This window comes from Gemmiger sp. An120 (assembly GCF_002160955.1).
GTDB classification, from domain to species: domain Bacteria; phylum Bacillota; class Clostridia; order Oscillospirales; family Ruminococcaceae; genus Gemmiger_A; species Gemmiger_A avium.
Genome location: NZ_NFLN01000007.1, coordinates 55,292 through 112,254, shown reverse-complemented (window position 1 = coordinate 112,254; position 56,963 = coordinate 55,292). Strand labels below are relative to the sequence as shown.

The following is a 56,963-nucleotide window of genomic DNA, read 5'->3' as shown; positions in this document are numbered from 1 at the left end:
TGGTCTCGTTTGTGTTTCCCAGCCGCAATGCCTGCAGCTCGGCCAGGGTACGGCTGTCCACCCGGCCCTCCGCGCCGGTCATCCGGGGCAGGTCGTCGTCGTGGAACACCACCACCTGACCGTCCCGGCTCAGCTGCACGTCCAGCTCACTGCCGTAGCCCGCGTCGGTGGCCGCCGCAAAGGCGGGCAGGCTGTTCTCCGGCACCGTGCCGTCCTGGGAATGCAGGCCCCGATGGGCAAAATTGCGGCCGGTCACCATCCGGCGCCTCTCGGCCGCGCCCCGGCCCGGCAGAATAAAAAACACCCAGCACACCGCCAGTGCCGCCAAAACGATCCAAAACCACATTGCCTTTTGCCTCCCTTGCATGCCGGGAAAATACCGGCCCCGGCTTTCCTGTTCATTGTACCGCGGCGATGGGGCAAAGTAAACAATTCTTCAAAAAAGCTTTCACACATTTAACATACCGGCCGTTTATTATGGTATTATACAGATAACGGGAAAGCAGAGGCGGCCGATGGGGCCACCTGGAAAAGGAGGACGCTTCTATGGCAAAGATCCTGATCGTTGACGACGAGGCCCGCATCCGCGAACTGATCCGGGAGCATTTACAGTATGCCGGGTTCCAGTGCGAGGAAGCCACCGACGGCAGCGCGGCCCTGGCCCAGCTGGGCGGGGGCGGCATTGACCTGGTGATCCTGGATGTGATGATGCCCTTCGTGGACGGGATGACCTGCCTGCGGGAGATGCGTGCGCGCCATATCGACACGCCGGTGATCATGCTGACCGCCCGGGGCGAGGAATACGATAAACTGGCCGGGCTGGAAAACGGCGCGGACGACTATGTGGTCAAGCCCTTCAGTCCCCGGGAACTGGTGGCCCGGGTCAAGGCGGTGCTGGGCCGCACCATGCCCCGCGCCGCCGAGGACACCGGCCATTACACCTTTGGCCAGCTGGAGATCGACACCGCCAGCCACAGCGTCAAGGTGGGCGGGCAGGAGGTCTCCCTGACCCCCAAGGAATTTGACCTGCTGGTGTTCCTGGCCGAGAACAAGGGCCTGGCGCTGAGCCGGGAAAAGATCCTGCAGAAGGTGTGGAACTACGACTATTTCGGCGAGGACCGCACCGTGGACACCCACATCAAGATGCTGCGCAGCCATCTGGGCGCCTGCCGGGACTACATCGTGACCGTGTGGGGCGTGGGCTACAAGTTTGACCCGGGTGCCGCCAAATGAGTTTTCCCGTGACCGCCAAAAAAGAACGCCGGCCGCTGCGCATGCGCACCAAGCTGATGTTCTTCCTCTGCGCCATGACCGCCCTGACCCTGCTGCTGGTCTGGCTGCTGGTGACCCGCTTTCTGGAACCGCTGTACCAGAACCACATCTACCGGGATCTGGTGGCCCGCATGGAATCCCTGGCCACCCGCATCGACGCCGCCGAATCCCCCATCAGTGACCGCAGCCTCTGGGGCCTGAAAGTAGACGACGAGTTCTGGGACAAGATCAACGAGGAGATCGTCAACGGCACGCTGGACTTCCAGGGCTGCTGCGTGGATGTGGCCGACAATACCCTGCGCAGCGTGGCCCATATCGAGCATCTGTACCCTTGCTTGCTGCACGCCACCGCCAGCACCTTCGGGGTGACCGGCGAGACCGACTGGAACACCACCCAGATGATCTATCTGCGCAGCCAGGTGTTTGAAAAGGGCCAGATCTACGAGATCGTGGAGAGCAAAAACGGCGACCGCCGCCAGATGGTGGTGGGGCGGCTGGCGGGCAACGGCCAGTATACCGTGATCCTGTCCACCAGCATGGCCCAGGTCACCGAGGCCGCCGTGGTGCTGGACGAGCTGCTGCCCGCCGTGGGCCTGGGGCTGCTGGTGCTGTCGGTGGTGGCGGCCTGGCTGTTCAGCCGGTGGTTTACCCGGCCGCTGACCCAGCTGAGCCGCGCCGCCCGGGAGATGGCCGGCGGCAACTACGATGTGCGGGTGGAGCCAACCCGCAGTTCGGACGAACTGAACCAGCTGGCGGAGGACTTCAACCATATGGCCAGCGAGGTCAAGAAAGCGGCGCAGCTGCAGCGGGATCTGCTGGCCAACGTGAGCCATGACCTGCGCACCCCTCTGACCCTGATCAAGGGCTACGCCGAGACGGTGCGGGACATCACCGGCGACAACCCCGACCGCCGCACCGAACAGCTGAACATCATCGTGGACGAGACCGACCGTCTGTCCGGTCTGGTGAACAGCGTGATGGAGCTGAGCAAGGTCAGCAGCGGGGTGGAGAAGCCCCAGATGGTGCTGTTCGATATGGCCCAGCTGTGTGAAGAGGTGGCCGAACGGTACGAGGCGGTCTGCGCCCAGAACGGCTATACCCTCAAACTGGAGGCGGATACCCCCTGCCTGGTGGGGGCGGACCCGGCCATGATGGAGCGGGTGCTGCACAACCTGCTGGGCAACGCCATGCACCACATCGGCGAGGACGGGGTGTTTGTGCTGCGGTGCATCCCCCGACAAGAGGGCGGCGCCCGCATCGAGGTGGAGGACCACGGCGAAGGCATCGCCGCCGCCGACCTGCCCTACATCTTTGACCGGTACTACCGCAGCCGCTCCGACGCGGGCAAGGTGGGCACCGGCCTCGGCCTGAGCATCACCAAAGCCATCTTCCAGAGCCACGGCTGCCGGTTTGGCGTCAACAGCACCCCCGGCGAGGGCACCACCTTCTGGTTCACCCTGGACGCGCGGCTGTAAATACGATACAAAAAATTCCGGGCCCCGGCGCAAGGTTTCTGCCTTGCGCCGGGGCCCGTTTTGTGCTGTATGCGCCTTTTTCTATCCTTTCCAGACCATGAAGGAGAAGAACACATCGGGGAAGTTCACGCCCCCGGTATAAACCAGCTGGCCGTCGCGCAGCGTATAGCCGTCAGCGTTGACGCTGGCCCCCAGCCGCAGCGATCCCCAATCGGTCTCGAACTCGGCAAAGGGCGGTTGCTGTGCCAGGGCCGCGTCCAGTTCCGGCAGCCGCCACAGCGCGGTCCAGCCGCCCTCCCCGGCAGCCATGGCCCGGGCGATCCGCTGCATCTCCCGCAGCGGCCAGGACACCTGGAATTCATCCCCCTCCCAGACCCAGAGCAGATACACATTATCTACTACCGGGTCACCGGAAAGAGCTATCGTGGCGTACTCTCCCACCGCGCCGCGCCGGTTGCCCAGCGACAGAAGATGCCGGCCCGTGGGTTCGTCCAGGTCGTCCCAGGGGACCAGCTGATCTTCCGGGAAGCCCTCGAACCGGGCGTAGAAGTTGTAGTTCTCCATGAACTCCCGGGCGGTCAGCAGCCCGGTGTGGGGCGGGAAGCCCGCCATTATTCCCAGCGCGCCGGTGGCGGCCAGCCACACCGCCAGCGCCAGGGCGGCGGCCCCGCACCGCCAGGCTTTCGCCGGGCGGGCGGTGAGCAGCAGGCTGCCCGCCTCGTCCCAGGGGCAAAGGCCGGCTTTCCGGTACTGCCGCAGCGCCCGGGGCCAGCGCCAGAACCGCAGCAGCTGCCCGGTGCGGCCCGCAGCCTGGGCCCCGGTCAGCGTGCCGCCGCCCGCGTCCTCCACCCGCAGCCCCAGCAGCGCCTTGCCGGGGGTGGCGCCGAACCGGCCCAGCAGCCAGGGTTCCAGCAGCCGGGTGAGCAGCAGCACCCCCGCCAGTTCCGCCGCCAGAAACAGCGGCCATTCCCGCAGCGGGTTGCGGTGCAGCGCCAGGGTGAGCAGGGCGGTCACCGGCAGGGTGCACAGCGCCGCGTCCAGTGCCCGGGCCAGCGCCCGCCGCGCCCCGCACCGGGCCGGGCGGGGTACATCCCGCACCGCCGGGCCCGCCGCCAGGTCAAAGGCGTCCGGGTCCAGCTGATCAAAGGCCACTCCGGTTTCCCGGATGGCCCGGCACACCGCCAGCGCCCGGGCGTTGTCCGTCTGCTGGCGCTCCAGTTCGGCCAGCCGGCCGGCCAGAATGTCGGGCAGAGCCTCGGCCCCGGCCTGCACCGCCCGCAGCTGCTCCAGGCTGAGCCCCAGCTGCCGCAGCAGCCGGATGCGCCGCAGCGCGGTCAGGTCAGCGTCGGAATAGTCCCGGTAGCCATTGGCCTGCCGGGCAGGGGAGATAAGGCCCTCCCGCTCGTAGTAGTAAACAGTGGCCCGGTCCAGCCCGGTGCGCGCCTGAATTTCCCGGATGGTCATGGCCTGCGCCCCCTTTCTCTGTCTTCAGCATACACTATGAAGCCGGTTCACAGTCAAGAGAAATTGGAAAAAAAGAGGCGGCAGCCCCAGCCGTCGGCTCAAAGAGGCTGGATCTTTCTGGCGTTCAATTGCGTCCGGTGGTGCGGACGATCCCGCAGGCAAGAAGAGCGGCAAAACAACCCCCCAGAAGTTTTCCGCACAGGACGGTAAGGGTTGCCTGGGGATTGACGGAATACACAAAAGCCAGATGGGCACCTAAGGCAGAAGCCCCGCTTACCAGAAAGGCGGCGTTGATCACCTTGGCGGTTTCGTTCATGCGGCTCATCATAGAGAGGGTGGGAAGAGGGGACACCGCACCGATGAGCAGGCCCATGTTGCCGTCCTCGCCGATCTGCAGCCGATTTCCCAGTGCCGTCAGCGGACGGTTCAGCAGCCGCTGCAAAAGCAGCACAAGCGGCAGGCTTCCCAGAAGAAAAATGGCGATTCCGGACACGGTGTTCATAGCGTCCAGCACAGGCACAATATTCAGCGGCAGGCGGCACAGGTAAGCAACGGCACCCAGCATCAGACCAACCGTTAAAATCAGCTGCAGAAGCCTGACGTATTTTTGAAAAAGCCACAGGGCTTTGTCCGTAAACTTCCAAAGGCCAATCCCACCGGCGGCGGCAATCAGCAGCGGTATGGCGTTCTGCTGCAAAAAAAGCCGGACCGATACATCGCACAGCAGTACCCACTCCGTAAACAGGGAAACCGGCAGCCCCAGCAGGCCGATCACAACGCCCTTGGCGAAGGCTTCCTGGTCGGTCTGCGGCAGCAGGCTTGCCCCCACCGGAATGGTAAAGGCCAGCGTACAGCCCAGCGTAGAACTGACACCAAGGCCGGCATACTGCCCCAGAACCTGGTTGTCGGCCAGTTCGCCGGCCAGTTGATAGCCGCCCATATCAATGGGCAGAAGCCCTGCCAGCATGCCGGGATCGATCCCCGCCAAACGGCACAGCGGCGATAAAAGTGTCCGCACAGCCAGGGCAATATACGGGGACAGGCAGAGAATCCCCACCATGGAAAATGCCGTGGGGGCAAGCAACGAAAACGCCTCGTCAAACTTTTTTCCGTACAACCACTGGTGGATGGCCCTGGCGGTACTGCTGACCGGTGCGGCTCTCCTGGTCTGGGCCATAGCCCAGGATCTTACCGGCCGGTATGAATGGGCCGGGCAGAGGATGGATAAATAAGACAAACACCCCCGCGCATTCTGCCATTGCCGGCAGGATGCGCGGGGGTGTGTTCGGGTCAGGAAGAATATCAAGGGCTATCTCTTGCCTGCAATACAACGGCTATCCGGTCAGGGGCACAGGGGGCAATGCTTTGCAGAACGCATCCGGCCCGGCGGCAAGCAACCTACAGGATATGTTCCAGCGTAGTCTCAAAGAAGTCCGGATCCTGCGAGGAGGTTTCCAGATGACAGGTCACACCGTTATGGGTGAAGAGCGCCCAGGCATGGTATTCGGAATCGACGGAAAGACTTGATCCGAATGACTCCGCATCCTCTTTTGACCATTCGATGAAGGTGACGGTATGTTCGCCGGTCTCCATGGTTTCGGTTGGATACTGTTCCATAAATTCTTCAAACGAGGGGTTCCGCTTGTCCGGATCAAAATACAGGTAGCAGGATATCTGGCTGGCTTTGGTGTCAAACCGGCTTTCGCCGTAATTTACTGACACATACAGGCTCTCCCAGCAATCGGGGTTTTCAAACGCGTTCTTCTGGCTGATTGAGAGCTGGTAATAGGTGTGATCCGCCTGCAGGGAGGCAAACCTGTCCAACAACCAATCCGTTCCGCAAAAGGCCTCGATTTCGGTAAGCGACTGGGTTTCAAAATTATAAAATTGCCAGTTGGGATCGCCCTTGGCGTTGTGGGCAACACCATAGAGGACTACAAAGCAAAAGCCGGCTGCCAGCAAGACGGGAGTTGCAAAAATCAGAACAGCGGCAAACAACGTTCGGATCTGTGAGTTTTCCCAATCGATTTTTTTCATAGTTCCCTCCATATTTCTCAAAGAAGAGGCGATTTGCGTATCCTTTTGGCAGAATCGGATGGCAGAGACTATATATCTGTATACGTTTTGTCCGGGCAAAAAAATTGCAAAAAAGCGGCCGGCCTGGATTCAGCGGCCATATACTGCCGGAAAGCGGGAACTTCTGCAATAAAAAATCGCCGCAAGCGATACGGCTTGCGGCGAGGTGGTGGGCCATCCAGGACTTGAACCCGGGACCAAGCGGTTATGAGCCGCCGGCTCTGACCAGCTGAGCTAATGGCCCACATGGTAACGTGCAAATTATAACAAAACGCCGCCCCAAAATCAAGGGGCGGCGGCGTGGCATAAAAGGGAAAACGGCGGCGGCGTGGCATAAAAGGGAAAACCAGCCCGGCAACGGTCAGGCCTCGGGCGGCAGCAGGCGGGCGCGGCGGCGGATGAAGTAGACCAGGCCCACCGTGTCGGCCAGAAACCAGCCGATGGGCACCGCCCACCAGATGCCGGGCAGGCCGATGGCCGGGATGGGGGCCAGCAGATAGGCCAGCGCTACCCGGGTGCCCAGGGATACCACCGACAGCAGAATCGACATCTGGGCCTGCTCCAGGCCCCGGTACAGGCCGTACAGCAGGGTCAGCACGCCGATGCCCACGTAGCAGGCGCCCTCGATCCGCAGGTACTGCACCCCCACGGCGATGATCTCGGTTTCGGCGGGATCAATAAAGATCTGCATGAGCAGCGGGGCAAAGGCCACCACCCCCACCGAGATGGCGGCGCAGAAGCAGGCGGTGATCCGGATGCCCTCCTTGATGCCGCTGCGGATGCGGCCGGCCTTGCCCGCGCCGGCGTTCTGGGCAATAAAGGTACCGAACCCGTTGCCAAAATCGGTGGCGGGCATCATGGCAAAGCTGTCGATCTTGCCGGCGGCGGCAAAGGCGGCCATGACCGTGACGCCGAAGCTGTTCACCAGCCCCTGCACCAGCAGGATGCCGAAGTTCATCACCGACTGCTGCAGGCTGGTGAGCACACTGCTGCGGCCCAGCCGGCGCAGCAGCGCGCCGTCGGGGCGCCAGTCCTCCCGGGTGGGGCGCAGGCCGGGCACGGTGATGAGCAGAATGCCCAGGGCCAGCACCGCCGACCCGTACTGGCAGAGCACTGTGGCCTCGGCGGCCCCGGCGGTGCCCCGGCGCAGGCCCACCACAAACAAAAGGTCCAGCCCCACGTTGCCCAGCGCGGCGGCCACTGTGATGAGCAGCGGCGCCATCGAGTTGCCCACCGCCCGCAGCACCGCCGCGCCGAAGTTAAAGGCAAAGGCCGCGGGCATGCCCAGCAGGATCACCCGCATATAGGCCAGCGCGTCGGGCAGGGCTTCGGCGGGGGTGTTGAGCCAGAGCAGAATGGGCCGCAGAAACAGCGAGGCCAGCACCGTCAGGGCCAGGCTCAGCGCGGCGATCAGCCCGAAAGCGTTGCAGGCGGCCCGGCGCAGGTCGTCGGCGTTGCCCGCGCCGTACAGCTGGCTGAACACCACCCCGCTGCCCATGCACAGCCCCAGCAGCACGCTGGTGAGCAGTACCATCAGGCTGCCGGAAGAGCCCACCGCCGCCAGGGCGGTAGGGCCCAGCCAGCGGCTGACGATCAGGGTATCGGCCACGTTGTAGAACTGCTGTAGCAGGTTGCCCGCCATAATGGGCAGGCTGAACAGAATCAGGGCGCGCCGCACGCTGCCCTGGGTCAGGTCTCGGGTCATGGTTCCTCCTTGGAAAATGCCGTGATTGGGCCAAAAAAACAGCCGCCCCGCCAATGTGGAACGGCAGCAGGGGAGAGGGCCGTCCGGACCCTCTCCCCGATAGTATAGCATATTTTTCGGATCCGGTCAGTGGCTGCACAGAAAATCCAGCACTTCCTCCCGCTGGGGAATGCTGGGGGCGGCCCCCGGCCGGGACACCGCCAGCGCCGCCGCCGCCGAGGCAGCCCGCAGCGCCTGGGCCACCGGCTCGCCCTGGGCCAGCCAGGCCAGGAAATACCCGCAGAAGGTATCCCCGGCGGCGGTGGTGTCCACCGCGGTGACCGGGAAGATGCCCTGCCGCACCGTCTGGGTGTCGTCCTCGTAGACGCAGCCGTCCCCGCCCAGGGTCAGCATCACACGGGCACGGGGATACCGGGCCCGCAGCGCCGCCGGGATCCGGGCCGGGTCGTTCTCGCCGGAGAGGGCGGCGCCCTCGATCTCGTTCAGGATCAGGATGTCCACGCAGTCCAGCGGGTAGTCCAGCAGTTCCGGGGTGATGGGGGAGGGGTTGAACGCCACCGTCAGCCCCCGGCGGCGGCCCTCCTGCAGCAGCCAGGGCAGCTCGTTGGTCTCGTTCTGAAGCAGCAGAATGTCCCCGGCCTCGCAGCCGTCCAGCATGGCGGACAGGTAGTCCCGCTCCAGCGCGCCGTTGGCCCCGGCGGTGACAATGATGCTGTTCTGCCCCTTGGGGTCCACCTGGATGATCGCGTGGCCGGTGGGCAGGGAACTCTCGGCCAGCAGGCTGTCGTCCACCCCCGCCTGGCGCAGGGTCTGGCGCAGCAGGCCGCCGTCCGCGCCCACCGCCCCGGCGTGGCGCACCCCGGCCCCGGCCCGGGCCAGGGCCACCGTCTGGTTCAGGCCCTTGCCTCCTGCCGCCTGGGCAAACCCGGCGGCGGCCAGGGTCTCCCCGGCCTGTACAAAATGGGGCACCTGATACACCTTGTCGATGTTCAGCGAGCCCGCGCAGAGAATCTTCATGGCAAATACGCCCTCCTTTTTGATTACAGTCCCTGGCAGTAGGCCGCCAGCAGATCGGCCTGCTCCCGGGTGATGGTGATGTGCCCGTGCACCACCGAGCACAGCCCGTCCATCTTCAGATCGTCCAGATACCGGTACAGGCTGCGCAGGTGGATGTGCAGCTGCTCCGCCATTTCCCGGCGGGTGATCCGGATGGTGTGGGGGAACTCCCGGGCGTCCCGGCAGTTGTGGTGCAGAAAGATGGCCAGGTTGTCCCGCGGATGGTGCAGCGCCTGGTATTCGGTGCGGTTCATGGCCCGCTCGGCCAGGATGCACAGATCCTGCAAAGCCAGCCGCAGCAGCGGCACGCTGACCTCCAGCGCGTCCATCATCAGCGGCGCCGGAATGCTGAACATCAGGCTGGGACGGCTGCTCACCACGGTGGCGGTGTAGCTGTCGTAACCGCTGAGCTGCTCCATCAGGCCGAACATCTGGGTCTTTTCCGGGGCGTCCTGTACGCTACAGCTGCCCTTGCGGTTGTAGCAGATCACCTGCGCGGCCCCCCGCACCAGCACCCAGACCGTGCGGGCCGGAAACCCGCCCTGGATGAACGGCTGCCCGGCTTCCAGCTCATGCAGGGCGCAGCCGTGGGCACACAAAGCGGCCAGTTCCGGGGCGGCATGATTCCGCCAGCCGGCGGGAGAGAAGGCTTCCGTCAGCACTTTGTCCAAGCAATCCAGTAAATATTTGTCCATAATATCCACACGCTTTTCGCAAAATAGGTGACAATTGGCATTTTTTGCAGGCCTCGGCACATGATACAATCAAGTCAAACAATCCAACAAGATATTGTACATCTTGCTTAATCTGCCGGCAAAAGACCCATGCATTTCTCCGGTTCCGGAGCAAACAGCGAGCGCACGATCACCCGGTCCTGCCAGCCGCGCTCGGCCAGCATTTCGGTCAGCACCCGCATGAACACGCCGGGGCGGCGCACCAGCTGGCAGGAGGCCAGGGTATCGTCAAGGCCCTGGCGGCCGTCAAAGGAGCCGTACCAATCGGCGGTACAGGTATAGTCTACCCCACAACTGGGGCTTCCGTCCACCCCTACAACGCCCAGAACCTCAAACCGTTCGCCGCAGGCCAGATATTCTTCCATCTGCTGCAGCACCGGTTCCAGGATGCGGCGGCAGTGGTCGCGGAAAAACGGGTTGTCAAACTGGTCGCTCACATGGCCCCAGCGGTGCGCGCCATAGAGGGTGAACTCCGGGCAGGGCAGCTGGATCAGCTGCACGCCGGTTTCCAGGGCGCGGCCCACAAAGCGGCGGCGCAGCTGCTCTTCCGCGTCGATCTCGGCCTGGTTGTAGAGCACCACCTTGGCGGCGGTGTTCAGGATGCAGTGGGACACGAACAGGATGGATTGCATGGTCAGAACTCCTTTCTGTTAAGAAAAAGCCGCGGGACGCGCAGGCATCCCGCGGAGGGAACGCAGGATCAGGCCCCCAGGGTGCGGAACAGGTATTCCTTGAACCGGTCGGCATGCAGCTTGCTGCAGATGGCCGCGTTGGGCTGCTTGCCGCTGAACCGGTAGGTGTCCACCAGCACGCCGCCGTAGCTGGGGCCGTTCGAAGTATCCACCTCACAATAGTATTCGTCACACTCGGCGATGCAGTCCGGCTCCAGCGCCGCGGCCATGGCGGCCGGGTCGGCCATATCCAGGCAGGGGTAGCCAAAACGCTGCTCGTTCATCTCCATGAGCTGGCGGTTGCACTCCACCGCGAACCGGCCCAGCGGACCGCTCTCGGTCAGCCGCTTCAGGTCGTCGGGCCCCAGGATGGCGTCGCCCAGGCAGGCGTCCCAGCCCACATACACCAGCGGCACGCCGAACTCGGTCACGATGCGGGCGGCCTCGGCATCCTGCCAGATATTGAACTCCGCCACCGGGCTTACGTTGCCGGTGCCCAGGCCCGCGGTGCCCATGCTCACGATCCGGCGCACCCGGCGCATGGTGTCCGGCGCCAGGCGCATGGCCACGGCGATGTTGGTCAGGGTGCCCAGGGTGATGATGTCGATGGTGTTCGGCTCATGGGCTTCCAGCGCTTCCAGAATTTTCAGCACGCCGTTGCCGGGGGCTACCTTCAGCCGGGTGGGCACCAGACCGATATCGCCCATGCCGTCCTGGCCGTGGGTCTCGTAGGCAAACTCCAGCTTCTTGAGCAGCATCTCGGTGCAGCCGATGTACACCGGCGGCTCGTAGCTGCCGGCCCGCTCGATGGTGGTCAGGGTGTTGGTGGCCGCCTGGTGGGCGTGGACGTTGCCGGATACGGTGGTGAAGAACAGGATCTCGTACCGTTCGTCGTTGAGGGCCATGGCGATGGCCATGGCGTCGTCCGAGCCGCAGTCGGTGTCGATGATGATCTTGCGTTTGTCCATTGGGGGATGCCTCCTTATAAGTTTTTAATCTTTTATTATAGTGTAAATTAAAACTTGCGTCAATGGAATCCCCTTTTTGAATTCTGTCTGTTTTGCACAAACAATTCCCATCAAACTTTTACAAAAACCCCTCATTTTTTGTGAGATGCGCCTATAAAATGTCCGATATACATGAACATATCGACAAAAATCATGGGTAATTATACATAAATCTTGTCAACAAAGTAGAATCGTAGTATACTGTACGTAGTTGGTATAACGCGTGTCGACCCCCGGGGCGGCCCGGGCGGCGGACGATGGGCCGCCGCGCACGCTTTTTGTCCGCATACACACCCGTCAAAATTAGGAGGTACATCATGAAAGAGAAAAAACATTCCATCAAAAGCGATTTTTCCATGCTTGCGATCCTGATCATCCCCATTGCGGTGGCGGTCAACTTCGTGGGCGGCCAGCTGGCCAGCCTGCTGAAGCTGCCCATGTATCTGGATACCATCGGCACCATCTTCGCGGGCATGCTGTGCGGGCCCTGGGTGGGCGCTGTGGCCGGCGGCCTGACCAACGTGGTCACCGGTATCGCCAACCCGGTCAACTTTGCGTTTATCCCCGTTAACGTGCTGGCCGGCCTGGTCACCGGTTTCCTGGCCCGCGGCAAGATGTTCGGCACCTGGTGGAAGTGGCTGATCTCCATGGTCATCATGGCCTTCGTGTCCATCGCCAGCGCGGCCCCCATCGTGGTTCTGGTCTACGGCGGCGTGACCGGTTCCGGCACCTCCCTGATCACCGCGGCGGCCATGGCGGCGGGCGCCAACATCTGGGCGGCGGTTATCGGCACCGAGGGCATCTGGACCGTGATGGACCGCATCATCTCCTTCCTGATCGGCTACCTGGTCATCCGTGTTATCCCGGCCCGCACCCTGGTTAAGTTCGGCTGCGGCGAGAACTACATCAAAAAGACCACCGCCGGCAAGTAACCCTTTGCGTATGCTTTGCCGCCTCCCTGCGGAGGCGGCACTTTATATCCATCCATCAGAAGAGGTGACGTACATATGTGGAGAGAAAAGCTGCAGCTTCACAAGAGCAATCCCATCGCGGCGCTGTATCCCTCCTGCAAATTCCTGATCCTGTGCCTGTATGCCATTTGTTCCTTTGTGCTGGGCACCATCGGGGTGGGCGAGGGCAACTACCCGCTGTTTTTGATCCCCTGGTTCTTTATCGTTCCCATCCTCAGCGCGGCCAGCGGCGTGTGGAAACGCTTTCTGCACGCCTTCCGGGCGGTGCTGTTCATCGCCGGGCTGATCCTGGTGGTGCAGTCGCTGCTGATCCCCAGCGAAGTGGTGGTCTGGCAGCTGGGCTTTCTGCATATCTACCAGGCCGGCCTGAAGAGCGGCCTGGGCCTGAGCTTCTCCATCCTGAACATCGCGGGCATGTTCGTGTGGATGTTCCAGACCACCGAGAACAAGGAGTTCACCCGGGCGCTGGAAGATTCCGGCATGAACTACAAGGCGGCGTACGTGTTCATCAGCAGCCTGCAGATGATCGACGTGCTGGGCAAGAACAGCCGCACCATCATGAACGCCCAGCGGGCCCGCGGCGTGGAGACCGAGGGCAACATGATCGTGCGCGCCAAGGCGTTCTTCCCCTCGCTGGTGCCGCTGATCGTGGGCGCCATCACCAGTTCCGAGGAACGTGTGCTCACGCTGGAATCCAAGGGTTTTGACGTGAACGGACCCAAGACCCATCTGTTCGAACTGAAAAAATCCGGCAAGGAGCCGCTGGCTGCCGGTATTGCCATCGTGGTGGCGGTAGCCGTGATCGCAGGGAGGATCGTACTATGGGTGTTGTGATCGAATTTAAAAATGTGACCTATTCCTACCCGCTGACCGACGAGCCGGTCATCCGGGATATGAGCTTTTCCCTGGAGGCCGGCAAGTTCTACGGCGTCATCGGCGAGAACGGTTCCGGCAAGACCACCCTGTGCTCCCTGATCCGCGGCTTTGCCCCCAGCTTCTACAAGGGCGAGCTGGAGGGCGAGGTGCTGGTGCACGGCAAGCCCACCGTGGATCACGGCCCCGGCGAGCTGTCGCTGAAGATCGGCTATGTGTTCCAGAATCCCTTCAACCAGATCAGCGGCGTCAAGGACACCCTGTTTGAAGAGGTGGCCTTCGGCCTGGAAAACTTCGGCGTGCCGGTGGACGAGATCGAGGACCGGGTGCTGGAGGTCATGAAGCTGACCAACATCCTGCACCTGGCGGAAAAGAACCCCTTTGAACTGAGCGGCGGCCAGATGCAGCGGGTGGCGCTGGCATCGGTTATCGTGCTCAAGCCGGACATCCTGGTCATTGACGAGCCCACCAGCCAGCTGGACCCGGAGGGCACCGAGAGCGTGTTCAAGATCATCGAGGAGATGAAGAAGGAAAAGAAGACGGTTATCCTGGTGGAGCACAAGATCGACCTGGTGGCGGAGTACGCCGACGAGGTGCTGGTGCTCAAGGACGGCCGCCTGATCCGCAAGGACGCCACCGCCAAGGTGCTGACCGATATGTCCCTGGCCGAACAGGGCGTGCAGCTGCCCCAGATGGCCATTCTGGGCAACCGCCTGGTGGAGAGCGGTGTGCCGCTGCGGTACATCCCGGTCACCGAGGCGCAGGCCTGCGAAGTCATCGGGGAAGCAATGCGAAAGGGGGGCAAGTAAGCCATGGCATACATCGAGATGCGGGATGTCAGCTTTGAATATCCCGGCGGCTTTCTGGCCGTGGACAATATCAACATCCGGGTGGAAAAGGGCGAAAACCTGGCCATTGTGGGCCAGAACGGCGCCGGCAAGACCACCACGGTCAAGATGCTCAACGGCCTGCACCGCCCCAGCAAGGGCGATGTGATCATCGGCGACATGAACACCAAGGATCACACCACCGCCCAGGTTTCCCGGGTGGTCGGGTACGTGTTCCAGAACCCGGACGACCAGATTTTCCACTCCACCGTGCTGGGCGAGGTGGAATTCGGCCCCAAGATGATGGGCCTGGACGAGGATACCCTGAAAAAACAGGTGGACTACGCGCTGGAGATCACCGGCATGGAGAAGTTCCGGGAGGAAAACCCCTACAACCTGCCCCTGTCCACCCGCAAGTTCGTGACCATCGCCGCGATCATCGCCATGAACACCGAGGTGATGATCTTTGACGAACCCACCGCCGGCCAGGACCTGGAGGGCAACATCCGCCTGGGCAACATCCTGAAGGAACTGCACCGCCAGGGCAAGACGGTGATCACCATCTCCCACGATATGGAGTTCGTGGTGGCCAACTTCGAGCGGGTCATCGTAATGGCCAACAAGAAGGTGGTTACCAGCGGCACCCCCCGGGAGGTATTCTGGAACTTCCCCGCGCTGGAGCAGGCCATGCTCAAACAGCCCTACGTGAGCCGCGTGTGCCATGCCCTGGGCGTGGGCGAGGACGTGATCACCCTGGAGGAAGCGGTGGCCGCGATCCGGTCCCGCTGCGTCTGATCTATGGCGCGGCCCCGTTATCGGGCGGCGGCCTTTGAGGCCCTTGCCCTGTATCTGCTGACCGGCGCCGCCTGCATCCTGGTGGGCAGCAGCATGACCCACCTGATGGATCATTTCGGCGTCAGCCTGGCCCAGGTGGCCGCCATCCAGTCCGCCTACGCGCTGGGCCGGATGAGCACCGTGTTCCTGACCGGCTGGATCACCGAGCGCTTCGGCGTGCGCACCAGCCTGCTGCTGGGCACCGCGCTGCTGCTGGCTTTCCTGGGCGGTATCCCGCTGACCCACAACTATTTTGTGGGCCTGGCGCTGGCCTTTCTGGGCGGCGCGGGCATGGGCAGCCAGGACGCGGCCTGCCCCGTGATCCTGAGCGCCGTGTATCCCAACAGTTACGCCAGCATGCTCAGTGCCGGGCAGGCGCTGTTCGGGGCCGGGTGTTTCCTGCCGCCGCTCATCATGAGCGTGGCCCTGGCCGCGGATCTGCCGTTCTATGTAAGCTACTATGCTTTTGCCGTACTGGCGCTGGTGATGCTGCTGGTTCTGCCGTTCATGAAGCTGCCCGAGATGAGCCATCTGGCCACCGAGGGCGGCCACACCGCCCACGCCATCCGCCTGCGGGTGCGCTGGCTGGGATTTGCGCTGTTCGCGGTGATCTGCTTCGCCTACAGCGCCGTGGTCAACACCATCAACCTGTACACCGCCACCTTTGCCGAGGGCCTGGATCTGCCGGCAGCCCTTGCCGCCAACCTGCTGACGGTGTATAATCTGGCCAGCATGATCGGTTCGCTCTGCTTTACGGCCATTCTGCGCCGCACCCCGCCCATCAAGGTGCTGATCGGCAACTGCGTGATCGCCCTGATCGCCCTGGGCGTGGCCGTCTGGCTGCAGCATCCGGCCGGGTTCTTTGTGGGGCTCGCGGTGGCGGGCTTCTTCCTGGGCGTGCTGTTCAGCGTGATCGTTACCCTGGCCACCGGGCTCAAGCCCAGCCATGCCAGCCTGGCCGCCGCCGCCGTGGCGGTGGTGAGCGGCGCGTCCGACACCGCCAATCCGCTGATCACCGGCCCGCTGCTGACCACCCTGGGCATGGGGATGGCCTATCCCTACACCATGCTGGTGCTGGCGATCACCCTGGCCGCGTCGCTGGGGTTTGCCGCGCTGGCCCGGCCCCGTTCTTCCGAAACCGTATAACCGTTTTCTTATTCAGTCTGAAAAGGAGTGATCTCGTATGTACATTCAGAGCAAGGAAGTGCTGGACAGCGAAGGCCGTCAGTATCACATCAAGTGCAAAAAGGGCGACGTGGGCCGCTACGTGCTGCTGCCCGGCGACCCCTTCCGCACCGATATCATCGCCCGCCATCTGGACACCCCCCAGCTGGTGGCCCACAACCGGGAACACAAGGTCTGGACCGGCACCCTGCTGGGTGAAAAGGTCACCGTGGCCAGCACCGGCATGGGCTGCCCCTCCACCGCCATCGCCGTGGAAGAGCTGATCCACTGCGGCGCGGAGTGCATCATCCGGGTGGGCACCTGCGGCAAGGTGTGCGACGCCAGCTTTGACGAGAGCCTGTCCGGCGTGGTGATCACCGGCGCCGTGCGGGACGAGGGCACCACCATCCATTACGTGCCCATCGAGTACCCGGCCATTGCCAACCGCCATGTGGTGGACGCGCTGAGCCGCGCCGCCAAGGCCCGGGGCTTCAACTTTGCCGAGGGCATTGCCCAGTGCAAGGATTCCTTCTACGGCCAGCACGATCCCGACAGCATGCCCAACAGCGCCCGCCTGCACGAGCGGTGGGAAGCCTGGCGCAAGGCCGGCGTGATGGCCAGCGAGATGGAGACCGCCGCCCTGTTTGTCATCGCCTCCATCCGGGGCGTGCGGGCCGGCGCGGTGATGGCCTACTTTGCCATGAACGACGAGACCATTGAGATGGCCTGCGACGCGGTGCGCATCCTGATCGAACAGGACCGGGCCGCGCAGTAATCTACCTCCCAAAGAAGAAAGGAGCGAGCGAATTATGTCCATGACACCCCGCGAGCGCGTACTCGCCGCCCTGGACCACAAAGTTCCCGACCGCATCCCCCTGGATTTCTGGGCGGTGCCGGAGGTATGGGAAAAACTGTACGATCATCTGGGCACCCGGGACCCGGAAGCGGTCCAGCAGGCGCTGCACAGCGATATCCGCGCCTTTGAGCCGGATTACATCGGCCCGCCGCTGCGCAAGATGCCGGACGGCACCTTTTACGACCGGCTGGGTACCCATCGCCGCCTGGTGAACAACGGGTTCTGCACCTACGACGAGTATGCTTCCTTCCCGCTGGCGGACATCGAGGATGTCAGCGAACTGGACGACTACGAGTGGTGGCCCAATCCGGATCACTACGACTACGAGGGGCTTTCCAAGAAGATCGGCAACGCCCATGATACCTACTACATCAAGCTGGAGACCGGCGGCATCTATGAGTTTGCCTGGGCGCTGCGGGGCATGGAGCAGTTCATGATCGACATGCTCACCGAGCCGGAGATCGCCGCGGGCATCATGAACCGCCTGACCGATTTCTTCTGCGAGTACATCCGCCGCTGCATGGAGGCCGCGGGCGACAAGTTTGATATGGTTTATACCTACGACGACATCGCCTCCCAGAACGGCCTGCTCTTCTCCAAGGAACTCTGGCGCGAGCTGGTGCGTCCCTGCCACGAGCGGCTGAACAAGGTTATCCACAGCTACGGCAAAAAAGTCATGTACCACAGCTGCGGCGCGGTGTATCCCCTGATCGGCGAACTGGCCGACAACGGCATGGACGTGCTGAACCCGCTGCAGCCTCTGGCCGCCGGGATGGACTTTACCAAGATCAAGACCGAGTTCGGCAAGCGGCTGTGTTTCCATGGCGGCATCGACATTCAGCAGATGCTGCCCCACGGCACCCCGGACGAGGTGCGCGCCGCGGTGCGCAGCGCCATCGACCGTCTGGGCCCGGATGGCTACATCCTCACCAGTGCCCACCATATCCAGGCGGACACCCCGGTGGAGAACATCCTGGCCATGTACGACGAGGCCGTCAAATATCCTCTGGGCTGACCGGAATATCGTTCGGGCCGCCGGCGCAAAATCTGCGCCGGCGGCCCGTTTTTTCTGCAAAAAGCTTGACCTTATACCCGGTCTATAGTGTATGCTGAAAGCAGAAAAGGAGGGGGGGATCGGTATGACCATCCGGGAACTGTTGGATGCAGCCGGCATGGACCGGACCACCGTGTATTATTATGAAAAGGAAGGGCTGGTCCATCCGGCCCGGCAGACCAACGGCTACCGGGATTACTCCCAGACGGATCTGACCGAACTGCAGCGGATCAAGCTGCTGCGCCGCCTGGGGGTGCCGCTGGAGGAGATCCGCGCCCTGCAGGCCGGCGAGCGCCAACTGTCCGATACCCTGACCCGCCGTCTGGCTGAACTGGAATGCCAGCAGGCCCGGACCGCCCGGGACCAGGACACCTGCCGGGCCATCCGGGACGCGGGGGTGGGCTACCGGGAACTGGACCCGAACCGGTTTGCTGCGCCCCAGCCCGCGCCGCAGCCGCTTTCCCCGCGGGAACCGGAACCTTTCCGGGACGCGCCCCTGCCCCTCTGGTGCCCCTGGCGGCGGTACTTTGCCCGGGCGCTGGACATGGCGATCTGGTCGCTGCCCTTTCTGGCGTTTGTCACCCTGATCTGCCACACCAACATAACCCGGCACGGCACGCTGGTCTCCTGGATGGACCTGGCGGCAAGCGTCCTGCTGACCCTGGCGCTGGAACCGGTCTGCCTGCATCTGTGGGGGGCCACGCCGGGCAAGATGGTGTTCGGGCTGCGGGTGGAAAACGCCGACGGTACCCGCCTGACCTGGAGCCAGGCAATGGCCCGCACCCGGCGGGTACTCTGGGAGGGCACAGCGCTGTATCTGCCCCTTGTCTCCCTCTGGCGGATGTACAAAAGCTATCAGGAGTACACCGACTACCGGGCAAACGGCTGGGACCGGGAAGAGGAATACCATTATATAGTAAAGCCCGGCCATTGGCGGCAGAACACGGGTTTTGTGCTGGGCATGATAGGTTGCTATGGCCTGAGCGTGGTGCTGGTGCTGATGGCGGGCTTTGTGCCGCACACCGGCCCGCTCACGGCGCAGCAGTTTGCCGACAATTACAACTTTCTGGCCCGGTACAACGGCGACCCCGCCTACCTGCTGCAGCCGGACGGCAGCTGGGCGGAGTCCGATCCCTACAGTTATGTTGTTGATTTTTCCGGCGGCCCGCTGCCGATGACCATTGAGACCGGCGCGGACGGATTTGTGGAATCGGTGACCCTGCGGGAGGAATGGGACAGAGAGACTTTTCTGGCTTTCTGGCCCGAATACGATATGCAGCTGGTTTCCATCGCCTTTGGGGCGGGGGAGGGCGGCTGGTGGAACAACTGGGGCCTGCTCTACAGCCTGCCCGGCCGTCTGGAAAAGCAGACCGCCTTTGAGCCTTTTACCCTGGCCTGGGGGAAGGTGCGGATGGAATGCCAGGTGGAGATGGAGGGCTTTCTGTCGGGGGACCCCTATCTGATGGTGGATGAGACGGCCCCCCGCAGCGAGGGGTGGTTTACCTTTACCATACGAGGCGCGGAGTAAGCGGATCCGGGGGAATCAACGATCCCCCCGGGCCCCCCGAAGTCGCGGGCCGGAATCCTCCGGCCCGCCGGATTTTGCAAGGATGTACGGGCGGGTGGACGGAATTTGTTTGTCTGTGTATACGGAAAGAAAAAGGAGAGGGATTTTCATGCAGCCCATTCTTTCGGTGGAGACCATGCGGGCCAGCGACGCCTGGACCATCGCCAACCGGGTGCCCGGTCTGACCCTGATGGCCCGGGCGGCCCGGGGGATTTTCCGGGCGGCGGACTGGCCCGCCGGCACCGCTATTGTGATCGGCCCCGGCAACAACGGCGGGGACGGCGCGGCTCTGGCCTGCCTGCTGGCCCGGGCGGGCATACCCTGCACAATCTACCGCCTGTCCGACAAGGCCAGCCCGGACAACGCCCATTACCTGGCCCGGGCCGAAACGCTGGGTGTGCCCATCCTGCCCTTTGCCGGGCGGGAAGCGGAACTGGCCGCCGCCCCGGCGGTGGCGGACTGCGTGCTGGGCACCGGGTTTTCCGGCCCGCTGCGGGGCGCGGCCCGGCAGGCGGTGGAATGGATCAACCGGGCCGGCGAAAACGGCGCCTTTGTGGTCAGCGCCGACATCAACAGCGGCCTGAACGGGGATACCGGCGCCGCCGATCTGGCGGTGGTCTCCGACCTGACCGTCTCCATTGGCTTTTACAAGACCGGGCTGTTCCGGGGCGATGCGTCCCGGTATATCCGCCGCCTGGTCAATGTGGATATCGGGATCACGCAGCAGGGTCCTGCCGCTGCGTTTCTTGCCCCGCCGGGTGCACAGCCCGGCCCGGGGCAGATCGCCTGTCCGTCCGGCTGCCGGTGGGACAGCCTGCCCGCCGCCGACGATCCGGACGATATTTGAACAAAAACCAAACGCCGCCCGCGGACACCTGTCCGCGGGCGGCGTTGTTTGCCGGTATGTACCGTTATTCTTCAATGGGGTGCCAGATGCGGCTGTCGTCCAGATCCAGCTCGGCGGTGCCCACCGCATGCAGCGTGTGCCGGAAGCTCACGCCCCAGGCCGCGTCCTCCTTGTACTTGCGCACGATACGCCGGTCCACCAGGTCGCAGTTTTCCCGGTTGGTGCCCATCAGGATCACCAGGAACCGGTCCCGCCCGTACTGGGTGAACACGTCGCCCCGGCGCAGGCTGCAACTGATCGCCGTTTTCAGCTTCGGGGCTGCCTGGGCCGCTTTCTGCGCGTCCTCCAGCACCTGCCCGTGAGAGTCGGTCAGCCAGTACAGCAGCAGATAGGCGCTCTGGCCGGTGCGCTCCAGCATCCGGCTGCAGGTGCGGTACACATCAATGAAACTAGGGTAACTGCAGTAGTACGCGCCCCGGGCGGGTTCATCCTCCTGCAGCTGGTCGGTCAGCTCATGCACCGTCTCGTAGCTTACCAGCCCGGCCCGGCTCAGCTGATGGAACCGCTGTACCAGCGCGTCGCTGGGTTTGGCCACAAATTCCTCTTCCAGCTCCCGCACCGCCTGGTCGTATACCGCCTTGGCCTCCTGGTACTGCTCCATCTTCATCAGGCAGTCGATCCGCAGGCATTGCCACTCTTCCAGGTGATGCAGCGCCGCCGCCCGGGTAGCCACCGTGAGCAGCTCTTCCCACTGGCCGCGCTCTTTCATGATCTCGGCCAGCTGCTGCACACAGTCAAAATACCGCTGCCGGTAATGGGCCGCCGCCACGGTGGCCCAGTCGCTGCCCGCCAGATGGGGCAGAAAATCCCCGGTGTACAGGCTTTCCGCCTCCAGCAGGCAGGCCAGCTTTTCATCCTGAGTGCCGGCGGTGCTGGCTTTGTCCAGCCATTCGTCAAAAACGGTCACATCCAGCCATACCGGCTTGGGGGCCGCAAAATAATAGCGCTTGCTCTTGGCACGCACTGTGAATTCCGGCGGCAGACCCGCTTTAACCAGGATCCGCCGCAGATTGGATACGGTCACTTTTAAGTTATTCAAAGGGTCGGCGCTGGTATCGTCGCAGAACAGCGAATCCACAAGTGCTTCCCGGGCCATGCCACGCTCGCCCCGGTACAACAAAAGCTGCAGAACCCGCATGGCCTTGGTGGACAGGCTGTTTTTCAGCGGCAGTACCTGCCCCTGGTAGGTCATGGTGAAATCCCCCAGCATGCGAACCTGTAATGCCGGAACAGCTTCGCTCATCAGAATCCTCCTCCTTTTCCGCACGACCGCGTTGTGCGATGACCGGCGGATCAGGGGCCTTCCGCTCTGCAGGCCCCACTGGCGATAAGATTTACTATATATAACTATACCCGCATCTTTTCCGTTTGACAAGTGCGGAAAATGCGGACAATTGTCACTTTTGTGGCTTTTTTGCAGCCTTCTTCCAAAATCGCGGCAAATAAAAGTGTCGATTTTGAGGTTAAGTGTAAGAATCTATAAGAATATTAATCTTTTTGAAAAAATTAACCTCCCGCTTAACCCTCGTATGGCATACTAAGGGCGTCCTTCCGGAGAATATGTCCGAGATAAAAAATCGGGCTTGCGTTTTTAACCGAATTGTTAACCGGTATGTGGCATACTTTTATCATGTAAAGGGAGGGGGCGAGGTGTCAGTGCAGATACACGGGATCCATGCCGCGGCGCCAAACCTGTGCAGCGTGTGTGTGGACAGCGTCCTGAACGGCGAATGCATCGGGCGGCTGTTCCACTATTACACAGACCAGGCAATCCCGTTTCGCAGCCGGTTTCAGCTGCTGGCCTGCATCGACGATCTGTGCGACAGGATCGGGTATCCGCAAGCCGCACAGCGGCCCCGCAGTTTCAGACGCGGTCAACCTGCTGCCCCAACAGAGAAAGAGGTGGAACGTCGGATGAGCAAAGAGGAGCTTTCCGGTCAGAAAGGCCGCATGGCCACCTTTGTAGTTCATGTAATGCACCGACAGAACGCCACCTGGCAGGGCACGGTGGTCTGGGCGGAAAAAAACCAGAAAGCAAGTTTCCGCAGCGCGCTGGAACTTATAAAATTGATGGACAGCGCTGTGGAAGAATCGCTGCCCGATCCTGATACCCCGCAAGAACTATCCGAAGAAAACCACGACTCGTTCGTCCAAGAATAACCAAATCCGTGTAGGGAGGCAAAGACCATGAAACACAACCTGTTCAGCCGATTCACCAGTGTTCTGCTGGCCGTCGTTCTGCTGGCCGGTGTGATGAGCACGCCGATCCTGGCCACCGACAGTGGTGTGCCTGTATCGACCCCTGCCGTCACCGAGACGACCCCGACCGACAGCACCACGCCGGAAAATACCCCGGCCGTGATTGCCGAGCCGACCGCGGAACCCACCGCCGAGCCCACTGCAGAGCCGACGGCGGAACCCACTGCGGAACCCTCTGCGGAACCGACCGCGGAGCCTTCTGCTGAGCCCAGCGCGGAACCTTCTGCCGAACCCAGCGCTGAGCCTTCTGCTGAGCCCAGTGCGGAGCCCAGTGCGGAACCTTCTGCCGAGCCCAGCGCTGAGCCTTCTGCTGAGCCCAGTGCGGAACCCTCCACCGAGCCCACCGCCACCCCGGAAGAGGGAGCGGAGGCCGTGGACGGCCGGACCCTTCTGGATGACCTGATGGCGATCGAGAGCGATGAAGAATTCCTGGCTGCGGTGCAGGCTCTGACCGAAGAGCAGACCGCCGCCCTGGCCGCCTTGGGCGAGGAGGCCCTGGCGGACTACAACGCCCGTCTGGCCGCCCTGAAAGGCGAGGAGATCGAGGACGAGATCACCCCCGAGGCCCCCCTGGGCAGCAACCGTACCGCGGAGGTCAAGGATGCCACCGGCAATACGGTCGCTACCGTGACGGTGGAGTATGACGCAGGCGTGCTTCCCGAGGATGCTGTCCTGGTGGCCGAACTGCTCACCGGCGAGGCCGAAGCCGCCGCCCAGGCGGAACTGGACGCCGCCGGTGTGGAATACGACGGTTACCTGGCCCTGGACATTCACTTTGTGAACGCCGAGGGCAACGAAGTCGAGCCCCAGGGCGAAGTGCGCGTGGTCATGGTGGCCCCCGCCATCCTGCCCGAGAACGCCGACCCCACCACCCTGGCCGTACAGCACCATGCCGAGGATGCCAACGGCAATGTGACCGTGGAGCAGGTGGCCGCCGCCACCACCCTGACCCAGCCCGTAAACGAGCTGCCCGCCGCCGACGTCACCGGCGTGGCCGCCACCGCCAGCGACGTGACCGCCGCCTTTGATGTGGATAGCTTCTCCAAGTTTACAATTACTTGGGAAGGCAAGACGTATTCTTCTTGGAAAAATTTTAAGATAGAGTTTGAGATTGTTGACACAGAAGGAAATCATCTGGAAGTTCCTGCTGGCGAGACCTTGTCAATTTCTTATGGAAGGGAAACAACCAGCAAAATCCGTTTTGTTGATAAACTTACGGAGATCGGTTTGGATGCATTCACTGTAGGGGAAGATGAGTATTTATTCCAAAGTGCTGTCTATGTTGATAAGAATGGAGATGCTCATCCGGTTAGTCATTTTGCTATTATTAAAGACGGCGGTGGGTTTGTAGGCAGCCCTAGCCACAAACTTCGCCTGTATGATAGTGTGTATAATCATGATACTACAGGGTACTACACTTTGGATGGCGATGCGGCCAATGTCCAACTCATTTATCGGAACGCAGATGATGGCGATGTTGGACATGTGAATACTGAAGCTGAACTTGAGAGATCAAAGCGCTTGGATAAAAACTCGGATGGGACTTATAATTTGGAGCTTGCGCTTTCGGGCGAGGTGGGGAGTATCACCGACCCGGCAAAAGCTGATGTCATCTTTGTGGTCGACGTATCAGGAAGCATGAGCGATCCAATGGGTAATGTTTCCCGTATCACTGCTGTTGGCAATGCGGTCAGTAAGCTTGTAACGAGCATGGAGTCAAACTCCAAAATGGATGTTCGCTACGCTTTGGTTCATTTTAGTGATACGCTTACTACGGCTACAAATTATTATCGTGACGCGGTACAGACTTGTTACTGGACTAAAAACGGGCAGGAAATCATTGATAACACTGTGCAGAGAGTAACAGGGGGAACCAACTATCAGGCTGGTATCCTGCAAGCACGTGCCTTGTTACTGAATGCACGCCCTGATGCGCAAAAATATGTTATTTTCCTTTCGGATGGTGCGCCTACGTTCTACTACAATAGCAATGGCGAGCAAAAGGGACCGGGAGGGAGTACCAACGACGATTGTATCAACGGAGCGACCAGCGAAGCTGGGAAACTTACAAATTTGAATGGTTTCTTTAGTATTCGTGTCGGCAATGAAACAGATGCGGACCGCATTCTTCAAAGTGTTTGCGATGCAGCTTATTCTGCTTCTGTTGGTGCTTCCCGAGAAAACTTCAAGAACTTTACTGCTACAGATACCACAGAGTTGGAAAGTGTTTTTGAGAAAATTCAGGGCAATGTTACCCATTTGTTGTGCAACAATGTGGCTGTAACAGATACTTTGAGTGATTATGTCCAGCCTGTCGTGGATGCATCGCCGTCGCTTGTTGTTACGAACAAAAACGGTGAAGTAGTGTCTGTTGATCAAAGCAAGGCTTGGGTCAGCTATGAGGAAACTACCAAAACGCTCAAGATCAATTTCGCCCCCGAATATGAGCTGGAAGCCGGTTACACCTATAAGGCAACTCTTAAGGTAGAACCTACTGCAAAAGCGTATGAGGAGTATGCCGACAGCGGCTATCCGAATGTTAGCGACGCCAATACTGGTACGCATCAAAGCAGCGAAGGCTTCTATTCCAATGGTGAGGCCAAAATCACATACGCCTATAATGGTGTGAATCAGACCAATTATTTCCCGAAACCGGTCGTACAGGTAGACCCCCAAACCCTGACCATTGAAAAAACGGTGATTGGTTTGGAGGGTGATGCTCTCAATACACTCAAAAACCAGCTTGTTTTTGCAGTAACGGTAAACGGAAGCACCACCAATTATACCTTGTCTGAATTTACCGTCACTCAGAACACAACGAACAAGGAAACCAAGTATAAGTTGGAGATTCCTGGGTTGATGCCTGGAGCAACTTACAGCATCACAGAGACTGGTTACGATATGCCCCTTTACGATGAAAGTATTGCCCCTGCTAACACTTGCGCGGGAACCATCGCTAAGGGAGAGAATACGGCTTCTTTTATCAACACCTATACACCGTCGGTTGGCAGTCTGACCATCACCAAGAAGTTGCAGGATAGCAACGGCAATAATGCTCCTGCGGCAAGCAATGTCACCTTCCTGTTCCAGATCAGCGGCGGCGGCAAGACCTACAACGTCGGCGTGACGGTGAACGAGAATGCAAGCACCGGCACCGCCACCATCAACAATCTGCCGGCGGGTAATTACACCGTTACGGAGATTTTGGTTCCCACCGGGTATACCAAGGACAGCAGCAATCCCGCGGATGGCGAGGTTACAGTTTCCGGCGATACCGGTAAGATTACGTTCACCAACACTGTTACCGGCGGTGACGACTTCACCAAGGATGATGGCATGGTGATCAACCAGTTTACTTGTGACAGTGAGGGTAACTGGACCTGGAACAAGAAGACTTCCTGACAAAATCAGTAGAAAGGAGAGAGAAACATGAAACGTAAATCGATTATTACCTTGTTGCTTTCCGTTCTGCTGATAGCGGTGGTGCTGGTTGGCGGCACGCTGGCCTATCTGGTGGCAGAAGGCGATCTGGTCATCAACAGCTTCGCCCTGGCCGATGTCAACACAGAGATCGAGGAGCCGGTGGATAACAAAGACGCCAGCGCTAAGACCCCCTATGTGGTCAACTATGGCGCCTCCGAGGTCTATGTGCGGGCCCGCGCCGTGGTGGTCACCCGGGATGGTTCTCCCGTTCCGGTCACCGAGGGCGACATGACCATTCGCTATAACACTACGGCGACCTTTGCAACCGGCGAGTTCGGGCCGCAGCAAAACGTTTGGTGGACGGATACCGGTGCCTATTGGCAGCCGAATGACGACGGCTGGTACTATTACACCGTTTCCCTGACGCAAAACCAGCAGACCGAGCCCCTGTTCGACGGCGTTGAGAACATCTCGGCGGACGAAAGCGCGCTGTTCGACATCTATGTCTACCACGAGAGCGTGTTGGCAAGCGCCGAAGCGAACGGTCCGGAAGCGTTCAACTGATCCCAGGCAACCAGGAGCAAAACTGAATGATCGTTAAAAAAATCTGCAATTTTCTATCCACGGTGGTGCTGCTGTTGCTGGCGGCGGTGGCGGCCATCATCCTGGTGCCCATGCTGTTGGGCTACAAGGAGATGGCCGTGCTCACCGGCAGTATGGAGCCCAACATCCCGGTAGGCAGCCTGATCTATGTGAAGCCGCTGGATGATCCTGCGGTGCTGCAGCCCGGCGATGTGTGCACCTACCTGCTTAAAGACGGTGAAACGATGGTCACCCACCGGGTGGTCAGCGTTGACCCGGAGACGAGTACTCTGATCACCAAGGGTGACGCCAACGAGGTGGAGGATGGTCCAGTGGCGTTCAGCCAGGTCTTTGGCGAAACCAAGTTCCATCTGCCGTATCTCGGCTATATCGCCATGAACATCAAAACACCCACCGGTATCATGGTGGTGTGCGGTGTGCTCGTGGTGGTGATTCTGCTCAACTTCATCCCGGCCATTATCGACGCGGGTGAGGAAGACAAGAAGAAAGCCCTGCAGGCCGCCGAATCTTCCGAAAAGGAAGAATAATCGCAAAAGAGCGGAGAAAATATCAAATTCATACGATGCTTTAACCGCTTTTTTATCCTCCTTCCGGTAAACTGAATTACAGGAGACCGGAAGGAATTCCCCCGGCGGCGCGGCCGCCAACCCGAATGTATCCTAAGGCGCAAGGTGCGTCTAAAAAACAAGAAGAGGAGATTTCATCATGAAAAAGAAAAACGTACTTATGATGGCCCTGTCCCTGTGCCTGGTCGCCGTGATCGCCGTTGGCGGCACCCTGGCTTACCTGTCCGACACGGATGGCGCTGTCACCAACACCTTCCAGTTTGCTGCGGGGATTGATGTTACCCTGTCTGAGGATCAGCCGGTACCTGTCAAGAATGAAACGATCACCCCGAATAGTGACAAGGGCTATGATTACACCAATGTCGTACCTGGACAGGACCTGAACAAGGCTCCCAAGCTGACCGTCACCACCGCTGTGGACGCCTATGTCTTTGCCCGCGTGACTGTTGGCGCGAACATGACTCTGGGTGCTATTACTGAGGGTTGGCTCCCGGTGGAAGACCAGACCAATGTTTGGTACAAAGCTGTGACTGGCCAGGAAAGTGTGCGGGATCTGGGCACTCTGTTCACCAAAGTCACTGTTGCGGATATGGACCTGAGCGAAGTTACTGGTGAAGAGCTGGGTGATATCAAGATCGAGGTTGCCGCTGTACAGCAGTCCGGTTTCGCGGATGCTGAGGCTGCTTACGCTGCGGCTGTCGAGGATAACGTGTTCCAGGCTGCCTGATTCTGACGCAAAATTGTTCAATTTGAATCCTTGCATTTTCCCCGGCCCACAATGGCCGGGCCGGGGAACCTTTATTAAGGAACGCGCCTGCGGGTATGCAGGCATTTAGCAAATAAAAACGAGGTACTTAATCATGAAGAAGCGTAATCTCCTGGTAGCAGCTCTGAGCCTGTGCCTGGTCGCGGTCATCGCTGTGGGTGGCACTCTGGCCTACTTCACCGATCAGACCCAGACCATGACCAACACCTTCACCAGCGGTGAGGTGGACATCGTTCTGTGGGAATCCGGCGATCCTGATGGCGACGGCAATCCCGAAATCCTGGACAACACCACCATCGGCGGCCATGGCGACCGCACCTACACCGGCATCAAGTTCGACGATATCGTCCCCGGTGATGTTCTGGACAAGAACATGAACATCAGCGTTTCTGACAACTCTGTTTTCAGCTATGTGGCTGTTCATCTGTGGGTCGAGGGCGAGGGCCTGACCGACGAGCAGAATGCTCTGGCCTATGAGCTGATCGAGAACGCTGTGACCCGTCGCCCTGTGAAATGCGCGGGCATCCCTGCCACCCCGGAAGAAAATGTCTTCACCGAGCCCACCACCACCACCCCGTCCTGGACCGCTTTCCGTCTGGAGGACGGCTCCTTCCTGCTGGTTGCCAGCGGCAAGAAGCAGGGCCTGGCTGATACCGATGGCGACGGCAAAAACGAGTCCATCACCGCTCCGCTGAACCAGGTCCCCGCCGGCATCACCCTGAATGTCTTCGACCGCGTCTTCATTGGCGAGCCCAACCGCATGGGCAACGGCGCTGAGCCCGATACTTACGGCAACGAGCTGGCCGGCCTGAACTTCCAGCTGAAGACCCAGGCGTTTGCTATCCAGGCTGAGCATCTGCCTGAGATGGACGGTTCTTCCTGGACCTATTTTGCCGATATGGTCGTTGATGCTTGCAACAACGGCACTGAGGACAAGGTCTTCGAGAGCTACAAGGATGACGCTCCCTTCAACAACAAGTAAGATCTCCCTTTGAGGACCTGCTGGTCCTTTAGACGGTAGAAAGCAACAGGAGGCGCGCAGGTCGGATGAAAAGCAGAATCTGCAGTGTGCTTGCCACGCTGCTTATGCTGGCCTTGCTGGCCTGCGCCCTCCTTCATACCGTTCCAAAATTATTCGGATATCAAATTTACAGCGTACTTACCCCCAGCATGACCCCCGCCCTGCCTGTGGGCTGTGCGGTCTATGTAAAGGCCTGCGATCCCGCCGCGCTGCAAGCCGGTGATATCGTGACCTACTCCAAGGGAACAGGCAGTGATCTTTCTGAAACCCACCGTGTGGTTTCCAACGATGTGGACAGTGGAAAGCTGACCACCAAAGGCGACGCCAACGCCGGGGAGGATATATACCCCGTGCTATACAGCCAGGTTTTGGGCGTCGTTACATTCTCCGTTCCATGCCTGGGCGCCGCCGCCATGGCTTTACAATCGCCCGGCGGCATCGCTGTTTGCATAGTGATCTTCGCCCTGGCATTCCTTTTGTGGGCACTTGCAGACAAGTTCAAGAAAAGGGAGAGTTTCAAGTGAAGAAAAGATACATTTTAATGGCTGTCACTGCCGCTCTCGTGTTTGCAGTGGCCGCGGGCGGCACATTGGCCGCACAGCAGGCGCAGGGAACCACCGCTGTGGGTGCATCCCTTGAAGCGCCGAGGCTTTCCATCCTCTGGAACAGTTTCCGTCCTATGAGCGATGGGGCTGTGGATCTGAGCGACGTTTCTCCGGGCGGCTATCGATCGCTGGATGAAACGTATAGTGTGTATAACCAGGGCAACGTGCCTGCCTATGTGCGCGTTACCGTTACAAAATATTGGGGTGAGCCGACGGGCGAGGTTGACGAGTACGGTTTCCCGCTTTATGAAAAGCGGACCGACCTGGATTCTTCGCTGGTGACCCTGAATCCCGCTGAAAATGACGGTTGGATGAGTGCCCGGAAGGTTGATGACGCCTTTGGCGGCTTCTTCTCTGGCCGCACCAAGAGCGAGACCCAGGTGTTCTATTTCAGCGCTCCGCTGCAGCCGGGTGAACAGACTGGCCATCTGCTGGAATCCCTGGAATTGGCCACTAACGCAAATAACGATTATGCCAACAAGGGTATCATCCTGGAGGCCGAGGCCGAAGGCGTACAGTTTGTAAAAGGTGACAACGAGCTGAACAAAGCGGGTATCCTGTCCGCTTGGGGCGTTAACGTGGAACTGGATGAAAACGGCAACATTGTGAGCATTTCGGACTGAGCACAGCGGAAAGACAGGTGAAATACGATGACAAAACGTTTGTTTGCCCTTGTGCTGGTGCTGAGCCTGGCTCTGGTGGCAGCCCTTGGCTGCTACGCGGACAGCAGCGTTTCCGTTACCTATGACGGCAGCACTGAACTCAAGGTTTCCTCTTCGGACCTGACGGGTTTCGAGTACATGATGCCCGGCGTAGAGAGCTCCGGCAGCTTTGACCTTGTGAATAACAGCAATGCATCGGTGAACTTTTATATGTCCACCAAGGTGTTGCAGACCCTTCTGAATGAAGAAAGTGGTTCGCAGGACACCGGTTACCGGGTGACCATGCTGGTGAATGACCAGGTAATCTTCGGTAACACGGCTGATCAGACAACCCGTGCCGATGAAGAGACGGGTACTCTGGTAGGCGGTCAGGGCACTGCTGAGTTGGCTGTGCTGAACGAGGCGGATGTACTGGGCACCGACTATGTGCTGGTAGCTACACTGGATCCCCATAGTTCTGCGGTGTTGGAGCTGCGCATCAAGCCGGACGCCACCGGTACAGATTTTACCTACATGGAGGCCATGGGCGGAATCAGCTTTGAGTTCCGTGCCGAGGAAGTCACTCCCATCAATCGTACTGAGACAGTGTATGAGAAAGGGAAGGACATTGTCGTTACTCAGACCCGGTATTGGCTGAATGGTGTGCGGACGGGTGATCCCATGGCTTTTGCCCCGCTGGTAGGTGTGCTGGCTCTGGCTGTTCTGGTGTTTATCCTGGCGGCTAAAAAGAAGAAAAAGAAGGAGGAGTGAGCAGCCATGCGGAAAGCTTTTATGAAACGCTTTGCGGCGGTGCTGATGGCTCTGTGCATGCTGGCCGCCCTCCCTGTTGCCACTGCATTTGCAGCAGATGATACCGGTTATGTGGTAACCTTCCGGGCTGGTGAGCACGGTTCCTTTACCGATGAGTACATTACCTATCTTCAGGAAAACTATGATACAGATGAAGAAAAGAATGTCTATGTAAATGCTGACAAGACGGTAGTTGCCGTGCTGGTTACAAGTGATAAAACGGCGCCGAATGCCCCCACTCCCAACAGCACGCTGGTTACCGGCACTGACAGCAACTATACTGTGACCACTGCGGTGGGTACCGATACAGGCTATGTAGCGGGGTCTGCTGTGACCGCGGATTACGACTTTGTTGCTGAGTATGCGCTGAAAGGCGACCGTAACGAAGGCAGTTACCTGGTGCAGTATCTGCGGCAGGGGACAGACGAAGAAGTAGCCCCCAGTGTACGCGGTACAGCTACGGTTGGCCTGCCTTTGACCCTGACTGCTATTGCGGTAGATGAGTTTACTGTGGTAGGCAGTGCGGTGCAGACCCAGGAAATTCTGGAAGACGGGCAGACGGTTTTCACTTTCTATTACACCCAGAATGTACACGTAAACACAGTGACCGAATATGTGAACGGTGACGTGGTTGTGAATTACAACGACGTGAACCTGGTGGGCGGCGCTGGTGTTGTTGGCGGCGGTGATGGCGGCGCTGGTGACGGCGGCGCTGGTGACGGCGGCGAGGAGATCCCCGACGAGGAGACCCCGCAGGCCGGCGGTGAGGACATCCCGGACGAGAGCACTCCGCAGGCTGGCGGCGAGGAGATCCCCGACGAGAGCACCCCGGAGGCCGGTGGTGAGACTGCCCAGGCAGGCGTGAGCATGCCGATGGTTATCGGCGGCGTTGTGGGCCTGCTGGCGATCCTGCTGATCGTGCTGGTGGCTCTGCGCAAGCGCAAGGGCGGCCAGGAGGAAGAGTAAACCGCTGCGGTGATCCTTCCCAAAAGGCATAGAGCGATTCACAGATAAAACGGGCCCCGGCGCGGCAACGCCGGGGCCCGTTTTTGGCTGCTGCCGGGAAAACAGGCTTGCCAGCGGCCGGGCCGCGGGCGTATACTGAAACTATAAACGTGTACGCATTCTGCTGCCGCAGGCGGGCGAGGGCACAGGGCAGCGACGCTGACAAACGCATACAGAGAGGAACGCAAAACCCGATGGAAAAGAACGACAAGAAAAAATCCGGCCGCAGTGACCGATTCTGGCTGTTTGTGCAGATCGCGGCGGGGCTGGTGGCCCTGGGCGCGCTGGGCGTGATGGTATGGACCTGGTGGGGATACCGGCAGAGCGCCCGGACCTTTGATGAGATGCAGCAGCAGTACACCGCCCCGGCCAGCACTTCGGAAGAAGAGGGGCCCGCGCTGTTGGATGTGGACTTTGACGCGCTGCGCCAGGACTGGCCCGATGTGGTGGGCTGGATTCAGTGGCCGCTGATGAATATTGATTTTCCCATTGTACATGGGCGCACCAACACCCAGTATCTGCGCACTTTGCCGGACGGCACCTGGAACAACGGCGGCAGCATCTTTCTGGAGGCAAACAACGAGGGGATCCTGGACTGGCATGCCATCGTGTACGGCCACAATATGAAGGACGGCTCCATGTTCGGACAGCTGAAAAGCTATTTGGAGGAATCCTTTTTCCTGGAAAACGGGGGAGAGGCCTCCTTCATCCTCTACACGCCGGAGGGGATCTGGCAGTATGATGTGTTCTCCATTGAAAAGGTGCTGAGCACCGATCCGGGCGTATACATGGTGGGCTATCTGCCCGGCGAGGATTTTACCGCCTTTGTGCAGGGGATGAAAGACCGCTCCCTCTATGACATGGGGGTTGAGGTGGACGGCACAAAGCCGGTGATGACCCTGTCCACCTGCAATACGGTGGGGGCGGCCCAGGGCAACCGGGTGGTCATGCACGCGGTGCAGGGCGAGCGCCTGGACAGCGAAAAAGGCTGAGACATATATTGTCCCCGGACCGTTCCCGACTGCGGGCGTATAGGGCAAACAACAGGCCCGTTGGCGTTTTTGGCGCCGGCGGGCTTGTTTGGTTTGGCTGCGAAAGGCCCGGGCGGGACGGCGGAGAGAACGGGAAGAACGGCAGCGGGCAGCCTGCTTTCCGTGCGCTGGCATACCGGGAAAAATTTCCGCAGAAAAATCGTACAGAGATGAAGAAAGGCAAACCGCCCGCTCGTAGTATAAGCAGAACGGAACAAACGAGGGGAGGGGCTGGATGACAAACGCAGAATTTTCCAAGCTGGTCGGCCAGTACCAGGCCCTCGTGTATACCGTTTGTTACCAGCTGGTACAGGATCATCAGACGGCGCAGGATCTGGCGCAGGAGACCTTTCTGGCCGCCTACACCCACATGGACGCCTGCCCGCCGGAGCACTACAAGCCCTGGCTGGCCCGCATTGCGGCCAACAAGGCAAAAGACCACCTGAAAAGCGCCTGGTGCCGCAAGGTGGGTCTGCCCGGAGAGGATGCCATGCCGGAAACGCCCCGGCCCGGGGCGCCGCCGGGCCCCCAAAGCCCGGAACAGGCGGCGGTGGACCGGGACGAAGCCGCGGCCATCGCGGACCTGGTGCGGGGGCTGCGTCAGCCCTATGGTCCGGTGGCACGGATGTACTTTTTGGAAGAACGCACCGTGGACGAGATCGCGTCGGCGCTGGGCCGGCCGGTCAAGACCGTACATACCCAGCTTTACCGCGCGCGGCAGATGCTGCAGCGGCAGATCCAGGAAAGGGGGAACAGCTGAGATGTCACAGGAATTGTTTTTGGAAAACGGCCATCTGAGCGATGCCGGGCTCGCCGCGCTGCGGGACGGCCAGCTGGATGAACTGGCCCGTCTGGAAGCTGCCGAACACCTGAGCTTCTGCGACGCATGCCTGGACCGGTACCTGGCCCTGGCGGAGCCGGTGCAGATCCAGCCGCCCGAGGATTTGACCCTGCCGGTCATGCGCCGCATCCGGCAGCGGATTGCCCGGGTGGTGATGAACCGGTACGCGGTGGCCGCGGCGGCGGTGGTACTGGCGTTTGGGCTGTGGGGCGGCGGCGTATTCGGCCGCATCACCCAGAAGCCCGACTGGCGGCAGGATGTGCCGGATGAACGGACCCACTGGGAGATCAGCGATTCGCTGAACCAGATGTTCGGCGCATTCGGCAACGCGGCCGACCATCTGCTGGATGCGCTGCATCCGACCTTCGATCAGCCTTCCGGCGCGGCCGACACGCCCGCCGATTCTGTTAAAGGAGAGTGACCCACACCATGAAAAAGAACGGTTTTCTTGTATTTTGCTTCGCTTTTGTGCCCGGCGCGGGCCAGATGTACCAGGGGTACATGAAACGAGGCCTGTCCATGGCCATGCTGCTGGCGGGCTCGGTGGTGCTGACCTGGCTGTTCAGCCCGCTGGGAATGCTGGTTCCGGTGGTCTGGATGTACAGCTTTTTTGATACCTTCAATATCCACTACAACTGCCTGGAAGGTCATCCGCCTGTGGACGACTACATGATGCACCTGGGCGAGGATCAGAATCTGCTGCAGCTGGTCAAGGGACGCAGCACCCTGGTGGGCTGGATTCTGGTGGCGCTGGGCGTATACATGCTGTACACCAACTTTGTGCGGGAGCCGCTGCTGGATCTGGCCATCCAGCTGGGGCTGGAATGGATGATACGCATCCTGTACAATGTGCCGCAGCTGCTGGCCGCGGTGGCGCTGCTGGCGGTAGGCGTCTGGCTGGTGCGCGGGCCCCGGACGGCCCACAGCGACCGGGAGGAAATTCCCCCGTACCGGGGCGAGGAATAAGGAGGCGGACAGCATGGAAGAGCGTTTGAATGAATCGACCATCTGCCCGGAGGAACCGGCCGCTGCGCCGCAGCCTGCGGCGGAACCCCCTGCTGCCCGGCGCGAGCCGCCGCCCCGCCGGGTGGGCAGCTTTACCATGGGCCTGGCCCTGATCGCTGCCGGCCTGTTTATCCTGTGCGTGTATTTTGTGCCGGGATTTCCGGCTGTTGCCGTGCTCAAACTGGCGCCGCTGGTGCTGATCGCGCTGGGCGCGGAGATGCTCTGGCGGGGCCGCCGGGGCGAACGGGTGCGCTACGATCTGGTGAGCATCTTCATCAGCCTGATTCTGCTGGGCGCGGGCTGCGTGGCCTCGCTGATCCCCATGGTGGCGGAATACTACCGGCCCGGGCAGTACGAAGCCGTGCGCCAGCAGGCCGAACAGGAGATAAACGCCTGCCTGGACGGCAGCGAGGTCTACCGGACGGACGTGTATGTAAGCCTGAACGGGGAACTGGGCCTTACCGATGAGCAGGCCCGGCAGGCAGCCCGGGTGAGCTGCGAGATGGAACTGTATGGCCCCTTTGACAGCACAGAGGCGTTTGCCGAAGCCTGCCGGCAGCAGGCCGAGGCGCTGCAGGGGGCGGATCTGGCCAGCCTGTATTTCACCTGGAGCGACGACAGCCAGACCATGACCCTGTGGCTGGATCCGGTGCTGGCGCCGCAGGCCGGCGCAGAGCAGCTGGCGGCCCAGGTACGGGTGGAATCCAACATGACCGACGATGAAATCGGCGTGGATGGGGAAACCTACGAAAACGCCTGAATACAAAACAGAATGCGCCCCGCGCGGAGTTTTCCACGCGGGGCGCTCAGACTGTCGAAAAAGTCTTTTCGACAGTCTGAGCCGCCGTTTTTCCTGCTCTGCGCGCAGAAAAAACGGGAATATTACAAGTGGGAGAGGGCCCTGATGGTCCTCTCCCACACCCTCTCCCCTTTCGGTAAGAAAAGAGAGCAGCTTTTTCTACAAGCTGTGCGCCCCGCGCGGAGTTTTCCACGCGGGGCGCATTGTTTGTTGAAAACAAAAAGGCCGCGTTCCCGGAGGAGGTGGGAACGCGGCGAAAGCCGGGCTTGCGGCCGGCAAGGAGGAAGAGAAACGCGTAAGGAACTATCAGCCCTCTTCGATGGCGCAGACCTCTTCGGTGAGTTCCTCGGCCGCTTCGGAGGCGGCGTCGCTGCTCCAGGCGGGCATCCAGTGCCCGCGCAGGTAGAAGAAGAGGGACATGGCGGTGGCGATGCACCAGCCCACCGGCCAGGCCATCCAGACGCCTACCGCGGCGTTGAGCATGTTGGAGAAGGCAAAGGCCAGGATCACGCGCAGCGCCAGGTCGGTGAAGGTGGCGGCCATGAACAGCCGCATGCAGCCCGCGCCCCGCAGCACACCGTCGCTGATGAGCTTGAAGCAGACCACAAAGTAGAACGGGGAGACAATCCGCAGAAACTGCATGCCGGTATCCCGGGCCAGCTGGGTAGCCTCGGCGTTCATGAACAGTTCCAGGCAGATGCGGCCGCCGAAGAAGAAGGCCAGGAAGAAGGGAACCGCCACGCAGAGTGCCAGGCGGATGCCCGCGCCCCAGCCCTGCCGGACCCGGTCGTGCTTGCCGGCGCCCACGTTCTGGGCGGTAAAGCCGGACACGCCGTTGGCCAGGGTGGTGAAGCTGGTGATGGTGAAGGTATTCAGCTTGATGGCGGCGGAGTAGCCGGCGATCACGCTGGAGCCGTAGCTGTTGACCCGGCCCTGGATGAACATATCACCGATGGAGATGAAGCTCTGCTGCAGGATGCTGGGCACCGCGATGCGGGCAATGCTGCCCAGGGCGGCCAGGCTGAACAGAGGATGATGCTCCTCGCACTTTACCTGGGCTACCCGGCTGCGCAGCACGATCAGGGACAGCACACAGGCCACGCCCTGTGCCAGGAAGGTGGCCCAGGCCACACCGGCCACGCCCCAGTGGAACAGCGCCACAAACGCCCAGTCCAGCACGATGTTGGACAGGCTGGAGCCGATCAGGAAGTACAGCGGGGTGCGGCTGTCGCCCAGGCTGTTGAAGATGCCGGTGGCCACGTTGTACAGGAACAGGAACACGAAGCCGCCCACGTAGATGCCCAGATACAGCTGGGCGTCGGCAAAGATGTCGGACGGGGTATTGACCAGCCGCATCAGCCAGCCGCTGCCACCTACGCCCGCCACGGCCAGCACCGCGCTGAGCACAAAGCCGCTGATCAGGGTGGTGGAGACAGCGGTCTTCATGCGGCCGTAGTCCTTGGCGCCGAACAGCTGGCTGATCACCACGCTGCAGCCGATCTGGCTGCCCACCGCCACCGCCATGAAGATCATGGTGATGGAGTAGCTGGCGCCCACCGCGGCCAGCGCCGCTTCACCAGCGAACTTGCCGGCGATGACGCTGTCGGCGATGTTGTACATCTGCTGGAAAATCACGCCCACAAACATGGGCACACTGTACCGGCGCAGTACCTGTGCCGGTTGGCCGACCGTAAGGTCCTGTATCATAAACGAACACTCCCTCTATCACTGCAAAAACCCCGCCCGCCCGGACGGCGGACGGCTACGCTGTATAGTATAGCGCAGAAGAAACGATTTGCAAAATGCCGGTTTTGTATTTATACTATAACAAAAGCGTATGGCAGACCGGGCGGTCCCGGAAGCCCTGAAAGCGGGGCGGCGGGCGGATTTTCCGGCGCAGGAGACAGAAAAACGCCGAACGTGGTTCGGACAAAAAACAGGGGGTGCCGTATATGGCGGTGAACTTTGAGTATTACCGGGTGTTCTGCCAGGTGGCGCGCAGCCGCAGTTTTACCGGGGCGGCCCGGGCGCTGATGAGCAGCCAGCCGTCGGTGACCCGGTGCATCCAGAGCCTGGAGCAGCAGCTGGGCTGCACCCTGTTTGTGCGCACCCGCCGCGGGGTGAGCCTGACAGCGGAGGGGGAACTGCTGTATCACACGGTGGGCCCGGCCTGCGAGCGGCTGCAGCAGGGGGAAGCGGAACTGGCGGGGGCGCTGAGCCTGCAGGGCGGCGTGGTGCGGCTGAGTTCCACCGAGACGGCCCTGCATGAATTGCTGCTGGACCGGATGGACAGTTTCCGGGCCCGGTGGCCGGGGGTGCGGCTGCATCTGAACAACGGAACCACGCCCCAGGCGCTAGCCCATCTGCGCAGCGGCCGGGTGGAGATGGCGGTGGTGAGCGGCCCGGTGCAGACAGGCAAGGAGGTCAGGCTGCATCCGCTGGTGCGGGTGGAGGAGATGCTGGTGGCGGGGCCGGGAATGGCGCATCTGGCACGCAAGCCGCTGCATCTGCGGGATCTGGCCGGGCTGCCGATGATCTGCCTGGAACCGGGAACCTGCGCCCGGGATTTTTACGACGAGTTGTTTGCCGCCAAGGGACTGAACCTGAACCCGGAGGTGGAGGTGACCACCGCCGACCTGGTGCTGGCAACGGTGCAGCATGATCTGGGGGTGGGGTTTGTGCCTGCCGGGCTGGCCCGGCCGCTGGTGGAGAGCGGCGCGGTCACCCCGCTGCGGCTGGCGTTCAGCATGCCGCCCCGCTGGATCTACGCCGCCCGCGTCCAGGGCCGCCCCCTGAGCGCCGCCAGCCGGGCGTTCTGGAAACACCTGACCGAGGGGAGCGAGGGATGATAGGGGGGGAATCAACGATTCCCCCCAGCGCTGCGGGCGCAACAACGATGCGCCCGCCCGGCTGCGCCGACCGCGCTGCCGGTCTGGGTCTCCACTGGAGACCCAGCTGCTTCGCAGACCCGGCCCCCCGGAATACATGACCGAATCTTTTCGGCCATAGAAAATTTTATATAAAGTAAGGCCGGTGCGTATGTCAATACGCACCGGCCCGATTTTGTTTTGTTCCAAGGGCCGGAGTATTCCGGCCCTGATTTCCGGGGGTCTGGGGGATATGTTATATCCCCCAGATCAGCTTCGTTCTTACTCCGCCAGCAACTCCCGCAGAGCCGGCACGGCGCGCAGGCCCTGCTCGCGGCCCTGGGAATAGACCAGCTGCAGCTTATCCGGATCCCGTTCCAGGCGATCCACCGCCAGCGGCGCGGCGGGCCGCACCACCAGGATCCGGCCTTCTTCCGCCAGGCGGTCGGTCAGATCCATCAGTTTGTTATACTGCACCGGCATATACAGCAGCGCTTTCATCAGCTCCGGCCAGTGCCGGTACCGGGCATAATACAGATCCTTCATCCGCTTGCTCAGCCGCTCCTTGCGGAATCCCAGCGGACGGGTGGTCACCACCACGATCTTCTCATATCCCTCGTCCAGCGCCCACTGCAGCGGGAAAGAACAGCTGATCCCGCCGTCCAGATAGGGCTCGCCCTCCAGCGTCACAAAGGGGCTGAACAGCGGCATGCTGCTGGACGCCCGCGCTGCCTGATACACATCCACCGGGCCGCCCTTTTCAAAATAGGCCGCCTTGCCGGTGTCGCAGTTGGTGGCCACCGCCATGTACCGGATCGGAGAATGTTCCAATCCCTCAAAATCAAAGGGAATCCGCTCTTTGCAGATATCGTCGAACAAATAATCAAAGTTCACGAAACTGCGGCTGGCCGCGAACGCCCGCAGCCCCACGTAATGGGAATCCCGGGCAAACTCGGTGTTTACCCGGATGGCCGTGTGCGGCTGCCGGGCCGCGTAGTACAGCCCGTTCAGCGCCCCCGCGCTGGTACCGGCCACCGCGTCGGTCCACAGGTCTTCCTCCATCCAGACATCCAGCACGCCGCTGGTGAAATTCCCCCGGAAGGCCCCGCCCTCCAGAATCAATGCGCTTTTGCCCATATAAATCACCCCGTTTTCTGACAATATAACGAATCGAACCGCCGTTTCGCTTCAAAACGGCGGTTCTGTGTGTTGGTTTATACCGATTCGCTGTCCAGCAGGCCTTCCACCGTGATCAGCGTCTGGCCCAGCGTCAGGGTCGCCCCCACCGGCAGCGGCACCGCCTGGCCTGCCGGGTATCGCACCCCGTCCACCGACATCCCGTTCTTGGACCCCAGGTCCCGGGCGCACAGGCGCCCGTCCACCCATTCCAGCACCGCGTGACGGCGGCTCAGCTGCGGATCCTCCAGCACCAGCTGGGCCATCTCCGGGCTGCGGCCGATCACACAGGGCAGCTGGGACACGTTCACATGGCTGGAATCCTGCCCCGCCGTGATGCACAGCCGCACGCCGCCGCCCTCCTGCCGGGCAGCCGCCAGCATCTGCCGCCGCTGCAGCTCATACAGGTTGCCGGTGGCGCTGGTCAGAGTACCCTCCGGCCGGGGCGCGCTCTCGATAAAGGTGGTGAACTCCTCCTGCACGGGATAGAGCGGCACCTCGATCTCGTCGGTGCGGGCCGGCTCAGCGGCCATCATGCTCTCCGCCAGGTGACGCAGCCCCGTGGACGAGAAATCCGGCTGGGACACATAATCCGCCAGCCGCCGGGCGTCCGGCGTGCCGGGCGCGATCCGGGCCAGTTCCAGTGCCGCGTCCCGCAGCCGCTGTTCCGGGTCCTGCTCACAGGGCAGGGGCAGATAGGTCAGGTATACGCCCTTCCGTGCCGCGTCCCAGAAGATGTGGTCGGGGCAGAAGCTCAGCCCTTCGGGGCCAAGGCCCGCCGCCGGCAGCCCCTGCACCGCCAGGCAGAGCGCCCGCAGCGCCGCCGCCGCGGGCCAGATCTCCTGCGGACGCAGCCGCAGCAGCTTGCTGATCCGCAGCCGGCTGCCTACATCGTATACCAGGGCCACCCGGCCATCCTCGTCCAGCAGGCGGCAGGGCAGCAGCGGCTGGCCGCTGCCGGTCATGGCCGAAAGCCGGTCCGGCAGGATGGGCCGCTGGTCCGGGTAAAATACCAGCTCGTCCAGGCCGGCGCGCATACGCAGAACGCCGGTGGGAAGCGGAGCCAGATTCATAGCGAAGTACCTCCTTGGAAGCAGGGCCCATGATACGGCCCGTTACAACTTTGAAACAAGTCAGATACCCTATTATAGCATAAAATGCGCGGTTTGTGTAAAGTGCCGGTAAAAAAACACAGTTTATACCGTCTCAATCTGCTGCCAGCGGCCCCGCCGCCAGCGGAAAATAAAGATCACACCCCGCAGGTTCTCGTCCAGCGCGTAGGCCAGCCAGACCCCCGCCAGGCCCAGCTGCAGCCAGACACCCAGTACCCAGGCCATGCCCACGGCGATGATCCACTGGCTCAGGATCCCCACGCCCACCGGGAACCGCACGTCGCCCACCGCCTGCAGATTGCGCACCAGCACAATATTCAAACAGCGGCCGATCTCCAGCACGACCTCGATCCACATAAGCCGGGCGCCCAGCGCAATGACACAGGGATCGGTGCTCAGCAAACCGTAGAGCGGGCGGGCAAACACCGCCAGCGCCAGGGCAATGCCCACCGTAATGGGCAGGAACAGCTGCAGCACCCGGGCGTTGTCCCGCTTGGCCTGGTCAAAATCCCGCGCACCCACCGAGTACCCCACCAGGATGGCCACCGCCTGGCTGACCGCGCTGATGAGCATGTAGCACACCTGGGCGAACATGGAGGCGTACATCCGGGTGGTGACGGCGTAGGTACCCATGGCGTTGATGAACACCAGGCTGGCGGCCTGGCTCAGGTTGTAGGACAGGCCCTCGCCGCCCGCCGGCAGACCGATACCCAGCAGCCGCCGCAGCAGCGGTTTCGGAAACGGCCGCAGCAGGGCAGGGGAGAGGGTGGCGCCGGGCACGCTGCGCAGAAACGCCGCCGCCAGCACCGCCGTGCCCGCGATCCGGCACAGGGTGGTGGACAGGGCCGCGCCCGCGGCGCCCAGCTGGGGCAGGGGCCCCAGACCGTAGATAAAGGCGGTGTTGCCTGCGATGTTCAGCAGGTTGATCAGGCCGGTGGTCAGCATGATGACGGTCATCCGGGCGTGGGCCCGCAGAAACGCGCTGAAGGTGAGCATCAGCGCCTGGAACGGCAGGCTCAGCGCCGCTACCCGCAGATAGGCTAGGCACTCCGGCGCGGCTTCGGCGGGCACCCCCATCAGCGCTACCAGCGGGCCCGCCGCCGCTAGCAGCCCGACGGTAAGGGTCAGGCTTACCATCAGGTTAACCAGACAGCTGAGCACGTATACCTGCCGCACCGTCTGCTCCTGCCGGGCACCCAGATACTGGCTGACCAGAATCGTGGAGGCCAGGCTGATCACGTTAAAGGTCAGGATCAGGATATTGATCACCGTGTTGGCGTTGCCCACCGCGGCCACCGCCGTATCGTTGTACCGGCTGAGCATGATCTGGTCGATGTTGCCCACCAGCATCTGCAAAAGCAGCTCGATGAACACCGGCCAGGTCATCTTCAGCAGCGAGGGCCGCGCCGGCCCGGCTGTGCGCGTCTGTTCCATGATATGTTCCTCACTTTCCCTCTGTGCGGCCTCTTGCCGCCTTTCCCGCTGCGGCCCTTTTTGGCCGCGTTTCTTCCCGGCCGCGGCGGGCTTTCCCTTCCCGCGCGGCACCGCACCTATTATAGCCGCCCCGCACCCGCTTGAACAGCTTGGAAAATCGACAATCTTTTGCCGCCACGGGGCCGATGGGTTTTGTATTACATGTACAAGAAAAACGGAGAAACTTTGTGTAAAGCGCAAAATACCCCGGAGGCGCGGGCCTCCGGGGTACAGATTCGGTTTATTCCAGGCCGCTCAGCAGGATGCGGTCGTTGTCCATGGCGCGGCCGGTGCTGCGGCCAAACCGCTCCAGCAGGTCGGCCACCGTCATGCCGGCCCGCTCCTCGCCCTGCACGTCCAGCACGATCCGGCCGGAATCCATCATCAGGGTCCGGTTGCCCAGCCGCAGCGCGTCCGGCATGTTGTGGGTGATCATCAGGCAGGTGATGCGATTTTCCGCCACGATCTTTTCGGTCAGGTCCAGCACCACCGCGGCGGTGCCCGGGTCCAGGGCGGCGGTGTGCTCGTCCAGCAGCAGCAGCTTCGGGGTCACCAGGGTGGCCATCAGCAGGGTCAGCGCCTGCCGCTGGCCGCCGCTCAGCAGCCCCACCGGCTGCTTCATCCGGTCCTCCAGGCCCAGGCCCAGCGAGGCCAGACGCTCCCGGAACAGTTCCCGCTGCGCCTTGGTCACCCGGCTCAGGATGCCGCCCTTGGCCCGGCTGGCCCGCAGATAGGCCAGGGACAGGTTTTCCTCAATGGTCATATGGGGGGCGGTGCCCCGCAGCGGGTCCTGGAACAGGCGGCCCAGCTGGCGGCTGCGCTTGTGCTCCGGCAGGAAGGTCACGTCCTGCCCGTCCAGCTCCACGCTGCCCTCGTCCGGGTAAAAGCCGCCGGCGATGGCGGCAAACAGGGTGCTTTTGCCCGCCCCGTTGGAGCCCACGATGGTGGCGAAATCCCCCGGCGCCAGGTGCAGGTTCACCTTTTGCAGGGCCTTTTTCTCGTTTACGGTGCCGGGATTGAAGGTCTTGCTCAGATCGGTCAGGGTCAGCATCCGGCATCGCCTCCTTTCGCGGCGCGGGCGCGGCGGGCGCCGGCGGCCGCCATTTTACGCTTCTGCAGCGCGGCCAGCTGCCGCAGCCGGGGCGCGGCGATGGCTACCGCCACGATGATGGCGCTGACCAGCTTCAGGCATTCGGCGGGCAGGTTCAGCCGCAGCGCGATGGCCATGATGAACCGGTAAACCACGCTGCCCACCACCGGGGCCAGCATCCGCGCCCGGGGCCCGGCCCAGCCCAGCAGGGTCTCGCCGATGATCAGGCTGGCCAGGGCGATGGTCACCATGCCGGTGCCCAGGTTTACATCGCAGGTTTTCTGGTACTGGGCCAGCACCGCGCCGGACAGGGCGGTGAGCGACCCGCTGATGCACAGCCCCACCGTGATGGTAAAAGCCGGGTTGATGGAGGAGGAACGCACCATATCGGCGTTGTCGCCGGTGGCGCGAATGCTCAGACCCAGCCGGGTGCCCAGGAACAGCCGCAGTGCCAGCGTGGCCAGCAGGGTGATGCCCGCCGCCAGGACAAGGCCGCCCCAGCCCTCCAGCGGGGTGCCCCTCAGCAGCGCTGCAAACCGGGTAAACAGGGTATCAACGGTGAACAGGTTCAGGTTGCTGGAAAAGCCCATGGCCGCGATATTCACGGTGTACAGGCCGGTGTTTACAATGATGCCCGCCAGGATGCTCTGCACCCCCAGCCGGGTCTGGAGAAAGGCGGTGACAAAGCCGGACACAACGCCCGCGCCCATGGCGGCAAACAGCGCCAGCACCGGATGGCCGGCCAGGGCCACGGTGGCCCCCACCGCACAGCCCAGCACAAAACATCCGTCGGTGGACAGGTCCGCGATGTTCAGCACGCTGTAGCTCAGATAGAGCGCCAGCGCCACCAGCGCGTAGACAAAGCCCAGTTCCAGGGCGTTCTGCACGATGGCCAGGGTGAGAAAGGATGACATGGGAATTCAGCCTCCTTACAGCTTGGAATACCACAAACGCCGCGCCCCCCGCGCAGGGCCGCACCGGACAGCCTGCCCGGCACGGCCCCGGCCGCGAGGGGTTTGCGGCGGAGAGGATCAGTCTTCGGTGGTGGTGACCTCCACCAGGCTTTCGGCCATATCGGCAAACATGCTGTAGTCTGCGCCCAGGCCGGCGGCGGTTTCGGTGTTCACGGTGATGATGTTGCCGGCTACCTGCTGAACCGCGGGGATGGTGCCGGTCTGCAGGGCCTCAATGGCCATGTCGGCGGTCACCGCGCCCAGCTCGGTGTAGTTGCAGCCGCAGGTGGCAAAGGCGCCGTTGCGCACAAAGGAGTCCGCGCCGGCGTAATGGGGCACGCCCGCCTCGATCATGGTGGGGGCGATGGCCAGTTCCACGGCGGCCACCACGTTGTCGGTGGGGGTGAAGATGGCGTCCACCTGGTCCAGCATGCTGGTCAGGGCGCTGATGACCTCATCGTTGGTGTTGCCGGTGCGCTCCACATAGGCGATGCCCTTGCTGTCCAGGTATTCCTTGGCCTGGGCGATGGGCAGGGCGCTGTTCGGTTCGGACTGGCTGTACAGCAGGCCCACGGTCTTGAGATCCGGGTTCTGGGCCAGCATCATGTCCAGGATCATGGTGGTGTCCAGCGCGTCGCTGGTGCCGGTCACGTTTTCGCCGGTCATGCCCGCGCCCTCCGGGTCGGAGATGGCGGCAAACACCACCGGGATGTCGGTGCCCTCGGTGGCCAGCTGCATCTGCTGGGCCGCCAGGGTGGCGATGGGGATGATGGCGTCAAAGCCGTCGCTGACTACCTGGGTGCCGATCTGGCCCAGCAGGGTGGGGTCGTTCTGGCCGTTGAACTCTTTGTATTCAATGGTGATGCCCAGCTCCTCGGCCTTGGCGTCCAGCTCGGCCTCGATGGCCAGCCGGATCTCGTCCAGGGAGGCGTGGTCCATCTGCTGCACGATGGCGATGCGGTAGCCCTCGCCGGCGGAGGAATTGCCCGCGGTGGAGGAGGTGCCGGCGGCGGAAGAGGAAGAACCCGCGCCGCAGGCGGTCAGGGACAGGGCGAACAGGGCGGATGCGGCGGCGGCAAACAATTTTTTCATGGTCATGACAATACCCTCATTTCTTTTGTTCTGGCGGTGTGGATGGCGGAAAACGGCTCTCAGCCGCGCCATCGGCGCCATCGCCGCGCGGTGGGGGCGTGAGGGTGGGAACGGTTCGTCATAGCGATGCGCCTCCTTTTTGCCGGGGGAGGAAATACAAAACGGCCTGCCCCCGCACAGTGATAGACTGTGCAAGGACAGGCCGGACAGTTCATAAAACGCCGACACCTGCGGTGCCACCTTGCTTGCCGCGAAAACACGGCCACTCAGCGGAGCGCCAACACGCCCCTGCCCCGGTAACGGGAGGCTCCCGGCGCGGGCTACCCAGGCTTTGCGGCCCTTCACCCCGCCCTCGGCGGTCCATTTGTCTGCCCCGCTTTCTGCCCGTTTCCAGCTGACCGGGCTCTCTGGAAGTGCGCTGTGCAGTTTTATCTCCGCCTCATCGGTTTAGGGATACTCTATCACTTTTTTTTACTAAAGTCAAGAGACCGGGCAAAATTTTTTGCGGCAGAGGGCCGGATGTTAAAAAAGCTGCGGCGGGAAATTGTTTGTATTTTGTGAAACCCCTGTTTTTTTGCGGCCTGACGGTGTATAATAGATAAGAATTTCTCTTAGGAGGGTATTAGATTGAAGAAAAGGACTTTCAAGCTGCTGAGCCTGGCGCTGTGCCTGGCAATGCTGTTCACGCTGGCCGGCTGTTCCGGCGACGCATCCGGTTCCGGGGATTCCTCGGCGGCCGAGGGGGATGCGAAATACAACTACACCGGCGGTTTTGACTACAGCCAGAACATCGCGGCCGACGGCCGCTGGGAGGGCGTGACCGCGCTGGACTACGTCACCCTGCCCGAGGGCTACGAGGCCATCACCCTGCCCGAGGATGTGACCACCGTGTCTGACGAAGACGTGCAGGCCCAGGTGGACAGCGTGCTGGCCAGCTACGCCACCACCATCGAGGTGACCGACCGGGCCGTGGAAGACGGCGACACCGTGAACATCGACTACGTGGGCAGCGTGGACGGCGTGGAGTTTGAGGGTGGCAGCACCCAGGGCGCCGGCACCAGCGTGACCATCGGTGTGACCAGCTACATCGACGATTTCCTGGAGCAGCTGATCGGCCATATGCCCGGCGAGACCTTCAATGTGGAGGTTACCTTCCCCGATCCCTACGAGAACAACCCGGATCTGGCCGGCAAGGACGCTGTGTTTGTGACCACCATCAACTATATTGAGGACAGCCAGCTGCCCGAGTACAACGATGCCTTTGTGGCCGAGAAGTTCGCCGACAACGGCGGCTACACCACCACCGCCGAGCTGGAGCAGGCCATCAAGGAAAGCATCGTGCAGTACAACACCCACAACTACGTGATCACCTACATGAACGACAACTCCACCGTGTCCCAGGTGCCGGACACCATGAAGGAGTACCAGGCGTATGTGATGCTGGACTACTACAACACCTACGCGTCCTACTTCGGCATGGAGCTGAACGACTTCATCAGCCAGATGCTCCAGGCGGAGAGCCAGGACGCGCTGGTGGAGGCCCAGGCGGAGAACATTGAGGCCGCCGCCAAGGAGGCCCTGATCCTGCAGGCTGTGGCCGAGGCCCAGGGTATCACCGTGGACACCGCCGCTGCCCAGGAAATGATGGGCGAGAACTACGAGACCGCTGTGAGCCAATACGGCGAGCCCTACGTGCTGATGAACACCATGGCCAACAAGGTCATCGACCAGCTCATGAGCACCGCGCACTGAGCGCTTTTTCCATAGCAGACCAGACCGGGAAGCCCTGTTGGGGCTTCCCGGTTTTTGTCGCTTTGGTAAACAATAAAAATAAAGACAAAAAATTACCAATTTGGGCGATTTTCTACAAGAGAAATCCGGCCGGGAAAGATATAGTTAAAGAAAAGGGCCGGGCACGGCCGCAACACATGGATAAAAAGGAGAGGCACCATGAGCATTTTGACAGATATTTCCGAAAACCTGCAGCGCGGCAAGGCCAAGATCGTCAAAGAGCTGGTTCAGCAGGCGATTGACCAGGGCATTCCTGTCCAGCAGATCCTGGACGAGGGCCTTCTGGATGGCATGAGCGTGATCGGCGAGAAGTTCAAGAACAACGAAGTCTTTGTGCCGGAAGTTCTGGTGGCGGCCCGCGCCATGAACATGGGCGCTGCCCTGCTGAAGCCCCTGATGGCCGACGCGGGTGTGGAAGCGGCCGGCAAGGTGTGCATCGGCACCGTCAAGGGCGACCTGCATGATATCGGCAAGAACCTGGTCAAGATGATGATGGAGGGCAAGGGCCTGGAGGTCATCGACCTGGGCACCGACGTGGCCCCCGAGACCTACGTACAGACCGCCATCGATCAGGGCTGCCAGATCATCTGCTGCTCCGCCCTGCTGACCACCACCATGGGCATGATGGAAGAGGTTGTGAAGAAGGCCGGCGAGGCTGGCATCCGCGACAAGGTCAAGATCATGGTGGGCGGCGCCCCCGTTACCCAGACCTTCTGCGACCAGATCGGCGCCGACTGCTACACCCCCGACGCGGCCTCTGCCGCCGACGCTGCGGTGTCGATGTGCCGGGCTACTGCCTGATTGACTGGATTTTTTCTCTCCCCTTTTCTCTTTGCGAGGGCCGCTGCCTGATACGGGCAGCGGCCTTACACATGGGTACAGAAACACAAAACGCCCTGCCGGGTTCCGGCAGGGCGTTTGTCTGTTGTTACTCCATCGAGGGGGACAGCTTGTCCAGATCGAAGGGGGTGTCCTGATAGACGTAGTAGTTGAGCCAGTTGGCGTAGAGCAGGAACGCATGGCTGCGCCAGCGGTGCACCGGCTCGCGGGTGGGATCGTTGTCCGGGTAGTAGTTGGCCGGGGGCGCGATGGGCAGGCCCCGGTCCAGATCCCGGCGGTATTCCGCGTCCAGGGTCATCCGGTCATACTCCGGGTGGCCGGTGACAAAGATCTGGCGGCCGCTGTCAATGCCCATGAGATAGGGCCCGGCCTCCTCGCTTTCGGCCAGCATCCGCACCGCGCCGCAGGCGGCCAGGGCCTGGGGGTCCACCCCGGTATGGCGGGAGTGGGGGGCCCAGAACTCTTCGTCAAAGCCCCGCACCAAAGGATTGGCCGGGCGGGTGACCCGATGCCGGAAGATGCCGAACATCTTGTGTTCCAGCGGCACCTTGGGGATGCCGTAGTGGTAGTACAGCGCCGCCTGCGCCCCCCAGCACACATGCAGGGTGGAGTAGACGTTGGTCTTGCTGAACTCAAAGATGCGGCAGAGCTCCGGCCAGTAGTCCACCTGTTCAAAGGGCATCTGCTCCACCGGCGCGCCGGTGATGATCATGCCGTCGAACCGCTGGTCCTTCACCTGGTCAAAGGTGGTGTAGAAGGCCTCCAGGTGTTCTGCCGACACGTGCGCCGCCGCGTGGGTGGCGGTGCGCAGAAAGGTCAGCTGCACCTGCAGCGGGCTGTTGGCCAGCAGCCGGGCCAGCTGGGTCTCGGTGGCGATCTTGGTGGGCATCAGGTTCAGCACCAGAATGCGCAGCGGCCGGATGTCCTGGGTGGCCGCCCGCTGACGGTGCATCACAAATACGTTTTCGCTGCCCAGCTGGCTGTAGGCGGGCAGATCCTGGGGAATGATCAGGGGCATGGGGGCCCTCCGTTCTGTGGAATTTTGAAAGATCTCAGATCTGGGCCAGCGCCTGCTCCAGGTCGGCGATCAGATCCCGCTTGTCTTCAATGCCGCAGCTCAGCCGCACCAGATCCGGGCCTACGCCGGCGGCGCGCAGCTCCTCGTCGTTCATCTGGCGATGGGTGGCGCTGGCGGGGTGCAGGCAGCAGGTGCGGGCGTCGGCCACGTGGGTCTCGATGGCGGCCATCTTCAGGTGCTTCATGAAGTTTTCAGCGGCCTTGCGCCCGCCCTTGACCCCGAAGCTGACCACGCCGCAGCTGCCGCTGGGCATATACTTCTGGGCCAGTTCGTAGTACTTGTTGCCGGGCAGGCCGCAGTACTCCACCCAGGCGATCTTGTCGTGGCCCTGCAGGTACTCGGCCACCGCCTGGGCGTTCTCGCAATGGCGCTGCATCCGCACGTGCAGGCTCTCCAGGCCCAGGTTCAGCAGGAAAGCGTTCTGGGGGCTCTGGATGCTGCCGAAGTCCCGCATCAGCTGGGCGGTAGCCTTGGTGATGTAGGCGCCCTCCAGGCCGAACCGCTCGGTGTACACCACGCCGTGGTAGCTGTCGTCCGGGGTGCACAGGCCGGGGAACTTGTCCGCGTACTTGGTCCAGTCAAACTTGCCGCTGTCCACAATGCAGCCGCCCACGCCCGCGCCGTGGCCGTCCATGTACTTGGTGGTGGAGTGGGTCACGATGTCGGCACCCCACTCGAAGGGACGGCAGTTCACCGGGGTGGCAAAGGTGTTGTCCACGATCAGGGGCACGCCGTGACGGTGAGCCACCCGGGCAAACTTCTCGATGTCCAGCACGGTCAGCGCCGGGTTGGCGATGGTTTCACCGAACAGGGCCTTGGTGTTGGGACGGAAAGCTGCGTCCAGCTCTTCCTCGCTGGCGTCCGGGTTCACAAAGGTGAACTCGATGCCCATGCGCTTCATGGTCACGGCAAACAGGTTGTAGGTGCCGCCGTAGATGGTGCTGCTGGCCACCACATGGTCGCCGCAGCCCGCGATGTTGAACACCGCGTAGAAGTTGGCCGCCTGGCCGCTGGAGGTCAGCATGGCCGCGGTGCCGCCTTCCAGCGCGCAGATCTTGGCCGCCACCGCGTCGTTGGTGGGGTTCTGCAGGCGGGTATAGAAATAGCCGCTGGCCTCCAGGTCAAACAGCTTGCCCATATCCTCGCTGGTGGCATATTTAAAGGTAGTGCTCTGAATAATGGGGATCTGACGGGGTTCCCCGTTGCCCGGGGTGTAACCCCCCTGTACACATACGCTGTCCAAATGCAGGTCCATGGCTTATATCTCCTTTTGATAAAATGCGGCCTCCCGGCCCCTCTTACCGTCTATGATACCGCTTTTATAGGGTATGGGTCAAGCAAAACCGTGCGCCGGGGCTGTTCACAAAAACTTTTCAATTGCGGCTCTTGACAATTGGGCGGCGCGGGTATAGTATATTAGCAGTCGAAGCGTGAGAGTGCTAAAACGAACCCCGCCCACACCGGCCGGAGAAAGCGGCCGGGCGAGTATCCCGCAGGAACGGGAGAAAATGGCGGCAAACGGGCGAAATGCCCCGGGATGTATTAGCATAAACGTCAAGACTTTGCCAAATATATAAAATGTATGTGTGATAAGGAGGGTCGCTGTATGAATGCCGATCGTTTTACCCAAAAATCCATGGAGGCGCTGCAGAGCGCCCAGAAACTTGCCCTGGAGTACCAGAACCAGGCGCTGGAGCCGGAGCATCTGGCGGCCGCGCTGGCCAGCCAGGAAAACGGCCTGGTACCGCAGCTGCTGCAAAAGATGGGGGTGGAGCCGGGTAACTTTGCCGCGGCGGCCATGCAGCAGGTGGAGAAACTGCCCCATGTGACCGGCAGCGGCCGGGAGGCGGACAAGATCTATATCTCTGCCGCTACCGATAAAGTGTTGAATGCGGCCGAGGCCCGTGCCAAGGCCATGAAAGATGAATATGTGAGCGTGGAGCATCTGTTCCTGGCATTGCTGGAACAGCCCAACGCCGCCATCCGGGAACTGACCCGTACCTTCAGCCTGGATGTAAACAAGTTCCTCAGCCAGCTGGCGGACGTGCGGGGCAGCCAGCGGGTGACCAGCGACCACCCGGAGGATACCTACGACGTGCTGAAAAAGTACGGCCAGGATCTGGTGGAGATGGCCCGGCAGCAGAAGCTGGACCCGGTGATCGGCCGTGATACCGAGATCCGGAACGTGATCCGGATTCTGTCCCGCAAGCGCAAGAACAACCCCTGCCTGATCGGTGAGCCCGGCGTGGGCAAGACCGCCATCGCGGAAGGGCTGGCCCAGCGGATCGTGCGGGGCGATGTGCCCGAGAACCTGAAAGACCGCAAGGTGTTCAGCCTGGATATGGGCGCGCTGGTAGCGGGCGCCAAGTACCGGGGCGAGTTTGAGGAACGGCTCAAGAGCGTATTGCAGGAGGTCAAGAAGAGCGAAGGCCAGATCATCCTGTTCATTGATGAGCTGCACACCATTGTGGGCGCGGGCAAGACCGACGGCGCCATGGACGCGGGCAACCTGCTCAAGCCTATGCTGGCCCGGGGCGAGCTGCACTGCATCGGCGCCACCACCCTGGACGAGTACCGCCAGTACATCGAGAAGGACCCGGCGCTGGAGCGTCGGTTCCAGCCGGTACAGGTGGACGAGCCCACGGTGGAGGATACCATCAGCATTCTGCGTGGCCTGAAAGAGCGGTATGAGGTGTTCCACGGCGTGAAGATTCAGGACAGTGCCCTGATTGCCGCGGCCACTTTGTCCCACCGGTATATTACCGACCGGTTCCTGCCGGACAAGGCCATCGACCTGGTGGACGAGGCCTGCGCCATGATCCGCACCGAGATGGATTCCATGCCGGCGGAGCTGGACGACCTGCGCCGCAAGATCATGCAGCATGAAATTGAGGAAGCGGCGCTGAAGAAAGAGACGGATACCCTGTCCAAGGACCGGCTGGCGGCCTTGCAGAAAGAACTGGCCGGCATGCGGGACGAGTACAACGCCATGAAGGCCCGCTGGGACAACGAGAAGAACAGCATCGGCAACCTGCAGTCCATCCGGGAGCAGATCGAACAGACCAACGCGGCCATCGAAAAGGCCGAGCGGGAGTACGATCTGAACAAGGCGGCCGAACTGAAATACGGTAAGCTGCCCGAGCTGCAGAAACAGCTGGCCGAGGCGGAATCCAAGGCGGAGAACGCCGGCGATCACGACAGCAACCTGCTGCGTGACCGGGTGACCGACGAGGAGATTGCCCGGATCGTGGCCCGCTGGACCGGTATCCCGGTGGAGCGTCTGGTAGAGGGCGAGCGGGAGAAGCTGCTGCATCTGGAGGACATCCTGCACAAGCGGGTGATCGGCCAGGACGAGGCGGTGCAGAAGGTGAGCGAGGCCATCCTGCGCAGCCGGGCGGGCATCGCGAATCCGAACCGGCCCATCGGCAGTTTCCTGTTCCTGGGCCCCACCGGCGTGGGCAAGACCGAGCTGGCCAAGGCGCTGGCGCAGGCATTGTTCGACGACGAGCGGAACATGGTCCGGATCGATATGACCGAGTATATGGAGAAGTTCAGCGTCAGCCGTCTGATCGGCGCCCCTCCGGGATACGTGGGCTACGAGGAGGGCGGTCAGCTGACCGAGGCGGTGCGCCGCAAGCCCTACAGCGTGGTGCTGTTTGATGAGGTGGAAAAGGCGCATCCGGATGTGTTCAACATTCTGCTGCAGGTGCTGGATGACGGGCATATCACCGACAGCCAGGGCCGGGTGGTGGATTTCAAGAACACCATCATTATCCTGACCAGCAACCTGGGCAGCCAGTATATCCTGGAGGGCATCCACGACGGGCAGATCTCGGACGAGGCCCGCGCCGCGGTGGACGGGCTGCTGAAGAGCAGTTTCCGGCCGGAATTCCTGAACCGGCTGGACGAGATCGTCTACTACAAGCCGCTGACCAAGGATGAGATCGGCGGTATCGTGGAACTGCAGCTGGCGGATCTGCGCCAGCGGCTGGCCGACAAGCAGCTGAAGCTGGAGGTCACCGACGAGGCCCGCGCCATGATCATCGACCAGGGCTACGACCCCATCTACGGCGCACGGCCGCTGAAGCGGTTCATCCAGAGCCGGGTGGAAACCATGATCGCCCGGGCCATCATCGCGGGCGACCGCCCCGCCGGCAGCACCCTGACCGTCTGCGTCAAGGACGGCAACCTGGCGCTGGCGTGATGGGCCAAGCCAATCTGGGGGAGATAACATCTCCCCCAGACCCCCTGGGAACCGTGGCCGAAATACTTCGGCCACAGGGATTTATACAAAGTAAAGGCCGGTGCGCAAATGGTATGCGCACCGGCCTATCTTTATATTTTTCCCAGGGCCGGAGTATTCCGGCCCTGATTTCCGGGGGGGCATGGGGGGAATCGTTGATTCCCCCCATAGTAGCCTTTACAGCTGATGGGCGTCGATCCAGTCGCTGACGGTCTTGGCCACGGGGGCGAGGGAACCGTCGGTGAAGGGCACCACCAGGCCGGCGCTCTTGACCAGGTCGGCGTAGGTGCAGCTGCCGGCCTTGTCCACCAGGGCCAGGTACCGCTGCCAGGCGTCCTTTGGGTCTTTCAGGAACGCGGCGAAGAACTGCAGCGCCACCGTCTGGGCCAGGCAGTAGTCAATATAATAGAACGGGTACTGGTAGATGTGCAGCTGCCGCTGCCAGCCCGCGCCGCGGCCATAGAAGGGGATACCCTCCATGTCGTTCCAGGGCCGGTACTTTTTCTCCAGCTTGAGCCATTCCTCATTGCGCTGCTCCGGGGTCAGTTCCGGCTTGCTGTACACGATGTGCTGGAACTCGTCCACCATGCAGCCGTAGGGCAGGAAGCTCAGCGCGTCCTCCGCATGGTACAGGGCGTACTTGTCGGTCTGCTCGCCGAAGAACAGGTGATGCCAGGGGGTGGTCAGGAACTCCATGCTCATACTGTGAATCTCGCAGCTTTCCATGCCCGGGCTCTGCAGCTCGCCCGGCAGATCCTGCAGGAACGCCCGGTACGCCTGGAACGCATGGCCCGCCTCATGGGTCAGCACGTCCACGTCGCCGGAGGTGCCGTTGAAGTTGCTGAAGATAAAGGGCGCGTTCAGATCCGGCAGCGCGGTGCAGTATCCGCCCGGGGCCTTGCCGGGACGGCTCAGCACATCCAGCAGCTCGTTGTCCATCATGAAATCAATGAACTCGGCGGTTTCCGGGCTCAGTTCCCGGTACATTTTGCGGCCGGACGCCAGGATCTCCTCCGGGGTGCCGGTGGGGGTGGGATTGCCGTCGGCAAAATACAGCGCGGCATCGTACAGCTTCGGGTCGGTCAGACCGCACCGGGCCGCCTGACGGGCCTTCATCCGGGCGATCAGGGGCACCACGTCCCGCACTACCTGTTCCCGGTAGGTTTCCACTTCCTTGCGGCCGTAGCCCAGACGCTGCATCCGCAGGTAGGACAGCGGCACGTAGTTCTCATATCCCATGGCGCGGGCCTGGGCATTGCGGTTTTCGATCAGCTTGGTGTACAGCTCGTCAAACTCCGCCTGATGCTCGTCAAAGAACTTGCCCTCCGCTTCCAGCGCGGCCTTGCGCACGGCACGGTCGGTGCTCTGCTTGTAGGGCCCCAGCTTGGGCAGCGGCATGGTCTGGCCGTCAAACTCCACCATGGCGGAGGCGTACAGCTTCTGATACTGGCTGACCAGCGCGTTCTCCTGCTGCATCAGCGGCAGAATCTCCGGAACGGCGCAGCGCACGCCCAGCTCCAACTTGTCCAGATAGATCTGGCCCCAACGGTCGGCCAGGGCCTGCTTGTGGGGATTGGCCAGCACCGCACGGGCAAAGACCAGCGACTTGTCGTTGAACCGGGGGCTGCTCTCGTCGTAGTAGTCGTTCTCTTTGGCGTAGAACTCGTCCTGGGTGTTGATGGAGTACCGCACGTAGCACAGGCTGGAATCGGTCATGAACTGCTTGTTCAGCTTGTCGTACTCGGTGCAGACGGCCAGCAGCTCCTCACCGGAAGCCGCGGCGGCGGCCCGGGCCGTCAGTTCGTCCAGCTGGGCCAGCATGCCCTCCAGATCCGGGCGGACGTATTCAATCTGAGAAAAAGGTTTCATGATACAAAGATCCTTTCCGGCGCGGATGGGCCCGCGCCTGCAATGTTATTTTCAGTATACCACGTTCCGGCTGTGAAAAAAAGGTTGCATTCCGCAAAGAGGGAAGTATAATGGGAGTATCGCAGAGTAAGGGTCTGCGCGTTAAGTGCCGTTCCGACGGGGAGTTGCGGGCGGACGAAAAAGGCGTTTTGCCTTTGCGGTGCTGACCTTGAATCCCGCTGCTGCATAATGGGTGCAGAAACGGCTCTTTGCGGGCCGAAGTGCGCCCGTTTGACGCTGTGATCGGCTTCTTTTGTGCGGCAACACGCACGAAAGGAGCTTTTATTATGTCCGAAAAAACATCCTGGATCGCCGGCTGGCGGGAAAGTTTCCGCGCCAGCGCCCAAAGCCTCAAAAGCCCCCGCACCCTGGCCGGCGCGGCGGTGCTGATCGCGCTGAACCTGGTGCTGAACCAGGCCACCATCCCCGTATCCGCCTATCTGGAAATCGGATTCGATTTCCTGGCCAGCGTGGCCATCGCCTTCATGTACGGGCCGGTGGTGGCGGCCACCAGCGGGGTAGTCACCGACCTGCTGGGCTACCTGCTGCGCCCCAACGGGGCCTGGTTCCCCGGATTTACCATCAACGCCATCCTGCTGGGCATCCTCTACGGCCTGGCCTACTACCGCAAACCGGTCAAGCTGACCCGCATTATCGTGGTCAAGCTGATCGTGACGCTGGTGTTCAACCTGTTCCTTACCCCGCTGTGGCTGAGCATGATGTACGGCAAGGCCTTCGTGCTGCTCAGCGGGCTGCGGCTGATCAAGAATATCGTCAAGTTTCCGGTGGACGTGGCGCTGCTGTGGGTAGTGCTGCGCACCCTGGACAAGATCAAACGGCAGATGAATCTGTAACAGAACGGCCCCCGGCATTCAGCCGGGGGCCTTGTGCTGTTTACAGGTCGTCCGCGTCCTGCTGGGGCGTTTCCCCCGGCTCGGCGGGGGTGCCGGTCCAGCTGCCCAGCGGGTCGGCCTCCTGGTTGGCCCGCAGGGTGCGGGCGATCTCCATGGGATCGGCTTCCGGCTGCTTTTTGCCGAACAACTCGGTCCAGAATCCGCTCATGCGCAACCTCCTCCCTTTGTGGTGATGTATAGAGTGTGCGCGCCGCGGCCACACTCTATACATCCACAAAAAAGGATGTGAGCGTATGCGGATGAACACGCCCCGGGCCTTCTGGCTGGCGTTTTTTCTTACTCTGGCGGTGGTGGTGCCGCTGCTGGGCAGCTTTGCGCTGTGGGCGGTCTGGCAGCAGGCCGACCAGGCCCTGCGGGCGGCCCAGTCCACCAGCGGGCTGCGGATTCAGGTACCCACGGGGGAGAACACCTTTACCATGCTGGCGGTGGTGGCCGGGGAGGAGCCGGCCTTTGTGCTGGTGCGGCCGGACGCGGCGGGCGGGGAACTGGCTGTCTGGACGGTGCCGGCGGACAGCGTGGTGCGCACGGCTTCCGGCAG

At 61.7% G+C, this 56,963-nt stretch carries 53 protein-coding genes, 1 tRNA gene and 1 riboswitch (2 of these 55 running past the window's edge); of the genes, 32 read left to right on the top strand and 22 right to left on the bottom strand.

Annotated features, from left to right (window positions below; all coding sequences use genetic code 11):
- On the bottom strand, window positions 1-346 hold the 5' end (the start) of the coding sequence (locus tag B5E65_RS08010; RefSeq protein ID WP_242957510.1) for a glycerophosphodiester phosphodiesterase family protein. Its footprint begins 455 nt before the window's first position; the window shows 346 of its 801 coding nt (coding positions 1-346); its start codon is at window positions 344-346; the stop codon falls past the left edge of the window.
- Between the two features lie 200 nt (window positions 347-546).
- Here B5E65_RS08010 and B5E65_RS08005 point away from each other — a divergent pair, with 200 nt between their 5' ends.
- Both B5E65_RS08005 and B5E65_RS08000 read left to right on the top strand, forming a co-directional pair.
- On the top strand, window positions 547-1,233 hold the full coding sequence (locus B5E65_RS08005) for a response regulator transcription factor (RefSeq protein WP_087171246.1): 687 nt from the start codon (window positions 547-549) through the stop codon (window positions 1,231-1,233).
- A gap of 8 nt (window positions 1,234-1,241) precedes the next feature.
- Window positions 1,242-2,747, top strand: a complete 1,506-nt coding sequence (locus B5E65_RS08000; protein WP_242957509.1) for a sensor histidine kinase — start codon at window positions 1,242-1,244, stop codon at window positions 2,745-2,747.
- An 81-nt stretch (window positions 2,748-2,828) separates the two neighbouring features.
- Here B5E65_RS08000 and B5E65_RS07995 read toward each other — a convergent pair whose 3' ends face one another.
- From B5E65_RS07995 to B5E65_RS07955, 9 genes are all read right to left on the bottom strand, one after another.
- Window positions 2,829-4,211 carry a MerR family transcriptional regulator gene (locus tag B5E65_RS07995; RefSeq protein ID WP_087171244.1) on the bottom strand — a complete coding sequence of 461 codons (1,383 nt, stop codon included), beginning with the start codon at window positions 4,209-4,211 and terminating at the stop codon, window positions 2,829-2,831.
- 124 nt (window positions 4,212-4,335) lie between these two features.
- Window positions 4,336-5,388, bottom strand: coding sequence for an ethanolamine utilization protein EutH (eutH, locus tag B5E65_RS07990; RefSeq protein ID WP_087171243.1), 1,053 nt, complete (start codon window positions 5,386-5,388; stop codon window positions 4,336-4,338).
- Window positions 5,389-5,609: 221 nt separating this feature from the next.
- A complete protein-coding gene (locus B5E65_RS07985; protein WP_087171242.1) occupies window positions 5,610-6,248 on the bottom strand; it encodes a hypothetical protein in 639 nt (212 codons plus the stop codon).
- Between the two features lie 206 nt (window positions 6,249-6,454).
- Window positions 6,455-6,531 (bottom strand) — tRNA-Ile (locus B5E65_RS07980).
- Window positions 6,532-6,648: 117 nt separating this feature from the next.
- Window positions 6,649-7,992 carry an MATE family efflux transporter gene (locus B5E65_RS07975; protein ID WP_087171241.1) on the bottom strand — a complete coding sequence of 448 codons (1,344 nt, stop codon included), beginning with the start codon at window positions 7,990-7,992 and terminating at the stop codon, window positions 6,649-6,651.
- A gap of 126 nt (window positions 7,993-8,118) precedes the next feature.
- On the bottom strand, window positions 8,119-9,009 hold the full coding sequence (locus tag B5E65_RS07970; RefSeq protein ID WP_087171240.1) for a ribokinase: 891 nt from the start codon (window positions 9,007-9,009) through the stop codon (window positions 8,119-8,121).
- A 23-nt stretch (window positions 9,010-9,032) separates the two neighbouring features.
- Window positions 9,033-9,743 (bottom strand): Crp/Fnr family transcriptional regulator, encoded by a 711-nt coding sequence (locus tag B5E65_RS07965; RefSeq protein ID WP_087171239.1) that lies wholly within the window; start codon window positions 9,741-9,743, stop codon window positions 9,033-9,035.
- A 107-nt stretch (window positions 9,744-9,850) separates the two neighbouring features.
- Window positions 9,851-10,414: a CD3072 family TudS-related putative desulfidase gene (locus tag B5E65_RS07960; protein ID WP_087171238.1), complete on the bottom strand. Its 564-nt coding sequence runs from the start codon at window positions 10,412-10,414 to the stop codon at window positions 9,851-9,853.
- A 68-nt stretch (window positions 10,415-10,482) separates the two neighbouring features.
- On the bottom strand, window positions 10,483-11,421 hold the full coding sequence (locus B5E65_RS07955) for a nucleoside hydrolase (RefSeq protein WP_087171237.1): 939 nt from the start codon (window positions 11,419-11,421) through the stop codon (window positions 10,483-10,485).
- Window positions 11,422-11,777: 356 nt separating this feature from the next.
- Between B5E65_RS07955 and B5E65_RS07950 the strand changes: the two genes are divergently transcribed.
- The 9 genes from B5E65_RS07950 to B5E65_RS07910 all read left to right on the top strand — a co-directional run bounded on the left by B5E65_RS07950 (window position 11,778) and on the right by B5E65_RS07910 (window position 20,453).
- Window positions 11,778-12,392 carry an ECF transporter S component gene (locus B5E65_RS07950; protein WP_158098544.1) on the top strand — a complete coding sequence of 205 codons (615 nt, stop codon included), beginning with the start codon at window positions 11,778-11,780 and terminating at the stop codon, window positions 12,390-12,392.
- A gap of 75 nt (window positions 12,393-12,467) precedes the next feature.
- Entirely contained in the window at window positions 12,468-13,265 is a 798-nt protein-coding gene (locus B5E65_RS07945) for an energy-coupling factor transporter transmembrane component T (protein ID WP_087171235.1), read from the top strand.
- Window positions 13,253-14,113 carry an energy-coupling factor ABC transporter ATP-binding protein gene (locus B5E65_RS07940; RefSeq protein WP_087171234.1) on the top strand — a complete coding sequence of 287 codons (861 nt, stop codon included), beginning with the start codon at window positions 13,253-13,255 and terminating at the stop codon, window positions 14,111-14,113. Before B5E65_RS07945 ends, B5E65_RS07940 begins: the two co-directional genes overlap by 13 nt.
- Before the next feature lie 3 nt (window positions 14,114-14,116).
- Window positions 14,117-14,926, top strand: a complete 810-nt coding sequence (locus B5E65_RS07935) for an energy-coupling factor ABC transporter ATP-binding protein (RefSeq protein WP_087171233.1) — start codon at window positions 14,117-14,119, stop codon at window positions 14,924-14,926.
- 3 nt (window positions 14,927-14,929) lie between these two features.
- Window positions 14,930-16,111, top strand: coding sequence for an MFS transporter (locus B5E65_RS07930; protein WP_087171232.1), 1,182 nt, complete (start codon window positions 14,930-14,932; stop codon window positions 16,109-16,111).
- Between the two features lie 37 nt (window positions 16,112-16,148).
- Window positions 16,149-16,904, top strand: coding sequence for a nucleoside phosphorylase (locus B5E65_RS07925; RefSeq protein ID WP_087171231.1), 756 nt, complete (start codon window positions 16,149-16,151; stop codon window positions 16,902-16,904).
- A 34-nt stretch (window positions 16,905-16,938) separates the two neighbouring features.
- Entirely contained in the window at window positions 16,939-18,000 is a 1,062-nt protein-coding gene (locus B5E65_RS07920) for a uroporphyrinogen decarboxylase family protein (protein ID WP_087171230.1), read from the top strand.
- A gap of 124 nt (window positions 18,001-18,124) precedes the next feature.
- Window positions 18,125-19,567, top strand: coding sequence for a MerR family transcriptional regulator (locus B5E65_RS07915; RefSeq protein ID WP_158098543.1), 1,443 nt, complete (start codon window positions 18,125-18,127; stop codon window positions 19,565-19,567).
- 148 nt (window positions 19,568-19,715) lie between these two features.
- Window positions 19,716-20,453: an NAD(P)H-hydrate epimerase gene (locus tag B5E65_RS07910; RefSeq protein ID WP_158098542.1), complete on the top strand. Its 738-nt coding sequence runs from the start codon at window positions 19,716-19,718 to the stop codon at window positions 20,451-20,453.
- Window positions 20,454-20,517: 64 nt separating this feature from the next.
- On the opposite strand, the gene B5E65_RS07905 is transcribed toward B5E65_RS07910, so the two are convergent.
- A complete protein-coding gene (locus B5E65_RS07905) occupies window positions 20,518-21,756 on the bottom strand; it encodes an AfsR/SARP family transcriptional regulator (protein ID WP_087171227.1) in 1,239 nt (412 codons plus the stop codon).
- A gap of 407 nt (window positions 21,757-22,163) precedes the next feature.
- Between B5E65_RS07905 and B5E65_RS07900 the strand changes: the two genes are divergently transcribed.
- The 15 genes from B5E65_RS07900 (at window position 22,164) to B5E65_RS07830 (ending at window position 35,849) form a co-directional block, all read left to right on the top strand.
- Window positions 22,164-22,673, top strand: coding sequence for a hypothetical protein (locus tag B5E65_RS07900; protein ID WP_087171226.1), 510 nt, complete (start codon window positions 22,164-22,166; stop codon window positions 22,671-22,673).
- Between the two features lie 27 nt (window positions 22,674-22,700).
- On the top strand, window positions 22,701-26,174 hold the full coding sequence (locus tag B5E65_RS07895) for a DUF7604 domain-containing protein (RefSeq protein WP_087171225.1): 3,474 nt from the start codon (window positions 22,701-22,703) through the stop codon (window positions 26,172-26,174).
- A 27-nt stretch (window positions 26,175-26,201) separates the two neighbouring features.
- Window positions 26,202-26,759 carry a hypothetical protein gene (locus tag B5E65_RS07890; RefSeq protein WP_087171224.1) on the top strand — a complete coding sequence of 186 codons (558 nt, stop codon included), beginning with the start codon at window positions 26,202-26,204 and terminating at the stop codon, window positions 26,757-26,759.
- 26 nt (window positions 26,760-26,785) lie between these two features.
- The gene (locus B5E65_RS07885; protein WP_087171223.1) at window positions 26,786-27,325 is read left to right on the top strand and encodes a signal peptidase I; all 540 of its coding nucleotides are present in this window, start codon (window positions 26,786-26,788) and stop codon (window positions 27,323-27,325) included.
- 178 nt (window positions 27,326-27,503) lie between these two features.
- Complete coding sequence (locus B5E65_RS07880) at window positions 27,504-28,091, top strand: SipW-dependent-type signal peptide-containing protein (RefSeq protein ID WP_087171222.1); 588 nt, start codon at window positions 27,504-27,506, stop codon at window positions 28,089-28,091.
- A gap of 133 nt (window positions 28,092-28,224) precedes the next feature.
- A complete protein-coding gene (locus tag B5E65_RS07875; RefSeq protein ID WP_087171221.1) occupies window positions 28,225-29,112 on the top strand; it encodes a SipW-dependent-type signal peptide-containing protein in 888 nt (295 codons plus the stop codon).
- A gap of 65 nt (window positions 29,113-29,177) precedes the next feature.
- A complete protein-coding gene (locus tag B5E65_RS07870; RefSeq protein WP_087171220.1) occupies window positions 29,178-29,675 on the top strand; it encodes a signal peptidase I in 498 nt (165 codons plus the stop codon).
- The gene (locus B5E65_RS07865; RefSeq protein WP_143402989.1) at window positions 29,672-30,379 is read left to right on the top strand and encodes a hypothetical protein; all 708 of its coding nucleotides are present in this window, start codon (window positions 29,672-29,674) and stop codon (window positions 30,377-30,379) included. Before B5E65_RS07870 ends, B5E65_RS07865 begins: the two co-directional genes overlap by 4 nt.
- A 27-nt stretch (window positions 30,380-30,406) precedes the next feature.
- Window positions 30,407-31,168, top strand: a complete 762-nt coding sequence (locus tag B5E65_RS07860) for an LPXTG cell wall anchor domain-containing protein (protein ID WP_087171218.1) — start codon at window positions 30,407-30,409, stop codon at window positions 31,166-31,168.
- A gap of 6 nt (window positions 31,169-31,174) precedes the next feature.
- The gene (locus B5E65_RS07855) at window positions 31,175-32,173 is read left to right on the top strand and encodes a hypothetical protein (RefSeq protein WP_087171217.1); all 999 of its coding nucleotides are present in this window, start codon (window positions 31,175-31,177) and stop codon (window positions 32,171-32,173) included.
- A 233-nt stretch (window positions 32,174-32,406) separates the two neighbouring features.
- Window positions 32,407-33,204 carry a class B sortase gene (locus B5E65_RS07850; protein WP_087171216.1) on the top strand — a complete coding sequence of 266 codons (798 nt, stop codon included), beginning with the start codon at window positions 32,407-32,409 and terminating at the stop codon, window positions 33,202-33,204.
- 274 nt (window positions 33,205-33,478) lie between these two features.
- Complete coding sequence (locus B5E65_RS07845; protein ID WP_204655379.1) at window positions 33,479-34,003, top strand: RNA polymerase sigma factor; 525 nt, start codon at window positions 33,479-33,481, stop codon at window positions 34,001-34,003.
- A gap of 1 nt (window position 34,004) precedes the next feature.
- Window positions 34,005-34,505, top strand: coding sequence for an anti-sigma factor family protein (locus B5E65_RS07840; protein ID WP_087171215.1), 501 nt, complete (start codon window positions 34,005-34,007; stop codon window positions 34,503-34,505).
- Between the two features lie 8 nt (window positions 34,506-34,513).
- Window positions 34,514-35,050, top strand: coding sequence for a hypothetical protein (locus B5E65_RS07835; protein WP_087171214.1), 537 nt, complete (start codon window positions 34,514-34,516; stop codon window positions 35,048-35,050).
- 13 nt (window positions 35,051-35,063) lie between these two features.
- Entirely contained in the window at window positions 35,064-35,849 is a 786-nt protein-coding gene (locus tag B5E65_RS07830) for a hypothetical protein (RefSeq protein WP_087171213.1), read from the top strand.
- Window positions 35,850-36,194: 345 nt separating this feature from the next.
- On the opposite strand, the gene B5E65_RS07825 is transcribed toward B5E65_RS07830, so the two are convergent.
- Window positions 36,195-37,595: an MATE family efflux transporter gene (locus tag B5E65_RS07825; RefSeq protein ID WP_087171212.1), complete on the bottom strand. Its 1,401-nt coding sequence runs from the start codon at window positions 37,593-37,595 to the stop codon at window positions 36,195-36,197.
- Window positions 37,596-37,840: 245 nt separating this feature from the next.
- Here B5E65_RS07825 and B5E65_RS07820 point away from each other — a divergent pair, with 245 nt between their 5' ends.
- Window positions 37,841-38,737, top strand: a complete 897-nt coding sequence (locus B5E65_RS07820) for a LysR family transcriptional regulator (RefSeq protein ID WP_087171211.1) — start codon at window positions 37,841-37,843, stop codon at window positions 38,735-38,737.
- A gap of 300 nt (window positions 38,738-39,037) precedes the next feature.
- Here B5E65_RS07820 and B5E65_RS07815 read toward each other — a convergent pair whose 3' ends face one another.
- The 6 genes from B5E65_RS07815 to B5E65_RS07790 form a co-directional block, all read right to left on the bottom strand.
- Entirely contained in the window at window positions 39,038-39,892 is an 855-nt protein-coding gene (locus B5E65_RS07815) for a patatin-like phospholipase family protein (protein WP_087171210.1), read from the bottom strand.
- A gap of 77 nt (window positions 39,893-39,969) precedes the next feature.
- The gene (locus B5E65_RS07810) at window positions 39,970-41,004 is read right to left on the bottom strand and encodes an FHA domain-containing protein (protein WP_087171209.1); all 1,035 of its coding nucleotides are present in this window, start codon (window positions 41,002-41,004) and stop codon (window positions 39,970-39,972) included.
- A 123-nt stretch (window positions 41,005-41,127) separates the two neighbouring features.
- Window positions 41,128-42,477, bottom strand: a complete 1,350-nt coding sequence (locus B5E65_RS07805) for an MATE family efflux transporter (protein WP_087171208.1) — start codon at window positions 42,475-42,477, stop codon at window positions 41,128-41,130.
- Between the two features lie 280 nt (window positions 42,478-42,757).
- A complete protein-coding gene (locus tag B5E65_RS07800) occupies window positions 42,758-43,567 on the bottom strand; it encodes an ABC transporter ATP-binding protein (RefSeq protein WP_087171207.1) in 810 nt (269 codons plus the stop codon).
- Window positions 43,561-44,520, bottom strand: a complete 960-nt coding sequence (locus B5E65_RS07795) for an ABC transporter permease (RefSeq protein ID WP_087171206.1) — start codon at window positions 44,518-44,520, stop codon at window positions 43,561-43,563. The genes B5E65_RS07800 and B5E65_RS07795 overlap by 7 nt, the downstream gene beginning before the upstream one ends.
- A 117-nt stretch (window positions 44,521-44,637) precedes the next feature.
- Entirely contained in the window at window positions 44,638-45,657 is a 1,020-nt protein-coding gene (locus tag B5E65_RS07790; RefSeq protein ID WP_343286394.1) for an ABC transporter substrate-binding protein, read from the bottom strand.
- A 621-nt stretch (window positions 45,658-46,278) separates the two neighbouring features.
- On the opposite strand from B5E65_RS07790, the gene B5E65_RS07785 reads away from it, so the two are divergent.
- Both B5E65_RS07785 and B5E65_RS07780 read left to right on the top strand, forming a co-directional pair.
- A complete protein-coding gene (locus B5E65_RS07785; RefSeq protein WP_087171205.1) occupies window positions 46,279-47,403 on the top strand; it encodes a trigger factor in 1,125 nt (374 codons plus the stop codon).
- A gap of 198 nt (window positions 47,404-47,601) precedes the next feature.
- Complete coding sequence (locus tag B5E65_RS07780; RefSeq protein ID WP_087171204.1) at window positions 47,602-48,243, top strand: corrinoid protein; 642 nt, start codon at window positions 47,602-47,604, stop codon at window positions 48,241-48,243.
- A 127-nt stretch (window positions 48,244-48,370) separates the two neighbouring features.
- Here the strand turns inward: B5E65_RS07780 and metA are convergent, their stop codons facing one another.
- Window positions 48,371-49,300: a homoserine O-acetyltransferase MetA gene (metA, locus tag B5E65_RS07775; RefSeq protein ID WP_087171203.1), complete on the bottom strand. Its 930-nt coding sequence runs from the start codon at window positions 49,298-49,300 to the stop codon at window positions 48,371-48,373.
- A 34-nt stretch (window positions 49,301-49,334) separates the two neighbouring features.
- Window positions 49,335-50,615, bottom strand: coding sequence for an O-acetylhomoserine aminocarboxypropyltransferase/cysteine synthase family protein (locus B5E65_RS07770; protein ID WP_206406289.1), 1,281 nt, complete (start codon window positions 50,613-50,615; stop codon window positions 49,335-49,337).
- A gap of 351 nt (window positions 50,616-50,966) precedes the next feature.
- Between B5E65_RS07770 and clpB the strand changes: the two genes are divergently transcribed.
- Entirely contained in the window at window positions 50,967-53,564 is a 2,598-nt protein-coding gene (clpB, locus tag B5E65_RS07765) for an ATP-dependent chaperone ClpB (protein WP_087171202.1), read from the top strand.
- Window positions 53,565-53,780: 216 nt separating this feature from the next.
- On the opposite strand, the gene B5E65_RS07760 is transcribed toward clpB, so the two are convergent.
- Window positions 53,781-55,472, bottom strand: coding sequence for a M3 family oligoendopeptidase (locus tag B5E65_RS07760; RefSeq protein WP_087171201.1), 1,692 nt, complete (start codon window positions 55,470-55,472; stop codon window positions 53,781-53,783).
- A gap of 120 nt (window positions 55,473-55,592) precedes the next feature.
- Window positions 55,593-55,695, top strand: a riboswitch (THF riboswitch).
- 103 nt (window positions 55,696-55,798) lie between these two features.
- On the opposite strand from B5E65_RS07760, the gene B5E65_RS07755 reads away from it, so the two are divergent.
- Window positions 55,799-56,365: a folate family ECF transporter S component gene (locus tag B5E65_RS07755; protein WP_087171200.1), complete on the top strand. Its 567-nt coding sequence runs from the start codon at window positions 55,799-55,801 to the stop codon at window positions 56,363-56,365.
- 40 nt (window positions 56,366-56,405) lie between these two features.
- Here the strand turns inward: B5E65_RS07755 and B5E65_RS16340 are convergent, their stop codons facing one another.
- Window positions 56,406-56,573 carry a hypothetical protein gene (locus tag B5E65_RS16340; protein WP_164488807.1) on the bottom strand — a complete coding sequence of 56 codons (168 nt, stop codon included), beginning with the start codon at window positions 56,571-56,573 and terminating at the stop codon, window positions 56,406-56,408.
- 85 nt (window positions 56,574-56,658) lie between these two features.
- On the opposite strand from B5E65_RS16340, the gene B5E65_RS16200 reads away from it, so the two are divergent.
- Window positions 56,659-56,963: the 5' end (the start) of a hypothetical protein gene (locus B5E65_RS16200; protein ID WP_087171199.1), read on the top strand. It continues 604 nt past the right edge of the window; 305 of the gene's 909 nt are visible here — the first part of the coding sequence; the start codon lies at window positions 56,659-56,661; its stop codon lies beyond the right edge, outside the window.

Bases quoted from the DNA above. Each gene is read 5' to 3' on its own strand.
- B5E65_RS08005 (WP_087171246.1), top strand. From the start codon at position 547: ATGGCAAAGATCCTGATCGTTGACGACGAGGCCCGCATCCGCGAACTG.
- B5E65_RS07995 (WP_087171244.1), bottom strand. From the start codon at position 4,211: ATGACCATCCGGGAAATTCAGGCGCGCACCGGGCTGGACCGGGCCACT.
- eutH (WP_087171243.1), bottom strand. From the start codon at position 5,388: ATGGCCCAGACCAGGAGAGCCGCACCGGTCAGCAGTACCGCCAGGGCC.
- B5E65_RS07985 (WP_087171242.1), bottom strand. From the start codon at position 6,248: ATGAAAAAAATCGATTGGGAAAACTCACAGATCCGAACGTTGTTTGCC.
- B5E65_RS07975 (WP_087171241.1), bottom strand. From the start codon at position 7,992: ATGACCCGAGACCTGACCCAGGGCAGCGTGCGGCGCGCCCTGATTCTG.
- B5E65_RS07970 (WP_087171240.1), bottom strand. From the start codon at position 9,009: ATGAAGATTCTCTGCGCGGGCTCGCTGAACATCGACAAGGTGTATCAG.
- B5E65_RS07965 (WP_087171239.1), bottom strand. From the start codon at position 9,743: ATGGACAAATATTTACTGGATTGCTTGGACAAAGTGCTGACGGAAGCC.
- B5E65_RS07960 (WP_087171238.1), bottom strand. From the start codon at position 10,414: ATGCAATCCATCCTGTTCGTGTCCCACTGCATCCTGAACACCGCCGCC.
- B5E65_RS07955 (WP_087171237.1), bottom strand. From the start codon at position 11,421: ATGGACAAACGCAAGATCATCATCGACACCGACTGCGGCTCGGACGAC.
- B5E65_RS07950 (WP_158098544.1), top strand. From the start codon at position 11,778: ATGAAAGAGAAAAAACATTCCATCAAAAGCGATTTTTCCATGCTTGCG.
- B5E65_RS07945 (WP_087171235.1), top strand. From the start codon at position 12,468: ATGTGGAGAGAAAAGCTGCAGCTTCACAAGAGCAATCCCATCGCGGCG.
- B5E65_RS07940 (WP_087171234.1), top strand. From the start codon at position 13,253: ATGGGTGTTGTGATCGAATTTAAAAATGTGACCTATTCCTACCCGCTG.
- B5E65_RS07935 (WP_087171233.1), top strand. From the start codon at position 14,117: ATGGCATACATCGAGATGCGGGATGTCAGCTTTGAATATCCCGGCGGC.
- B5E65_RS07930 (WP_087171232.1), top strand. From the start codon at position 14,930: ATGGCGCGGCCCCGTTATCGGGCGGCGGCCTTTGAGGCCCTTGCCCTG.
- B5E65_RS07925 (WP_087171231.1), top strand. From the start codon at position 16,149: ATGTACATTCAGAGCAAGGAAGTGCTGGACAGCGAAGGCCGTCAGTAT.
- B5E65_RS07920 (WP_087171230.1), top strand. From the start codon at position 16,939: ATGTCCATGACACCCCGCGAGCGCGTACTCGCCGCCCTGGACCACAAA.
- B5E65_RS07915 (WP_158098543.1), top strand. From the start codon at position 18,125: ATGACCATCCGGGAACTGTTGGATGCAGCCGGCATGGACCGGACCACC.
- B5E65_RS07910 (WP_158098542.1), top strand. From the start codon at position 19,716: ATGCAGCCCATTCTTTCGGTGGAGACCATGCGGGCCAGCGACGCCTGG.
- B5E65_RS07905 (WP_087171227.1), bottom strand. From the start codon at position 21,756: ATGAGCGAAGCTGTTCCGGCATTACAGGTTCGCATGCTGGGGGATTTC.
- B5E65_RS07895 (WP_087171225.1), top strand. From the start codon at position 22,701: ATGAAACACAACCTGTTCAGCCGATTCACCAGTGTTCTGCTGGCCGTC.
- B5E65_RS07890 (WP_087171224.1), top strand. From the start codon at position 26,202: ATGAAACGTAAATCGATTATTACCTTGTTGCTTTCCGTTCTGCTGATA.
- B5E65_RS07885 (WP_087171223.1), top strand. From the start codon at position 26,786: ATGATCGTTAAAAAAATCTGCAATTTTCTATCCACGGTGGTGCTGCTG.
- B5E65_RS07880 (WP_087171222.1), top strand. From the start codon at position 27,504: ATGAAAAAGAAAAACGTACTTATGATGGCCCTGTCCCTGTGCCTGGTC.
- B5E65_RS07875 (WP_087171221.1), top strand. From the start codon at position 28,225: ATGAAGAAGCGTAATCTCCTGGTAGCAGCTCTGAGCCTGTGCCTGGTC.
- B5E65_RS07870 (WP_087171220.1), top strand. From the start codon at position 29,178: ATGAAAAGCAGAATCTGCAGTGTGCTTGCCACGCTGCTTATGCTGGCC.
- B5E65_RS07860 (WP_087171218.1), top strand. From the start codon at position 30,407: ATGACAAAACGTTTGTTTGCCCTTGTGCTGGTGCTGAGCCTGGCTCTG.
- B5E65_RS07855 (WP_087171217.1), top strand. From the start codon at position 31,175: ATGCGGAAAGCTTTTATGAAACGCTTTGCGGCGGTGCTGATGGCTCTG.
- B5E65_RS07850 (WP_087171216.1), top strand. From the start codon at position 32,407: ATGGAAAAGAACGACAAGAAAAAATCCGGCCGCAGTGACCGATTCTGG.
- B5E65_RS07845 (WP_204655379.1), top strand. From the start codon at position 33,479: ATGACAAACGCAGAATTTTCCAAGCTGGTCGGCCAGTACCAGGCCCTC.
- B5E65_RS07840 (WP_087171215.1), top strand. From the start codon at position 34,005: ATGTCACAGGAATTGTTTTTGGAAAACGGCCATCTGAGCGATGCCGGG.
- B5E65_RS07835 (WP_087171214.1), top strand. From the start codon at position 34,514: ATGAAAAAGAACGGTTTTCTTGTATTTTGCTTCGCTTTTGTGCCCGGC.
- B5E65_RS07830 (WP_087171213.1), top strand. From the start codon at position 35,064: ATGGAAGAGCGTTTGAATGAATCGACCATCTGCCCGGAGGAACCGGCC.
- B5E65_RS07825 (WP_087171212.1), bottom strand. From the start codon at position 37,595: ATGATACAGGACCTTACGGTCGGCCAACCGGCACAGGTACTGCGCCGG.
- B5E65_RS07820 (WP_087171211.1), top strand. From the start codon at position 37,841: ATGGCGGTGAACTTTGAGTATTACCGGGTGTTCTGCCAGGTGGCGCGC.
- B5E65_RS07815 (WP_087171210.1), bottom strand. From the start codon at position 39,892: ATGGGCAAAAGCGCATTGATTCTGGAGGGCGGGGCCTTCCGGGGGAAT.
- B5E65_RS07810 (WP_087171209.1), bottom strand. From the start codon at position 41,004: ATGAATCTGGCTCCGCTTCCCACCGGCGTTCTGCGTATGCGCGCCGGC.
- B5E65_RS07805 (WP_087171208.1), bottom strand. From the start codon at position 42,477: ATGGAACAGACGCGCACAGCCGGGCCGGCGCGGCCCTCGCTGCTGAAG.
- B5E65_RS07800 (WP_087171207.1), bottom strand. From the start codon at position 43,567: ATGCTGACCCTGACCGATCTGAGCAAGACCTTCAATCCCGGCACCGTA.
- B5E65_RS07795 (WP_087171206.1), bottom strand. From the start codon at position 44,520: ATGTCATCCTTTCTCACCCTGGCCATCGTGCAGAACGCCCTGGAACTG.
- B5E65_RS07790 (WP_343286394.1), bottom strand. From the start codon at position 45,657: ATGACCATGAAAAAATTGTTTGCCGCCGCCGCATCCGCCCTGTTCGCC.
- B5E65_RS07780 (WP_087171204.1), top strand. From the start codon at position 47,602: ATGAGCATTTTGACAGATATTTCCGAAAACCTGCAGCGCGGCAAGGCC.
- metA (WP_087171203.1), bottom strand. From the start codon at position 49,300: ATGCCCCTGATCATTCCCCAGGATCTGCCCGCCTACAGCCAGCTGGGC.
- B5E65_RS07770 (WP_206406289.1), bottom strand. From the start codon at position 50,615: ATGGACCTGCATTTGGACAGCGTATGTGTACAGGGGGGTTACACCCCG.
- clpB (WP_087171202.1), top strand. From the start codon at position 50,967: ATGAATGCCGATCGTTTTACCCAAAAATCCATGGAGGCGCTGCAGAGC.
- B5E65_RS07760 (WP_087171201.1), bottom strand. From the start codon at position 55,472: ATGAAACCTTTTTCTCAGATTGAATACGTCCGCCCGGATCTGGAGGGC.
- B5E65_RS07755 (WP_087171200.1), top strand. From the start codon at position 55,799: ATGTCCGAAAAAACATCCTGGATCGCCGGCTGGCGGGAAAGTTTCCGC.
- B5E65_RS16340 (WP_164488807.1), bottom strand. From the start codon at position 56,573: ATGAGCGGATTCTGGACCGAGTTGTTCGGCAAAAAGCAGCCGGAAGCC.